Origin of the sequence: Mesorhizobium sp. B2-6-1 (assembly GCF_006440475.1) — a bacterium.
GTDB lineage: Bacteria > Pseudomonadota > Alphaproteobacteria > Rhizobiales > Rhizobiaceae > Mesorhizobium.
The window spans coordinates 339,614-395,885 of sequence record NZ_VFUH01000003.1 but is presented as its reverse complement, the minus strand read 5'-3'; the positions used below and the strand labels follow the sequence as shown (position 1 = coordinate 395,885).

Here is a 56,272-nt window from a genome sequence, read left to right as displayed (position 1 = left end):
ACATCGTTGGCGTTGCCCTCGAAAGGGTTGGCGCTGCTCTCGCCGACCTGGTCGAGCGACATGTATGCCCAGCCCAGCAGCGTGCTGAACGGGATCGTCAGCCAGATCGCGATCGAGCCCAGCGCCCCGCCGAATTTGCCCATCTCGGCGAAGACCGGAACGACGCCGAACGGCAACAGCGTGCAGAAGATCATGACGAACATGGAACTGACGATGGCGTATTGGCGGGGATAGGGATTGTTCTTGATGCGGTCGCAGCGCGCCTGCTGGTCGTGGAAGTCGCGGATGAGTTTTGTCAGTTCGCCATAGATCTGCGGAGGAATTTTGGCGTCCTTGAACAAGCCGTTGACCTGCACCGATTGCATTTCGAGCAAGGCGATCGCCGGGCGGGGCGATTTCAGGACGCCCCCGGTCTGCTCGCCCAGCAACGGCCGCAATTCGTCGGCAATCGAGCCCGTATCCTCCTGGACATGGTAACGCCGCCGGTATTCGATATTGGCGGCCCGCGCCATGGATTCCCATGGCATCGGCCGCCGCAGCGCGAAACGCAGCGCCGTCATCCAGGCGATGTGGCGATAGATGAGTTGCTTCGCTGTCGGGGCGTCGGTGAAGTCCCTGCAGAAATTGGACCACAACCGGCTGCTGGCCGTGATTTGCGCAAAGGCCTGCAGCGCTTCACCGCTGCGGGTAAACACCTGCGAATTCTTGAAGCCCGCAACCAGTGACACCGTGGTGCCGAGCACCAGCACGACAGACCACGGCACCGAGAACCCGGCAAGTCCGGGAAAACGGTAGGCGGCCACCGCCAGTCCGCTCACCACCACCATGTAGATGACGCTGCGCCGCGACCAGAGCGCGAAATCCATCACCTTGTAGGAACGGCCCACATACATAAGATGCCCCCAAATCGCGGACGTGCCCGCTAGCCGCAGGCCAGTCTCCAGTCGCCCTCACCTAGCCTTGGCGGCGCCGAACCGCAATCCGTCCATCAGCAGCCGGACCAGCCGGCGCGAGCGATCGCGCCAATCCGGGGTGTCGGGCGCCGAATAGATGCCGCCCAGCGCGTGCAGCACGTCGGACGCGTCGACATCGCCACGGATGGTGCCCTCGGCCACCGCCGCCTCGACCAATTGCCGCAACGCCGCCGAGACCCGACCCGACGTGTCGGAATAGAGATTGGCATTCGCCGTCAACAGGATCCGCAGGCTGGTCGCAAGCCCTCGCTTGGTGGCGATATAGTCGACGAAGCGCCGCATCCATTCTTCCAGCGCCACGTCGGACGGATGCTTTGCCGCCAGTTCGCCGGCGGCCGCGCACAGCCCCTCCACCTCGCGGCGGTAGACCACCTCGACCAGGTGCTCGCGTGTCGGGAAATGCCGGTAGAGCGTGCCGATGCCGACGCCCGCGCGGCGCGCGATCTCCTCCAGCGAGGCGTCGATCCCGCGCTCGGCGAAGACCGACGCCGCCACCTCGACCAGCCGGTCGCGGTTGCGCTGCGCGTCGGCGCGCAGCGGCTTGGCCTCTGCGGTCTTCTGGTCGGGGATGGCGGACGGCTCTGCGGCCAATTTTTTCTCCACTGTCGAAATATGGGGCTTGAACCCCATCGGGTCAGCCCCCACGTAATAAACGGAGGCACCTCCGCTTTAGTGGAGCACCTTTATCATATAATCAGGGGAACCGGTATGTCACGTGCTGAAAGCTTGCAAGCCAAAGCCGATTTCCGTCAGGGATTGGTGAAGGCGCCGAAGAGCGTAATCTCCCCCCGCACGGGGGGAGATCGGCCAAGCTGACCACATTGCGCCTTGCCCTTCCCCGCCCCGACACCACTTCATTTCCCTCAGCGTCAAGCAACTGGAGCCAGACGCCCATGACGAACACCACAATCCCCGTCCATCTCGATATCAACGGCCAGCCGCATACGCTGGACCTCGAACCGCGCGTCACACTGCTCGACGCCTTGCGCGACCGCCTCGGCCTGACAGGCACCAAGAAGGGCTGCGACCACGGCCAGTGCGGCGCCTGCACCGTGCATGTCGACGGCGAGCGCGTGCTGGCTTGCCTGACGCTCGCGGCACAGGCCGAAGGCCGCACCGTCACCACCATAGAGGGGCTTGCACGGGAGGGCGCACTGCATCCCGTGCAGGCTGCCTTCCTCGATCAGGACGCCTTCCAGTGCGGCTATTGCACATCGGGCCAGATCATGTCGGCGGTCGCCTGCATCCGCGAGGGCCATGCCGGCTCCGATGACGAGATCCGCGAATACATGGCCGGCAATCTCTGCCGCTGCGGCGCTTATCCGCACATCGTCGCCGCCGTGCGCCAGGCAGCGCTGGAGGCCGCGTCATGAGGGATTTTTCCTATCTTCGCGCCAACTCCGTCGACGCCGCACGCCAGGCGGCCGCCCTGCCCGGCGCCATGCTGCTGGCCGGCGGCACGACGCTGATCGACCTCGCCAAATGCGGCGTCGCCGAGCCCGACAGCCTGGTCGACATCACCCATCTCAAGGGGCTGGACACCATCGAGATCGACGAGCGCGGCGCCGTCATCGGCGCGCTCGCCAGGATGAGCCATGTCGCCGACCATGCCGGCATCAAGGGCGGCTTTCCCGCTGTCTCGGAGGCGCTGTGGCAGGCGGCTTCGGCGCAGCTCCGCAACATGGCGACCGTCGGCGGCAATCTGATGCAGCGCACACGCTGCCCCTATTTCCGCGATCCTTCGAATTTTGCCGCCTGCAACAAGCGCGAGCCCGGCAGCGGCTGTTCGGCGATCGGCAGCGTCACCAGGGGCCATGCGGTGCTCGGCACCAGCGAGGCCTGCATCGCCACGTATCCCGGCGACCTCGCCACCGCGCTGGTCGCCTTCGATGCGGTGGTCCATCTCGGAGAACGCCGCGTCTTGGTCGACGACTTTTTCCTGCTGCCCGGCACCACGCCTCAGAAGGAACACGCGATCGAACCGGGCGAGATGATCACCGCCATCGAAATCCCGGGATCCGCCGCCGCCCGCCGCTCGAGCTACGTGAAGGTCCGCGACCGGCAGTCTTACGAGTTCGCCGCCGCCAGTGCCGCCGTCGGCCTCGAACTCGAGGCCGACGGGCGCACCGTCCGCGACCTGCGCGTCGCGCTCGGCGGCGTTGCCACCAAGCCCTGGCGGGCGCGCACCGTGGAAGAGGCGCTTAAAGGCAAGGTGCTGGAGCCTGAGGTTGTCCGCGCGGCCAGCCTGCTCGCCGTCGAGGGCGCCGTCGACCATGGCGCCAACCACTACAAGATCGAGCTCGCGCCGCGCGTGGTGGCCAGAGCGATCCTCAAACTGGGAGAAGCGGCATGACCGTTCACATCGCAAGACATGGCGACGCCTCCGACGGCGTGCTGGCACAAGCCGTCGGAGGCCGGCTGTCGCGCGTCGACGGCCCGGCCAAGATCACCGGCGCAGCCAAATACGCCGTCGAACAGCAGCTCGAAGACTTGGCCTATGCCGTGCTGGTCGACAGCACGATCGCGTCCGGCAAGGTGCGCGCCATCGATACGGCGCAGGCTGAGGCGGCGCCCGGCGTGCTGCAAGTGCTGACGCCGGACACCATCATGGCCCTGAAAACCGCGTCGGACTGGTTCGGCACGCCCCCGCCCGACAAGCCTTATTGCCCGCTGGCGCGCGACATCAGCTTTTCGGGCCAGCATGTCGCCGCCGTGGTCGCGGAAACCTTCGAGCAGGCGGTTGCGGCAGCGGCCCTGGTCAAGGTCGACTATGACGAGACGCCGGCCATCGTCGACCTCAACGATGCCAAAGCCGGCGACGGCATTCCGATCGAGGCCATGACCAAGGAATGGGGCGACGCGCAGGCTGCCTTTGCGTCCGCCCCGGTCCGGATCTGCGCCGCCTACAACACGCCGCGCGAATACCAGGCGCCGATGGAGCCGCACGGCCTGATCGCCCGCTGGGAGGGCGACCGGCTCACCGTGTGGGAGCCGAGCCAATGGCTCGATGGCATGGCGCGCACCTATGCCGAGTGGTTCGATGTGCCGTTCGAGAATGTGCGGCTGGTCTCGCCCTATATTGGCGGCGGCTTCGGCTCCAAGGCGCTGGCGCTCGGCCACGGCGCGGTTGCCGCGAGTGCAGCCAAAATGCTCGGCCGGCCGGTGCGCCTGGTGATGACGCGCCCGCAGACCTTCACCGGCTATGGCGGCCGCGCCGCGACGCGCCAGACGGTGGCGCTCGGCGCGGATGCGGAAGGAAAAATCCAGTCGATCGTGCATCGCGGCGTCAATGAAACGTCGATCGATGGCATGTGGGTGGAGCCGTTGGCCTCGGTTACCTCGATCATGTACGCGACGCCGAACTTTTCGTCCCGGCAGAACGTCGTGCGGGTGAATTCCGTGGTGCCGGGCGCCATGCGCGCGCCGGGCGAGAACCCCTCGGCCTTCGGCATCGAAAGCGCCATCGACGAGCTCGCCTATGAGGTTGGCATCGACCCGCTGGAGATCCGGCTGCGGAACTATGCCGAGCAGGACCCGGAAGTGAAAAAAGCCTGGTCCACCAGGCAGTTGCGCGAGGCTTTTGCCACGGGCGCCGAGCGCTTCGGCTGGGCCAGGCGCTCACCGGAGCCGCGTTCGATGCGCGACGGCAACCATCTGATCGGCTGGGGCGTAGCCGCCGGTACCTATCCGGTGCGGCGCGCCTATGGCGAGGCGATCGTGCGCATCCTGGCCGACGGCTCGGTGGAGGTCGAAAGCTCTTCGATCGACATGGGCCAGGGCACCTACACCATCCTGGCGCAGACGGCGGCCGAGACGGTGGGCGTGCCGGCCGACGACGTCGTGGTGAAGCTGGGCGATTCTCGCTTCCCCCGCGCCGGCGTCGCCGGCGGCTCGCGCCTGGCCGGCGTCATGACGGGCGCCGTCTACAAGGCCGCGACCTCGGCGCTCGACCAGTTGGTCGGGTTGGCGATCAGCGACCCGCGCTCGCCCTTCCATGCGCTGCAGGCCAACACGCTGGTCGTCGCCAATGGCCGCATCACCGCACCGCGTGGCGACGGCCCCGATGTGTCGATCGCCGAGCTCCTCAAAAGCGTCGGCCGCGATCGCATCGAGGCGACAGGCGATACCATGCCGGCCAATTCGAGTGCCGAGGACCGCTACAGGAACTACACCACCATCGCCATGGCGCTGCCGCACACCGAAGGCGACTATTCCCGCCATTCCTGGTGCGCGCATTTCATCGAGGTCCGGGTCGACGAGGATTTCGGCACGGTGCGCGTCTCGCGCGTCGTGTCGGCGCTGGATTCGGGACGGCTCTACAATCCGAAGCTGGCGGAAAGCCAGTGGAAGGGCGGCATCATCATGGGCATCGGCCAAGCGTTGCTGGAAGAAGGCATCATCGACCGCCGCCACGGCCGCATCGTCAACAACAACCTCGCCGACTATCTGGTGCCGACCAATGCCGACATTCCCGACATCGAGGTGATTTCGGTCGGCATCCCCGACCCGCACTCCTCGGTGCTCGGCGGCAAGGGCGTCGGCGAACTGCCCATCGTCGGCGTGGCGCCGGCGATCGCCAACGCGGTGTTCCACGCGACGGGGAAAAGGGTGCGCGACTTGCCGATCACGCTGGAGAAGCTGATCTGAGCGGTGGAAGCGAGTAATCTCCCCCCTTGAGGGGGAGATGGCCGGCAGGCCAGAGGGGGGCGGCCAGGCGCGATCCCGGCGAGCGAGCGCTTCGCGCCGGAGCCGCTCTGGAGGCGGTGAGCCGATCTCGCGCTGCGGACTACGCCTTCAGCCTGAATGCGCTGCCAGGGGCGTGCCTATGTCCGAGACGAGCTTGACAAGATCGGCTTGGCGTCTCGTCCCGGTTTTGGCGAAGATACGATTGAGGTGTGTCTTCAAGGTGTTTTCGCCGATGCCGAGCGCCAAAGCGCTCTTCGACGCCGACAATCCGCTGCCGATCCGCAGCAGGACCCGCGCCTCCGCGGGCGTAAGGTCGAACAGCGTGGTCAGGACGGCCTCCGGGAGAGGAGAAGCCGACGTCGTGGTCGATATGAAGACAGCCGCGCATGCCGGCCGGAAAGCCGCGCGCGCGGTTCCTTCGGTCAGCGGCAGCACATAGGCGACAGCGGCCGGCCGGCCTGGGGCCGAGACCGGCAGTCCTATGCCCCGGGCGCCAAGCGAAGCATCTGCGTTCGCGGCGCTGGCGATCGCTTCCAGCAGGGCGCGGGCGACCGCCGGATTCTGCGCCTGGAGCAGGCCGTTCCTGGAAAGAATCGGACCTTGCGCCGACAACATCCGTTCGGCAGCGCCATTGGCATGGAGGATGGCCCCGTTGGCGCCGGCAAGCACGACAGGCACTGCGAGATTGTCGAGCGCCTGGCGGTAAAGGCTGGCGGTAACGCGAGCCTGGTCGAGCAGGTCTCCGATCAGGGAAGCACGGCGCAGATGCGGCGAGAGCAACGCCAGGAAATGTTGGTCCTCGGCTGATATGATCCCCCTGTCGGCCCATGTGGTGCAACCCATGAGCCCGATCCGGTCCGATGTGTGGACGAATTTGGTGATGCAGGCTTCGCGCAATCCCTGCGGTTTGGCCCAATTCTGAAAAAATGCCGTCTGCCCGAGTTCGGCTTCGCTCATCAGCGACAGCGTCGCGACGGGCGTGTCGACGTCGCCGATGACCGCCGTCTTCAGACCGGGAATTGCATCAAAGTCATAGTCCTGGAGCACGCGCATTTGCACGGGATCCCAGGGCGATTGAGCGGCGAAGCGGCCATGATTGTCGGCGGTGCTGGCGAGCGCGATGGTTGTATAGGCCGCGTCCATGGCCGTCGTGATCCGGGTCATGACCCCGGCCCAGCCTTCCGGGTTCAAAACGCAATCGTAGATATCGCCGATAATGGAACCAAGGACTTCGCTGCTCAGCCTCTCCACCACGCCTCCAGACACACTGCGATCTCGCCTCGGAGAATTTTGTGGCGTCATACTTTTGGATGACGCCACTCCTGGCCGATCTCGATTAGGATTCAACTCGATTGCTTGACGCCAGCCGCCACTGTTGCCGGTTATTCTGCCGATTGAAAGTATGGCGATCGGTATTTTTTAAGCGCGGATACTTTATCGAGGTTTTCCATTGTCGCGAAAGACGGTGTTTTCATCGGCTCAGTTGCCGCCGCATCTTGGCGAACGCGAGCGATTTTCCCTGTGGCAGGACATCCACGTCGCGGAAATCTGGTCGGTGGAATACGGCATATCGGAAAACCTGCCCTTCGAGGCCTCGATCGAAGCCACGGCTGTCGGTTCACTGGTTCTCGGTCAGATGTCCGGAACGATCAAGCAGGCGACAAGGAAGGCGAGCAACATCGCCGAGGACGACAATGACGGCTATTTGCTGTTGATCAACAAGGCCGACACCCTCTTGTCGGGCGTGCAGGTCGGCCGCGAATATGCCGTCGGTCGGGGAGAAGCGGTCCTCGTCACGGCCTCGGAGGCGCTGAAAATGACCGGTGCCGACAGCAATATCTGGACCAATGTGGTGGTCCCACGCGCGGTCCTCATGCGCGCCTTCCCGCAGATCGACGACCGGCTGGGATTGAAGATCGGCGCCGACAACGAAGCCCTCGATCTTCTCAAGCGCTATTGCGAGCTTCTTGAAAGCGGCAGCCCGCTCGCCTCGGCCGATCTCATAACCCATGCGACGGACACGATCGTGGACCTGATCGGCCTGGTGACCGGGGCGAAAGGCCGGGCTGCCGAATTGGTCGGCCTTCGCGGCCTGCGCGCCGCCAGGCTGGAGGCGATCCTGGCAACGATTGCCGAGGATTTTGCCGATCCTGGCATCTCCGCCCAAGGTGTCGCGCAACAGCTCGGCCTGTCGGCGCGCTACGTCCATGATCTCCTTCAGGAAACCGGAGTGAGCTTCTCCGAGCGCGTTCTCGAACTGCGGTTGCAGAGCGCCCATAGGATGCTCTCTCAGAGACACAGCGACATGCGGGTCAGCGATATCGCGATGACGAGCGGGTTCAGCGATGTATCGTATTTCAATCGCTGCTTCCGTCGCCGTTTCGGCTATACGCCGACCAGCGCCAGATAGGTTGCGGCATTTTCTGTGGCCGGCCCTGGCGCGGCGTCCGATTCTCTCTTTGAGAGGCCGGTGGAGCGGCACCTGCGCGATCGTGGCGCAGAACTGCCACAGTGCGCGCAAAAGGCTCGGCTTTTCGCTCCAGTCCAATTCCAGTGCGGCCCTGCCCAAGACAAGCCCGAGCTCCAATGACATGTCAGCCTCAGGGTGAAATGACTATCATGTCAGGGGTTTGGATGCCGCAGAATGGTTTTGGTGGCCGCAGGGCTAACGCATGGAAATATCTGGCGCTGACGTCGACCGCGCTGGTCGGACTCGGCCAGCCGATCGCCGCGACGGCGGCCGATGCCTGGACCGGCACCACCTCCACGGATTGGTTTACCGCCGGAAACTGGAACGCTGGGTCAGTGCCGACGGCGGCCGATATTGTATATATCAGCAATTCGACACCGAATCCGACTGTTATCAACGCTGGCAACGCTTTTGCCGACGATATTTACCTTGGCTTTGTAGCTTCTTCGGACGGCAGCCTTGTCATTTCGAACGGCACGTTGACGACCGACCGAGCATTCTTATCCTGGGGGGATAACTCCACTTCTGATGTCACCGTAACAGGTGCGGGTTCCTCGTGGACCAGCAGCAGTTTGGTGGTTGGTAGTTTCGGGCTGGCTACGCTCGATATCCTCAATGGCGGTGTCGTGACGGATGCTGTGGGTATTGTTGCGGGCGGCAGCAACGTTCAAGGCGTCGTAAAGATCGATGGCGCCGGCTCAACGTGGCTTAACACTGATAGCCTCACGGTCGGCAGTTCCGGCGTTGGTGCGGTAACGGTTTCCAACGGCGGCAACGTCATCAGCGACAGCGCCTATATTGGCCAATATTCAGATTCGATCGGCTCGGCGACGATCGATGATGCCACCTGGACAAACAATGGAACGCTCTATGTCGGCCATGATGGCGACGGCGCGTTGATAATCACCAACGGCGGTGTGGTTAGCAATGCTGATGCCATGGTGGGCTACAGCACCGATTCAGCCGGTAAGGTGATGGTCGATGGCATCGGCTCAACCTGGCTCAACAGCGGGAACTTGTCCGTCGGCGTCGACGGGACAGGTACGTTGATGGTCTCGAACAGCGGAAAGGTCAGCAATACTTCAGGTTATATTGGCGCCTCCGCGGGTTCGACCGGCAAGGTGTTCGTCGACAACTCGACCTGGACAAACAGCGGATCGCTGAGTGTCGGCGATTTCGGCACCGGCACTCTGGCGATCAGCCATGGCGGCGACGTCAGCTCCAATGGGGGGACTATTGGCGCGAATGCCGGCTCGACCGGCAGCGTGTTCATCGAAAATGCCGGCTCGACCTGGACCAACAGTTCCGACCTGGCTGTCGGCGATTTCGGCACCGGCACGCTAGCGATCAGCAACGGCGGCGCTGTCAGCAATGACAAGGCCTATGTTGGCAAGTCGGCGGGCTCGACCGGCATCGTGATAGTCGTCGACTCAACCTGGACAAACAGCGGGTCGCTGATCGTCGGCGATTTCGGCAAGGGCGCTCTGCAGATCACGCAAGGCGGCGCGGTCAGCAACAGTTGGGCAACTGTTGGCGCGAAGGCGGGCTCGACCGGCATCGTATTCGTCGACGGTGCCGGCTCGACCTGGACAAACAGTTCGGACCTGATCGTTGGCGATCAGGGCACAGGTACGCTGACGGTTTCGAACAAGGGCACGGTCAGCAATCAGAACGGCATTTTGGCAAATGTTGCGGGCTCCACCGGCACGGCGACGGTCGAGGGTGCAGGCTCGACCTGGGCCAGCGTAGCCCTTTTCGTCGGTTTCGCCGGCACGGGCGAACTGAACATCCTCAACGGCGGCGCGGTCAACAGTGGCCTGGGCTTCGTTGGTTTCGGTTCGGGTTCCGCCGGCACAGTGACCGTCGACGGCGGGGGATCGACCTGGACAAACAGTTCCAACCTGTTCGTCGGCGATCAGGGTACTGGCACGCTGAATATCTCGAACGGCGGCAAGGTTAGCGATACCACAGGCTATGTGGGCGCATTCTCTGGCTCGACCGGCACGGTGACGGTCGACGGCGGGGGGTCGGCCTGGAACAACAGCTCGGACCTGTTCGTAGGCGGTTTCAGCACGGGTACTCTGACGATCTCGAACAGCGGCACGGTCAGCAATGGCTGGGGCTATATCGGCTACGTTGCCGGTTCGACCGGCATGGCGGCGGTTGACGGCGCGGGATCGAAGTGGACGAACAGCGGGGACCTCTATGTCGGAGGCTTTGGCACGGGCACGGTGACGGTTTCGAAAGGCGGCGTGGTCAGCAATGGCTTGGGCTTGGTTGGCTACGCCGCAGGTTCGGTCGGCACGGTAGCGGTCGACGGCACAGGCTCGACATGGGCCAGCAGCGGAGATCTTGATGTCGGCGTTAGTGGAACAGGCACGCTGACGATTGCCAATGGCGGCGCGGTGTCGAGCGGCGGCGTGGTCAACATCGCCGCCATGGCGGGCTCCGTCGGCACGCTCAACATCGGTGCGGCGAGCGGATCGCCAGCGGCGGCCGCGGGCACGCTCAATGCGGCGAGCGTCCAGTTCGGGCCGGGCGCGGGTGCGATCAACTTCAACCACACCGATACGAACTACGCCTTCGCGTCGGCGATCGGTGGCGCAGGCACGATCAACCAGATCGCCGGCGCGACGAACCTCACCGCCGATTCGAGCGGCTTCACCGGTGCCACCAATGTGGATGGCGGGCGGCTGGCCGTAAATGGTTCGCTGGCCAATTCGCTGGTGACGATCTTCGGTGGCACGCTGGGCGGCAACGGCACGGTGGGCGGTGTCATGGCGCGGTCGGGCGGCATCATCGCACCCGGTAATTCGATCGGTACGCTCCACGTCGCCGGCAATCTCGACCAGGCGGCGGCCTCGATCTACCAGGTCGAGCTGACCTCGACCGGCCAGTCCGATCTCATCCACGCGACGGGCACGGCGACGATCGCCGCCGGTGCGGTCCTCGACGTGATCAAGACCGACGCAGCACCTTACGTGGCGGGCACGCATTACACCGTGCTGCAGGCAGACATGGGCGTCACCGGCACCTACACGCTCAGCGGCCTAGGCCCGTTCACCGGCCTTTTCGCGAGTTACGACCCGACGCATGTCTATCTCGACGCGACGCAGGCAAAATCCTTCGCCGAGGTCGGCCTGACACCCAACCAGATCGCCACCGGCGGTGGTGCCGAAAGTCTTGGCAGCGGTAATCCGCTGTTCGATGCGATATTTGCTTTGCCGAGCGAAGCAGCCGCCCAGGACGCCTTCGACCAGCTTTCCGGGGAAATCCATGCCTCGGCCAAGGGCATGCTGCTTGAAGACAGCCGCTTCGTCCGCGACGCCGCCAGCAATCGCATTGCTGCTGCCTTTGGCGATGGCGGCGCGGCGGCGCTGCCGGTCATGGCCTATGGCGAGGGTGGGCCGGAAATGGTGGCGGCCGATACCGACCGCTTCGCTGTCTGGGGCCAGGTGTTCGGTTCGTGGAGCAACACCGACAGCGACGGCAATGCCGCCGCCTTCGACCGCTCGACCGGCGGCCTGTTGGCCGGCGCCGACACTTTGGTCGGCGGCTGGCGTGTCGGCCTCATCGGCGGCTACGGCCATTCCTCCTTCGATGCCGACGACCGCGATTCATCGGGCAAGAGCGACAGCTATCATCTCGGTCTCTATGGCGGCACCAACTGGGGCGCCATCGCCTTCCGCAGCGGAGCGGCTTATAGCTGGAGCAGCATCTCGACCAGACGCTCGGTTGCTTTCAACGGCTTTGCCGATCAACTATCAGCCGACTACGATGCCGGCACCGCGCAAGCGTTCGGCGAACTCGCTTACAAGGCTGATGCCGGTGGCTTCAAGTTCGAACCCTTCGCCAACCTCGCCTACGTCAGCGTGCACACCGACGGCTTCACCGAAACCGGTGGTGCCGCGGCGCTGACCAGCGCCAGCACAAACAACGACGCCACCTTCACCACGCTCGGCCTTCGCGGCGCGACCGACTTCGCGCTTGGCGGCATCGATGCCACCGCTCGCGGCATGCTCGGCTGGCGTCACGCCTTCGGCGATGTCACGCCGACCTCGGTCTTCGCCTTCGCCGGCGGCGATCAATTCACCATCGCCGGCGTGCCGATCGCCAGGGATGCCGCGGTGATCGAGGCCGGCCTCGATCTCAACATGTCGGCCAATGCGACGCTCGGCCTGTCCTATACCGGCCAGTTCGGCAGTGGCACGGTCGAGCAGGGCGCGAAGGTCGATCTGGGCGTGAAGTTCTGAACGACGGTGGCGAAACCGGGTTTGCAGCACGAACCTGCACGTTGATCCGCCCTACTCCGGCGACGGCACCGGCGGCTTCGACGTCAGCGCGGTGCCGGCGGCCGCGACGATGACGGCGGCGATGCCAGCCAGTTGCGGCGCGGTCAGGCTCTCATGCAGGAACAGGAAGCCGGCCAGCGCGCCCAATCCTGGCTCCAGGCAGGTCAGCGTGCCGTAGATGCGGGCCGGCATCCGGGTCAGCGCCACCATCTCCAGAAAGAACGGCAGCGCGCTCGAGAACAGGCCGACGAGCAAGGCACTGACCAGGATCGACGGCGCGAGCAGGCCAGCTCCCGCCTGCGCCACGCCGAAAGGAAGCACCAGCACGGCGGCGATCGCCATGCCGTAGGCGGTGGTGCGGGTGCCGAGCTCGGCGCCCGCCTTCTGCGCCAGCACGATGTAGAGCGCCCAGAAACCGCCAGCCGCCAGCGCCAGCATCACCCCAGTCGGATCGAGCGGCTGGAACGAACGGATGAAGGGTGACAACAGCACGATGCCGGCGACCGCCAACGCGATCCAGGCAAAGTCGCCCGCCCGCCGCGAGGTCAGCGTCGCCACCAGCAGCGGTCCCGAAAACTCCAGCGCGACCGCAACGCCGAGCGGAATCGTGGCGAGCGCGGCGTAGAACAGGAGGTTGAGCGCGCACAGCGTTACCCCATAAGCGACCAGCCACGGCATGGTGGCGCGCGAAGGCCGCATCTGCCAGGGCCGCAGCACGGCGATCAGCATCAGCGCGCCGACGACCAGCCTCAGCGTCGTCGTGCCCTGCGCGCCGATCACCGGAAACAGGCTCTTGGCGAAAGTAGCGCCGATCTGGATCGACACCATGGCCCCCAACAGCGCCATCACGGGCAAAGGCGCCGCTTCACGACCGACAACCGGCGTCGATGTCACTTGATCCCGTCCTCCGTGCGCCATCAGGCAAACGCTGCGTCATGGGAGATAGGGCGAACCGGCCCGTCCGTCGTGAGGCAGGACCGGCATCTCGATGGGGCAAGAAAGGGCCGGACGAGCCGGCCGCCCTCAGACGCGGCCGTTGCGCGCGTTCGGCAGTCTCGTGATCGCTGTCAGGACCAGCAGCGCGGTGCCGCCCAGAAACGCCATGGCCCCCAGCGACCAGGCAATGCCGACATTGACGATGGCAAAGGCCAGCGCAAAGGGCGCGACGGCCGAAACGAGCAGCCGGGCCGATGTGACGCGCCCCTGCAGACGGCCATAGTCCGCACTGCCGAACAATGTCAGCGGCAGGGCGCCGATGACGATGCTGAAAAGCCCGTTGCCCATGCCGAAGACGACGGCGAAAACCATCGCGCCTGCAACGGAAGGCGCCGTGCAGTTCAGCACGACGACCCCGCTCGTCATCAGGCCGGCCGAGATGATGGCCAGCGTCAATGGCGGCAGGTTGATGCCGAAGATCATGTTGATGAAGCGGCTCAACACTTGTGACGGCCCGAACAGCGTTCCGACGACGGCAGCGGTCGCCCCGAGGCCAAGTCCGGAAAGCAGCGGCACCATATGCACCAGGACAGCGGCGCCAAGCAGGTTCTGCAGCGAGAAGGCGATGACCATCAACGCGAAGCCGAGCGGCCGCGCCGAGGCCGGAAGCGATCCCTGGACATGCCGTGGCGGCTCGGTCGCCGAGCGCCTGCTCTTGGCCAGCCCGTGCGAGAGCCAGGCGTGCAGCGGCAGGCAGACGAGCAGGTTCAGCCCCGCGAAGACGAGATAGACGGTTCGCCATGACATCTGCGCGTGCAGGGCCGAGGTGATCGGCCAGAACACGGTCGATGCGAAGCCGGCGATGAGGGTGAGATAGGTGATGCTACGTTGCGCCGCGCGCGGCCTTATCTGCACAAGCAGCGCGAAAGCGGCGCCGTACTGGACCAGGTTCGATGCCACTTCCAGCACGATCAGCGCCGCCACGAAGGCCCCGGCCGCCGGCGCGTAGGCACAGGCGGCGAGCGCAGCCGCGGCAAGGATCGAGCCGGCGGTCATGATCTTGCCGGCGCCGAAGCGGTCGATCCAGTTTCCGAGCCAGGGCGCCGTCAGGCCGCCAACCAGCAGAGCCGCCGAGAGCGCGCCGAAAATCCATTCGGTCGGCCAGTCCAGATCCCTGGCCATATCGGCGGCGAGAATGCTGAAACTGTAGTACAGCGTGCCGTAGCCGATGATCTGGGTGACGCCGAGGGCGGCAATGGCGGCCAGCGGCGAGCGCTCCGGGACTTCGAGATCGGAAAGGCTTCGATCACGTGATACCACGGTCATGGTTCACTACCTCGCCATCTTCCTTGGTGAAGCGGACCACCGGATGGTCGAGCAGATCGAGCACGAGCTCGGACGGACGGCACAGCCGCGTCCCCTTGGGCGTCTCGACGATCGGCCGGTTGATCAGGATCGGATGCCTCAGCATGGCGTCGATCAGCTGTTCATCGGTCCATTTGGCGTCACCCAGGCCGAGTTCGGCATAGGGCGTACCCTTTTCGCGCAGCAGGGCGCGCGCCGGAATTCCCATGGCGGCGACAAGCTGGCGCAAGCGGTCCCGGCTGGGCGGATGTTTCAGATACTCGATGATGTCAGGCTTCTCGCCGCTCGCCTGGATCATGGCAAGCGTGTTGCGCGAGGTGCCGCAGTCGGGATTGTGGTAGATCGTAGCGGTCATGGCTTGGCCTCGACGGCAAGAGGTTGGATTTCGGATTGCTGATGCGGCGCGGTCGGGACGATCGCCCGGGCTGTCGGCGCGACGATCACTGAACCGGTCCCTTCACATCGGCGGCGCAGCAGTCTGGAGCCAACGCCGAAGCGCGGATCTCCAGCCGGCCGGAGCAGCAATCCTCCATCAGGAAACGGATGAGGCCGCTCAACGTGTCATATTCGGCGCTGTAGACCATGGAGCGCGAATCGCGCCGCACGCTGATCAGCCCTGCCCGCTCGAGCTCCTTCAGGTGGAAGCTCACATTCGAGGCCGAGACCTCGACTTTTTCGGCGATGGCGCCCGCGGCAATCCCGTCCGGACCGGCGATCACCAGATGCCGCAGGATGCGCAGGCGCGTTTCTTGCGAAAGAGCCGCAAAGGCGGAAAGGGCTTGACGTTCATCCATATTTCAACAATCCTAAAAATGTTGAAACAAGGATTACCGCACATGCTCGTTTCTGACAATCGGGAATTTGAACCCGCTGACGTCGTTGATCCCGACGACATCACCATCGCTGGCTTGCTGGAGTTTCTGGCGGGCTACGAGGACCGGCGCCTGGTGTTCTTCTACGACGGCCGGCCGGTGAGGCCTGGTTACCACGTCACCGAGGTGAAGGCCGGCCAGTTCGCTGCGCTGGACTGCGGTGCAAACCCGGAATCCTGGGTCGAGATCTTCGTGCAGCTCTGGGACGTCGAGGAGGACCGCACGCATATGCCGGCCGGGAAATTCTCGGCGATCATCCGCAAGGTGACGGAGCATGTCGGCCTCGACCATTCCGCCAAGCTTACTTTCGAAGTCAGCGACGGCGTGCGCCCGATGCAGCTCTACCGCGCCGCGCTTCCCCGGCTCGCCGGTGATGCGGTGCATGTCGAGCTTTCGCCGCGGCCGGCAAGCTGCAAGCCGCGTGACCGCTGGCTGGAGGAAGAGAGGAAAGCCAAGGCCTGTTGCGGACCTTCGGCCGGACCGGAACCTTGCTGCGGCTGACGTTTCGCAGCCAAGCAGATGGCTTGGCGCCGTCTTGACGGACGGCCTTCCGCTCCCTCAATTCAGCGATTTGCGCCGCGGCGGCGGCGTGCGATCGCGTTGAGGCAGCGGGCGCGGAACGCTGCCCCGCAGCGGGACCTGCGGCCATGCCGGCGAAATGAGCTACGGCGTGGCGCGGAGGTTCCTGCGGATGCGCCGCCTGCCCGTTCCACGGGCTTTCTCCGCCACCACGGCGGCGATGTCGACCACGTCGGCCTCGCGCGATCTGCCGTTGGTGGCCTTGTGGAGCCGTTCGTAAGGCAGCAATTCCTTGATCCGGGCATTGAGCGACGCGATTTCAGCTTTGAGGTCCTCGCATTCCTGCCTCTGGACATCCAGCTGTATCTGTTCCGATGCTTGTTGCAGCGCAAGCTGCGAAAGATTGGCGTTCGCTTTCGAAAGGCTCGTCTTGTCGTTTTCGTTCTCGTCGGTGAGCGAGGACAACTTTTGATCGGCGATTTTCTTTTCGGCCAGGGTGTCGTTCAAGTCGGTCTTGAGCCTGGCGATCTCGGCTGTGGCCTCGCTGTTCTCGTGCGAGGCCCGCTCCAGCCGTGATTGCAGGTCCTGGATCTCGGAACGCAATCCGCGCATTTCCATCTGGCTGCGCGCGAGTTCAGCTTGCCTGTCGCCTTCCATCATGCTGGCCGCTTCGGTCATTTCCGACAGCTTTGCCTGGGCAGTCTCGAGTGACTTCTGGAGCCTTATCTCCTCCTTCTCGCTCTTGCCGAGCGCGGCCAGCAGTTCGGCAAGCCGCGCTGCTTCGCTGGCATGGATCGTCGAGAGCTCGTCGAGCCTGTGGCGCGTCTGGGTTTCCCGCTTCAGCGCCTTATCAAGCTCGATCGACAGGCTGACATGTTTTTCCCGCAGCATCTTGCTCTCGCGCAGGCGCCTGTTGGCCTCGACCGCCCTGGCCGTCAGCCGCTTGGCGATGTCGCCGAACTCCGCGTCGCGTTTTGCGCCCGCATTGGCCGTTTCGGCAAGTTCCAGCCTGGCCGCTGCGAGCGCTGCGCGAAGCGCCTCCCTGTCCTGGACCAGGCTTGTCTCGCGCTGTTGCAGCAATTCGCAGGCGCTTTCACGCTCGCGCAGCTTTCTTGCCGTGTCGTGCAGCTTTTCCGACAGCGTTCTTTGTTCCGCGACCAGGTCGCCATTTGCGAGCTCCAGCTCGTTGGCGCGAAGAATATCGGTGTGGAGGATGTTGAGGAACTCGCGCGTCAAATGGTGTGAGGTAGCGATCTCCGACAATTTGCCGTTGATCTCGTCCATATAGTTCCTGGCGTCATGGAACATCCCTTCGAAGGCACTCAATGCCGCCATCCGGGTCTGGGTATGGGGCGTCAGTCGTGGTGCGGTTTCGGTATCGTCGGCGTTGCCCGCGCCGTCCGGATTATCCGCATCATCCGCATTGGCCTCGGGTGCCGAGGCCTCGGCTCCTGGCGCGGAATCTGGGATATAGCCGCTGTCCGGCGGCGCGTCGTATTCGGTATCGAGGCTGGCATCCAGAGCGTCCGCCAGATCGGCCTGCAGCTCCTGGAGTGCATCATCTACGTCTTCGGCACGCTTGATCAGACCCTTGAAATTCATAACGAATGCCCTTTACGCATACCCCATTCAGTATTTAATAATTGGCTAATATGTATGCTTACATCCACTGATTGCGCAGGGGAAGCCCCCCATTAGGGGGAGCGTAAAGTTGGACATTTGGGGTTGGGATGCGGCGGGCGACCAGTGCCGCGGCCGTCTTTTTGCAGAATTGACGCACCCGATTTCTGGGTGGAATCTGATGCGGAAAATCCTGGATCCTACCTTCCCCTCGTGGAAGGTAGGACTGAGGCGCTGGCGCTGAAGGATGCTCGTCCTGTAGCGCCGCGCCAACTCCGCCCGCTGCTTGCAGCGACCCTCCCCACAAGGGGAGGGTAAAAGTCAGCCCGCCATGGCCAGCGGCACGGCGCTTTTGTTGGGGATCTGGATGTCGATTTCCAGCGTCGACATGGTCTCGCCGCGGTCCATCGAGATTTGCAGATAGTCCTGGTCGATCTGCACGTGCTTGGCGATGACGGCCATGATCTCCTCGCGCAGCACGGAGACGAGATCGGGCTGGCCACGGCTGCGGCGTTCGTAGGCGAGCAGCACCTGCAGCCGCTCACGCGCCACGGGCGCGCTGGAGCGCCGCTTGAAGAGGTCGAGAATGTTCATGCCGCCCTCCTTCCGAGCAGCCTGTCGAGGAAGCCCTTGCGCTCGAAGGGAACCACGACCGGCAGGTCTTCGCCTTCCAGTCTCCGCGCCGCTTCGATATAGGCTTTGGCGGCGGCGTTCAGCGGATCGCTCAGCGTCACCGGCGAACCGAGATTGGAGGCCCTGAGCACATCCTGGCTCTCCGGGATGATGCCGAGCAGCGGCACCGACAGGATTTCCAGCACGTCGTCGATGGACAGCATCTCGCCGCGAGCCGCGCGGCCGGCATCGTAACGCGTCACCAGCACGTGCTTGGCGATTTGCTCGCCCTGTTCGGCACGCATGGTGCGGGCGTCGAGCAGGCCGATGATGCGGTCGGAATCGCGCACCGACGACACTTCCGGATTGGTGACGATGACCGCCTCGTCAGCGAAGCGCATGGCGAGCTGCGCGCCGCGCTCGATGCCGGCCGGGCTGTCGCAGAACACATAGTCAAACACCGAGCGCAGCTTCTCGATCACCTCGCCGACGCCTTCTTCGGTCAGCGCGTCCTTGTCGCGCGTCTGCGAGGCCGGCAGCAGGAACAGCGTATCGACGCGCTTGTCGCGGATCAGCGCCTGCGACAGCTTGGCCGTGCCCTGGATGACATTGACGAGGTCGAACACCACGCGCCGTTCGGCGCCCATGATCAGGTCGAGATTGCGCAGGCCGACGTCGAAATCGACCAGCGCCACTTTCTTGCCGGTCCTGGCGACCGCGGCCCCCAATGCGGCCGTCGAGGTCGTCTTGCCGACACCTCCCTTGCCTGAGGTGACCACCACTACCTTGCCCATGAAAAAAGCCTCCGTCGCCTGATGTTGTCGTTTGTTATTGCTCCGTGCATCGCACGGCTATTGTTGGAACCTGCCATCATCCCACGCGAAACCGGTCCCAACCTTGCGGACCTGAACGTCCTGTTCGCGGTCGCGCAAAACAAGAACTGGTCCGGCGTTTTCATCCCGGCGCCCTAGTTCAGCGGCACGACGCGCAGCACGCCGTCTTCGAGGAAGGCCTGCACCGGCTTGCCGCGCGAGGCGCCTTCCATGTCCTCCGCCGTGGTGTACCAGCCGTCGATGGCGAGCAGTTCGGCCTCGTTCCTGCGGCAGAAGATGCGCGCCGAAATATTGCCTTCCGAGCCCGCAATGGCGCGGCCGCGCAGCGTGCCGTAGACATGGATCGAGCCCGCCGCAATGATCTCGGAACCGGAAGCGACCGATCCAAGCACGATGACATCGCCATGCGGATGAAAGATCGACTGGCCCGAGCGAAGGGGCGACTTGACCATCAGCGTTCCGGCCAGGGCCGGCTCCGCCGCGCCGGCTTGCTGTTCTGTCTTGGCTGCCTTGACCCTTCCAGCCTCGGCCCTGCCCTCGTCGGGCTTGCCCGTTTCCTTGCCGCGTTCCGAAGACACCGCTTCCGTCTTGCCGGCCTCTTCCGCCAGGCCTGCCTTGCCGTTGCGGCCGGGCTGCGCCAGCAGGCCATCTGAAGTGGCCTCCTTGGCGCCGGCCAGCAGCGGCGGCAGCTCGGGCCCGAGCGAGGCCCCTTCGAGCTCGATGGCATAGACCCGGATGCCACGCGTGCCGAGCGAAGCGACCAGCGCCGCGATCTCGTCGGCCGCAGGCTTCAGCGCATTGAGATCGAGCACCACCGGCCGCCCTGAGAAATAGCCCGGCGAATTGCCGATCCAATGATCCAGCCCCTCCAGCCAAGCACCGATCGGCGCCTCCGGCGTCAGCGTGAAAGCGACGAACGAACGGGCGCGAAAGCGAATGGATTTGGTCTCCAGGGGAGCGGCAAAGGTCACGGCTGGCGAATCCTTACTCAATGGTTAAAGGGTGCCGGCCGAATGGTTAACAAATGGTTAATAAAGACGGCTGGCACCTTGGAAGCCGCCAGAAATTGGAGGGTCGGCTAACCGCCAGTTGCGGATGCCGGCTGACAACACGCGGAATGTGTTGATAGCGCCGCGTCAGCAAGCGGATTACCGCCGTTCAATCGACAAGCTAGATCTCAAAATGCGCCATGACGGCAACAGGGAGGGGGCACCGCCAGCGACGACAGATCCCCTCCCGAAAGGCGCGCGCAGGTTGACAATCCTTGGGTTGATGCAACATCCTGCCGATCTTTGACCGGGAGGTAGTATGACTGTTTCGATCAACCGTCGCGTCTTTTCCGTCGGCGCGGGCACTTTGGCGCTGGCCGCGGCAGGGTTTTCGCCGGCGCGCGCGCAGCAGGCTTTTTTCCGTATCGGCACCGGCGGCACGTCCGGCACCTACTATCCGGTGGGCGGGCTGATCGCCAACGCGATCTCGGCGACGGGGCCGGCCGGCGTCGAGGGCCTGGTTGCCAGCGCCACGTCCTCCAACGGTTCGGTGGCCAACATCAGCGCCATCCAGTCGGGCGCTTCCGAATCGGGCTTCACGCAATCCGATGTCGCCTACTGGGCGCATTCGGGCACCGGCCTCTACGAGGGCAAGCCCAAGGTAGAGGATCTGCGCCTCATTGCGACGCTCTATCCTGAAACCATCCATCTGGTCGCGCGCGCCGACGCCGGCATCAAGACTGTGGCGGATCTGAAGGGCAAGCGCGTCTCCCTCGACGAGCCGGGTTCCGGCACCATCGTTGATGCGCGCCTGGTGCTCGGCGCCTACGGTCTAACGGAGAAGGACGTAAAGCCCGAATATCTCAAGCCCGGCCCGGCCGGCGAGCGCCTGCAGGACGGCGCCATGGACGCCTATTTCTTCGTCGGCGGCTATCCGACCGGCGCCATCGTCGAGCTTGCCAGCACCAAGAACATCACGCTGGTGCCGATCACCGGCCCCGAGGCCGACAAGCTCCTGTCCGAACAGAAGTTCTTCTCGACCGACATCGTGCCCGCGGGCACCTACAAGAATGTCGGCGAGACCAAGACCATTTCGGTCGCCGCGCAATGGGTGACCAGCGCCAAGCAGACCGATGACCTCATCTACAAGATCGTCAAGTCGCTCTACAGCGACGAGACCCAGAAGGCGCTGCAGGCTGGTCATGCCAAGGGCAAGCTGATCACGCTCCAGAACGCGGTCACCAGCGCCGGCATTCCGTTCCATCCGGGCGCGGAGAAATTCTACAAGGAAGTCGGCGCCCTGAAATAAGAGGCCATCAACAGACTGGCGACAACGAGGCGGAAGGCGTGCTTTCCGCCTCGTTTGTCTGGGGATTCAGGATACGGAACCGACTATGAGCGACGACGACAAAATCAGGCTTTCCGGCATGGAGTTCGACGAGGAAAAGGCTCGCGAACTGGAGGAGAAATTCGACTCCGAGATCCGGTTCCGGCCGCTGACCCGGGCCGCCGGCTGGCTGGTCGGCTTCCTCCTGGTGGCCTTGTCGCTGTTTCACTATTACACGGCTGGATTCGGCTTGCTGCAGGAGATGCTGCACCGGGGCATCCACCTGTCGATGGTGCTGTCGCTGATCTTCCTCGTCTTCCCTCTGGTGAAGAAGGGCTACGACCAGCCCGCCCAATCCAGCTTTCTGCGGCCGCTCGGCATACCGGTTTTCGACTGGCTGCTGGCGCTTGCCGCGGTGATAGCGGTCCTGCACGTGCCGATGATCCCGCTCGACGATCTTGCCTTCCGCGTCGGCAACCCCACGACGACGGACGTGGTGCTCGGGCTGACCCTCATTCTGCTCCTGCTGGAAGCGACGCGCCGGTCCGTCGGCATCCCGCTGCCCATCATCGCCATCCTCTTCATGGCTTATGCGCTGTTCGGCCCCTATATGCCGAGCATCCTGGTGCATCCCGGCGCGTCCGTCTCCCAGCTCGTCGACCACCTCTACCTGACGACGCAAGGCATCTACGGCATCGCGCTCGGCGTCGTCGCCACCTACGTTTTCCACTTCGTCCTGTTTGGCGTCTTCGCCACCCGCATCGGTCTCGGCCAGCTCTTTCTCGACTGCGCGGCATGGGTCGCCGGCCGCTACGCCGGTGGTCCGGCCAAGGTATCGATCTTCGGCTCGGCCCTGTTTGGCATGATCTCTGGCTCGTCGGTCGCCAACACCGTCACCGTCGGCTCGCTTACCATCCCGGCGATGATCCGGCTCGGCTACAAGAAGCATTTCGCCGCCGCGGTGGAGGCGGCTTCCTCCACCGGCGGGCAGGTGACGCCGCCGATCATGGGAGCCGCCGCCTTCCTGATGATCGAGTTCCTCGAACTGCCCTACACGACCATCATCCTGGCAGCGATAGTGCCGGCCTTCATGCACTTCTTCGGCGTGTTCATGCAGGTGCATTTCGAGGCCAAGCGCACCGGCTTGCGCGGCCTGCGGCCGGACGAGATGCCCGACGTGGTCGAGGCATTGAAACGGGACTGGCCGACCATCATCCCTCTCGTCGTCCTGATCGGCGTGCTTCTTGCGGGTTATACGCCTTACATGGCTGCCTTCTGGGGCATTACCCTGTGCATCCTGGTCGGCCTGTTTAACCCGCGCCGGCGCATGTCTGTCGCCGACATCGTGGTGTGCCTGCGCGACGGCGCCAAGTATGCGCTCGCCGTCGGCGCTGCCGCCGCCACGGTCGGCATCGTCGTCGGCGTCGTCACCCTGACCGGCGTCGGCTTCAAGCTGTCCTACATCGTCACTTCGACGGCAGGCCATCTGTCGCTGCTGTTCGGCACCTTTATCCCCGAAGCGATCTTCTCGACGCACGGGCTGACCCTTTTGTTCACGCTGATCATGACCGGCGTGGTCTGCATCCTGATGGGTTGCGGCATCCCGACGACAGCGAACTACATCATCATGGTGACGATTGCCGCGCCGGCACTGGTGATGCTCGGCACCGAGCCGATCGTCGCCCACTTCTTCGTTTTCTATTATGGCCTGCTGGCTGACATCACGCCGCCGGTTGCGCTGGCTGCCTACGCTGCCGCCGGCATGGCGGGAGCTGATCCATTCAAGACCGGCAACACTGCCTTTCGGCTCGGGCTCGGCAAGGCGCTGGTGCCCTTTGTCTTTGTCTTCTCGCCGTCGCTTCTGCTGGTGACGAAAGATTTCACCTGGCCGAACTTCTTCCTGGCTTTCTTTGGCTGCGTGCTCGGCATCACCTGCCTGGGGGCCGCCCTCTCGCGCTACCTGCTCGTGCGCACCCGGCCATGGGAAAACGTGTTGCTGGTCTTGGCCGCCCTGCTTCTGGTGGCGCCCGAACTCTATTCGTCCCTACTCGGCCTGGTTCTGACCATTCCCGTCATCTGGCGCCATTGGAGCGCGCGCAACGTCGAAGAGGCGCGACCGGCTTGATCAGCGCCGCCCCAACGATCCCTCCCCGAGAACTCAAAGGGGCCGGAAACGTTTTGGGGACTTCAGGAAGTCAGCGTGCTCTCAACCTGAATCTGACGCGAACCGCCAGGATCGGTTCCGCGGGGGAAAAGTTCCCCGAGAGCTGACAGACAGCCTTCGACATCAGAAAGCGACAGCCGGAGTTTCAAGTCATTGAGGGTCAGTGACGAAAGGCATGATGTCCACGCCGTCTCCCGGGAAGACGGTGAAATGCGGATGGCTTTCGAACAGGCGGGCGGCGGCATCGATTGTATCGGCCTCGACGACAATGTAGCCGCAGAAAGGGTTCACGGCGTCTGCGACCCCATCCTTGGTAACGCGCGTCGTCCTCCCGACCATGCCGCCGCGATCGGGGAAAGATGCGGCATTTCTCTCCTCCCAGTCCGTCCACTGCTGTAGGCCGACGCTATCAATCGCATCTTGCTCGGGCTTGGGCAGGCTGCGAAAGCGGGCAAGGTCTTCAGGCTTCATGGTGTAGACGGCAAGAAAGCGGGGCATGTGACGGTCTTCGCGCTGACAGAACCGATGCCAGCCTAGACTCTCGGTTGGCCGAAGTCACTAAGCACTACCACCCTCAGGCACGGCGAATTGCCCTTGTCCGGGCACTTTCGGATCATCTCACTCTCCTTTCGAAAAGGGCCACGGTCGGGCCCTTCAGTCTCGGTGCTCCGGCACTCCTTTCAGCTGGTCCTTGGTCCATTGGGTCACGGCGTGGCGCCGTCCTCGTCGCGCATAAAGTCGAGCTCGGTGACGGCCACCGGGCTCGGCGAAGGACGAGGAACGCCAGCCGTTCAAGTTTTCTCCGCGTCCGCGCAGGTCACTAAACACCGCTCTTGGCGCTGCGATGGAGTCGTCATCGCATCGTCTCTGGCCAGCTTCAGGCCGGCGCCTGGTCGGATGTGGGTGACCCCATGCCAAAGACATGGGGGCACATCGCTCTCAGACACTTTGATACGACTGCCCGCCAGTCAGTGAATGTTGATACGTCGCGTCACCTGACCGTTGCTTTCCCAATAGGTATGCTTCTTGGCAATGATGGGATCGTCCATTGCGGGTTGGACCTGCCCTCCCGTATCAACCGCGCGCGAGGTGACGGCGTGCTCTCCGGCGGAAGGCTTGGGCCAGTCGACGGACCATAGTTTCCAGGCAAAGTCCGCCTTGTCGGTTTCGTCGATGGCCGCCGGCATCCATGGCCCGTCATCGATCTTCACCTCGACCCGGTCGACCGGTGCGCCCCAGGCGGCCCCGACGATCCGGTAGTCATCGCCGATATGAGTGACCCGGGCCGGTGCCGATTTCAGCCTCGCCCGCCCGACCGAAGTTTCCACCCATACTGTCTCGCCGTTGTGGTCTTCCTCGCGCAGCGTGACATAATCGCGTCCCATGAACCGGTTCTCGAAGCGCTGATCGTTCACGTCTATGCGCTTGATCCATTTGACGTTCGCGATCCCGTACCATCCCGGCGCAATCAGCCGCAGCGGGAAGCCGTTGTCAGGAGGCAAGGGGGACCCATTCATCTCGTAGCAAAGGATGTTTTTGGGATCCATGGCGTCGGGAAGTGACATGCTGCGCGCAAAATTCTGCGTGAACTTGACGTCGTCGGCCCGCTTGATTTCCCCTTTATCGGTGCCCCAGAAGACGACCTCGATACCAGTGTCGAGGACTCCGGCCTCCGTGAGGATCGGCGCGAGCGGCGTGCCCGCCCAGCGCGCATTGCCAATGCCGCCATTGAAAAACGGCAGACCGGTATTGCCCGAACATTCGACCGTGAAGGTGACTTCCTGGCGCGGTCGAGCCTTGATGTCGGCGAGCGTCAGGGTTGTCGGCTTTTTAACGGAGCCGCCGATTTCGAGTTTCCAGGTGCTTTCGTCGATCACCGGCCGGTCGAAATGCGCGATTGAAAAGAACTTGTCGTTGGGCGTCACCCAGGAATCGAGATCCTCCCACACCAGCTGATTTTTGATGACTTCCGGAACCGGGTTCGGCGGCAGCTGATCCAACCATTTGATGACTTCCTCGCCGGCCCGGCTTGGAAAGGCAGAGGCAATCCGCGATTGAAAGGACGCCAACGCTGCGAGGGCTGCCCCGCCTTGAACGATGAATTCACGTCTGGGAAGGTAATGCATGACGACTTCTCCTCCAGTGAAAAGCTCAGTTCTCCTTCAGTGATAGATGCAATAGCGACCGGGATCGCGCAAAGCAGAGGCCGGCCGCGGCGGGCAATTATGAGAGCGTGTGAAACAACCCGAGTTAGAAGCGCGCCGTAGTTAAAGCGACGTCTCCGCTCTCAATCGCCAGCTTGTCAGGTCCGAGCCGGCGATCTTCAACTATATGCCCTATATGTCCTCGTGGCGAGGGCAAGGGCCGCATCTTCGCATCACGATTGGCATCTGCCTCGTGTTCCAAAATCCAATGCAGCCTACAATTGGTGGGTCGGATTTTGTGAGCGGCAGGGACAACGCCGAGAATAAAGGACCAACGAGTCGATTTCCTCAATGGCGCTTGAAATACTGCACCTCGCGCTCATGCTTCTCCGCCGCCTCGCGGCTATCGAAAGTCCCCAGGTTCCGTCGCTTGCCCGTCTTCTCATCCTTCTTGCGCGAATAGAGCCGGTATTTTCCGTCCTTGAGTTTGCGGATCATTTGGCCTCTCCCTGACCGGGATTTCGCCGCCGCTTGCCCTTCAGCCCGAGTGCTGCCTGTTCGATCGCGGCGCGGTCGTTGCCCAGCCTGTCGATCAGGTCCTGTGCCTGCTTGCCTGATATGCCGGTGCGCATGGCCAGCTCCTCGACCGTAAGCACGTCGGTGCTGGCAATCTCGCGCGGCGGCGCGTTGCCCGCCGCCATCGACAGCTCCCTGTCGATCTCGGCCTCCGCGCGATGCCAGTGCTGCTCGGGGTCGCCGCCGCCTTCGCGCTCCCAGATCCGATAGGCGCGCTCCCGGATTTTCCCATGCCGTTGGTCGTCGCCCATTTCTCAAATCCTCCATTGGGTAGCATCTGAACGCCGCCCGCCTCCGAACGATCCAAAGAATTTGCGTGATCGCCGGGCCGGGTCGTTGGAGATTGGGATGACACGAGGCGCGCCGGGCAGAGCCCGGTCATGGAGCGAAATGATCCAGGCGGCGGGTCCCCCCGCCGCCTGGATGCCGGCCGCGGCGGCCGGCTTTGTTGTCAGCGTCCCCAGACGCCCTGACCATAGCCCTGTGCAGGCATGTCGGAGTTCGAGTTTGCCCCCATTGCGCTGTCAGTGATGCTGTTTGTGACGCTCGGGACAACCGCCTTGGCGCCGCCCGACATCATGGCATGGGCGGTTGGATAGCTGCTTGCGGCAGGGATGAAGTCGGAGCCAAAGTGGTCGCTGCCGGCAAAAGCCATGCCGGAGGCGAACAACAACGAGGCAACGGTCAATACGATCTTCTTCATTTCGGTTTCCATCTTTTGAAGTTGACATTTGGCCCCGACGCGCCGCCCGCCCGCGTTCATGGGACCGTGTTTGTTGTTTCAGGCGAAACCGGCCAACCGCGATCCCACTGGATCTTGCAGTGACAGGTCGTTCAGCGCACGACCGTCTCGGTCCGTTGTTGCGCTGTTGGCGGCTTGATAAGGGCGTGGTGTTTGTGTGGGCGTGGTAGGCAGCGTGGTAGAAACCCTTGCCGGAGTGGAATTTTGCGTGGAATGCAGCCGGAAAGCGCAGCGCCCGCTATTGGCATTGCCGCCTCGGCCCGCCGGAATAGGGCTGGTAGCTGTTGTCTTCCGGGCGGTAGGAGCGGTAGCGGCTGAAGCAGGAGGCGACATGGTCATCATCGCCAGCGGCCGCATAGGCGCCCGGCCCAGTGCCGTTGTCCTCGACGTAGCTGGCCTCGGCGGCGGGCGGCGCGGCACGGTCGGCGTCGAGATAGGGCGAGATGCAGGGGCGCTGCTGCCCGCTATAGGACATGTAGCTGTTGTCCTGCGGCCGGTAGGAGCGGTAGCGGCTCGCGCACCAGGCGACATGCGGCTGCGGCAGTTCGGCCGTGGCGGGCGCGATGGCGCCGGTGGCGGTGGGATCGGTCTCCCCGGCCTGGCGCTTGGGCTCGATATTGGCGGGCGCGGGCTGCTCGGCCGGCAGGCGCTCGAGATTCTGCGCCGTTCTGTCCACCGGCCGCGCCGTTTTGGTCCAAAGCTCCGCCATACTGACGGTGGCCGGTGCCTGGCGCGGTGGGTTCGCGGTGATTAGCCAGACGGCGAAGGCCAGACCGCTACCGAACACCGCAAGGGTCAAAACGAAACCGCAGACCAGTCCCAACAATGCTTTCACGCCGCGCTCCTTGAGCCCCTGCTAAAGCAATGCGGGGGGTCAAGGCTGGTTCCAGCAAAGCGCGGGAAATAGGCGCGGCGCTCCGCTGGGCGAATGCGAAGGCGGCGCCGTTCAAACCAGCTGCTTCACGTCCACTGGCAATTGGGTCTCCGCTGTGGGCAACGCGGCCGGCATGTCCTCGCCGCGCTGGCGCTGCCGCAGATGGAGCGCCAACAGCCGGTCCAGCGAGACCCTGCCGGCCCCGGCAACGGCCAGCACGAACATGCCGCCCGATATCGCCAGGTCCTTTTCGAAATGCAGCAGTTCGTTCTGGCTGCCGAAATTGGTGTGGAACAGCATGGCCGTTGCCAAACAGAACAGGCCGAGCGCGATGGCGCCAAGCCGCGTCAGCAGGCCTGACGCGAGGGAGAGCCCTGCCCCCAGTTGCAACGCTACGGTGGCGACAAACAGCGGCAGGTTGACACCAAGCGCTGCCATGGCTTTGGCGGCGGCATTGAAATGGGCGGCCAGCGTGGCGCCCTCATGCAAAAAGATGAGAGACAGAAGCAGGCGGCCGGCAAGCAGGCCCACGTCCCCGAGGTGGTATTTAGCGGCAAGACCCTGCAGCTTCGCGGAGCGTTCGGTCAATGTCATGGTCAGCCTCCGATCTTTTTGGCACGGGCAGGCGCCAAGCGCCTGATGTTGAAAAGGCCGGAGCCGGCGCGAGGGAGAGGATGCCGGCTCCGGTAAAGCGCGCCAGCCACGAGCGCCCAACCGTGGTGGACGAAGGGGCGAGTTCGGTGCCAACGCCCCTGCTCCGTCTCGGCTACGCCGAGCCAGCTCTCCCCATTTGTGGGGAAGAGAAAAGGTCCTACTTCGTCACCTTGGTGTCGATGGCCTGCCGCAGGTCGGAAAGCTCGTCGCACCCGGCCGGGCACAGCTGCTGCAGGGAGGCCAGCTGCTCCTTGGCCTTGTCCATGTCGCCGGTCTCGACATAGAGCTCGCCCAGATATTCGCGGGCGGCTCTGTGGTCGGGCTTCAGCTCCAGCGCCTTGGTGTAGTAGGTGAGCGCGGTCTTGTAGTCGCCGGTCTTGCGCAGGGTGAAGCCGAGCAGGTTGTAGACGTCCGCCTGCTGCGTGTCCTGCGCCAGATCGCGCAGCTCGGCCAATGCGCCGGAATAGTCCTTGGCATCGATCTTGGCCTTGATGGCGGTGAGATCCGGCGCGTCGGCGCCTTCGATGTCGTCGACCGCATGGGCCGGCATGATTGTCGCAACGGGAAGCACGGTCAGCACGGCAATGGCGCCGAGCAGGCCGAACAGGGCATGTCTGCCCGACAGGGCATTTCTGCTCAAAAGGGATCGTTTCATTGTCTTTCTCGCTTGCGTTGGAAGCTCGTGCTCAGATCTGGACCGGGGTAAATCCGTATGCCTTGCCGTCCTTGACGAAGGTGCCGGTGCCCGGGAACGGGAAGTGCGACCCGGAAATGCGGATATTGTCCGATATCACCCGGTCGATGATCTTGTGGCGCGTGGCGATTGCCGTCGGTCCGTCCTGGTCGTAAGCGCCCTGCCACTCCGGATGCGGCGCCAGCAGCGCCGGCACATACATAGTGTCGGCCGAGATCATGATCTGCTCCTTGCCGGAGTTGGCCAGGTAGACAGAATGGCCTGGTGTGTGGCCGGGCGCGGCGATGATCTGGATGCCGGGCGTGACCTCGGCGCCGTCCTCGACCAGCTTCCAGTTCTTCCATTTCGGAAAGTTCTCGGCGATGCGCTTGCCCGCCGGCTTGCGGCCCTCGGGCAGCTTGGCCAGCCGGCTTGGGTCGGTCCACCACTTGTATTCGGTGGCGTTGACGATGAGCTCGGCATTGGGGAACACCGGCGCGTTGGTGCCCTTTTCCATCAGGCCCCAGACATGATCGGGGTGGAAATGCGAGATCATGACGGTGTCGATCGCGTTGTAGTCGATGCCGGCCGCGGCCATGTTGGCCGGCAGATGCGTGGCATTGGCCTGCCACTGGCCGACGCCCGAGCCGGCATCCATCATGATCAGCTTGCCGCCCATCTTGAGCACGACGACAGTGAGCGGGATGGGCATGAAGTCGGTGGTCAGCCCCGCTTTGGCGAGTGCTGCCTTGGTGTCCTCGACCGAGACATCCTTGATAAAGGCCGGGTCGTGCGGCTTGCGCCAGATGCCGTCATAGATGGCGGTGATCTCGATATCGCCGACTTTGTATCCGTAGAAGCCGACGGTGGGCTCCACCGGAGCTTGCGCGAAGGCCGGACGGATGAATTCAAGCTTGCCGGCAAGGCCGAAGGCAGCAGCAGCGGCGGCGGTGCCAAGCACTGTGCGGCGTGTCATGGTGAACATGGTGATCTCCTGTTCGAGGTGGTGGCTAAAAGTCGCGAATGGCCAAAGTCCTGGAAGGAATGACGAGGAGAGGCCGGTACCCGTCGGGAGCCGGCCCGGCCCCATGAATTCAGCGACCCCAGAGGCTGTCGTTGTTGTGTCTGGTGATGATGTCCTGCACCGACCCCTGGCTCGGCCCCGTCTTTATCTTGGTGTCGGCGCCATTGGGGCGTGCGGTGTAGGCGATCGAGCCGGTGGCATTGGTGTCGACCGGAGCGACCGGCTGGTTGGCGTTATTGGCGCCATGATCGCTGCCGGCGAAGGCAGCGCTCGAGGCAAGCATCATGGCAGCCACGCTGAGAGCGAGCTTGGTCATTTTGGCTAGGTCCTTGTTTCGTTTCCTCGGCGCGGGCCGTCAGATTGGCCCGCTACAGTGAAGACCCTGCAGCCCCGCGCTTTATTCCCGGGCGCGATGAGTTTCTTTTGAAGGAGAAAAATCAGGGGCTCGGCGGCCAGGACTGAAGTCCTCGCCCACGAATATTAGCGAGAGGAACCAGGCTGGGAATGCCGCCGCGTTCCGGCACGCCGACCGCGTGCACGCACGAAAGGCGCCGGCGCAGCGCGCCGGCGCCTCTGATGATACGCCGAGTCCGTTCTGGTTACGGACAGGTCTTCTTGCCGCAGACCGCGATGCAGATCGCCGGGTTCGAACAGGTGTAGGTTTTTCTCGAGCTGGTCCCGGACGAAGACCCGCTGCTGGAAGCGGCGATCTGCCCGGACGCGCCTTTGGACAGGTCCAGCGCCTTCATGTCGGGATCGCGCGCGGCGATCTTGCCGCATGTTTCGCTGCCGCAGACCGCCCTGCAGATTGCCGGATTCATGCATTTGTAGGCCGCGAAGACCTCGGTCGGAAGAATTGCGCAGAAAACCGTAATGCCCAGTATCAAGCTTCTCGCCGCACGCATTTTTATCTCCAGGGCCAGCTTTCCGATGTCACGGAGGCCTGGCCGCTCGCCCCCGCTCCCGCGCATGCCGTTGCACCCGCGTCCGCCGGCGCGACCATGCCCGCACCGGGGATAAAGGCGTATCGCACTGGCGGCACAGGCAAGTGGCACTGACGGAACAGGTGACCGGGTTTGCCATGCGTGAGCGGCCGCATGCGTCTTACGGCGCGCGGCCGGCGCGCACCTCCGATGGGGTCATGCCATAGCGGGACCGGAACTGCCGGTAGAAGGTCGAGGGTTCGACCAGCCCCGCCTCGAAAGCGAGGTCGGCGATCGGCCTTGCTGAAAAAAGCGGGCTGGCGAGCTGCCGGTGGACCCGCTCCAGCCGTCTTTGCATGACATAGTCGGAAAACCCCTGCCCCTCTTCGGCGAAAAGGCGCCTGATGTAGCGCGGGCTGAGCCCCAGCCCCCGGCCCGCCGTCTCTGCCGAGAGGCGCGCTCGGTGCAGGTTCTCCTCGATATAACGCTTGATGGCATGCATGCGGGCGGTACGAACGCCGCGGCCGGCGACCACCTGGTCAACCTCGCGGTTGGCGCCGACCGCCGCGGCGAACAGATCGGCAATGTGCTGGGCGGCCAGCGGCGCCAGACCGGGGCCGATCGCCCCACCCGCCACCGCCTCGACATAGGCCAGCAGAAGCCGCGCTTCAGGCGTGCCGGGATTGATGGCATCCGGCCTGAGATCGCCGACATGGCGAAGGAGAGGAGTGAGCGTCGATCGGGCAAATCGCGCGCAGATCGTCCAATCGCCGTTCTGCGCCCTCGCTCGCCAGCTCCGGTCCATCGGCATGATGCAGGGCGCACCGGGCGAGGTCTCAACCGCCTCGTGCCGTGCCGTATCGAAACGCCACCCGCCCGCGATCCAGGACACCACCAGGTCGTCATTGGCGTCCTGCTGGAGCGCGGCCGTGCGTTCCCAAGCCATGGGCGCGACCTGCCCGTGGGCCACGCTCACCCCTGGCAGGATGGTGGTGGAGGCGCTTAGCCGCAACTCGCCGCGTTCAAGCGGCGCAAGGTCCAGCCGCATGCAGATGCGGCCATAGAACTCGCGCACGGCAGCTTCGCGCTCTCGGGCCGCGATCGCGTCCGTGGACAGAACTATGATGGTGTCCTGGTCGGCCACCTGCGTTCGATCCCCGCTCAGAACCTCACGGGGTGCCGCGGATGGCGGGCGCCGTTTGCTGCCTCTCCGCTCTAGACAGTGCCATGAACCCCTCCAGTGCCCTCGACGTGGTGTGAGCCTTCGGCCGCTTTTCGCGCGGGCTGCGGCAGAATTTCAAGACCTATGTGAGGGCTCCGCGCAAATGTGGCATGAGGCGCAGGGAATGTGGCCGCTGGTGCAACCGATCGGGGAAATCGCCTCGGAAAGCACGGGAAGGCTCTTCACATGCCTGCTGATCGGACACCGCTTGTCCATTGATTCATTTGCCTTTCGGCTGGCACGCCGCCTCTATCGCAGTTCGCGGATCCAGTGCCACATGGTGCGGTTCTCGCCATGGCCGAGGGACTGGCTGCGCCCATGGGCGGCATGTGCCCGCATCTCCCGCGGGGTCATGTCGAAAGAGCGGCGGAAGGCGCGCACGAAGCTCTTGCGGTGACCGAAACCATAGCGATCGGCGATCTCGGCAATGCTTTCGTGCCGGCGGCCGGGATCGGCGAGTTCGGCGCGGCAGCGGCGCAGCCTCTCCTCCTGGATATATCTGGAAAGACCGCCATGAGGCTCGAAGAGGTAATAGAGCTTGCGCATGGAAATGCCGAACATGGCGGCGATGGCCTCGGCGGTGAGGTGCCGGCTGCGGATATGCGCGTCGATGTGGCGACGGATCTCGCTGGTCAGCGCCAGGTGGACCGAGGCGGCGTTTTCCTCCGCCACGGCCGAATTCACGGCTGCGGCGGCGAGTTCCAGCGTCGGCCCGATCACCGCCTCGGCGTCCTGACGGCTCATTGCGGGCGCGGCCCCGTAGAGGCCCACAAGATGCCCACGCAACAGCGCCGCCAACGGCGCGTTGCCGGAAATGACGCGCATATTGTGCTCGTCCGGCGCCTTCAGGAATGGCGCCAGCAGGCGGCGCGGCATGGTCAGGTTGAGGCTGTCGAAATCGGAGGTGCCTGTCGACTGGGCCTGTGCCAGGTCGGCCACGATCAGGTCCCCGGATGAGGCCTTTTCATCCGATGCGCCATCGCGCCGTCCATGGCTTCCGCGCAGGCAGACCTGCACAGTGATGTGGTCGAGGCCGTCGCGGCCGATCCGGGCGCGCGAGCGGTCGAAGCTTTGCGCGATGCATCCATACGAGGTGAGGACGATCTCGCCGAAGTGAAAGGCATCGGCGTGGAAATGAAACCGGTCATCGCCGGCGTTGCGCAGGCGAACGTCGTAGAGCAGGCCGATATTCTCCTGCCACAACGCAACGGCTTGCCGGGGCGCGAGGCCCACCGTGTCCAGCACGCAGCGCCGAACCCCGGCATCGACGAATTGCCTTTGCGGCACAACGCTTTGACCGCTGTCTGCTGCTGCCACCCGCCATGCCCCCGCAATCCGCGAACCGCTCACAATATGCATTTATGCCGGGGCGCGACAACGCCTGATTGCATGGCCGTCCGCCGGGAATGTCGGCTCAGAGCTGGCTCACCACTTCGATGTATTCCCTCACCTCTCCATCCTGCCCACGAATGCGCCAGTTGCCGCCGTCGCGGTCTTCCACGTAATCCGGCCCGATCGGCACCTTGCCGCCGCCGTCGGGCAGGTCGAGCACGTAGACCGGATTGCAGATGCCGGACAGGCGCGCGCGCAGCGCGGCCACCAGCGCCTGGCCTTCGGCGATCGTGGTGCGGCGGTGCGCCATGCCGCGCGCGAGGTCGCCATGGTGGAGGTAATAGGGCTTTACCCCCAGGCGGTACATCAGCTCGCGGCAGAGTTCTTCCTGCACCTCGACAGTGTCGTTGACGCCCTTGAGCAGGACGCTCTGGTTGAGCAGCACGAAACCCGCCTGCCGCAAGCTACGGCACGCCGCCTCGGTCGCATCGGTGATCTCGCGCGGATGGTTGAAATGAGTGACGACCGTGATCATCAGCCGGCCTTGCAAGGCAGCGACCAGCCCTGGCGTGATGCGTGAAGGCAGCGCGACCGGTACGCGGGTGTGGATGCGCATCAGCCGCACATGCGCGATCGCCTCGATGCGGGCGCGGATTTCGCTGAGCGCCTTGTCGGGCAGCGAGAGCGGGTCGCCGCCAGTCAGGATCACCTCGCGGATCTCGGGGTGGGAAGCGATATAGGCGAGCGCCGGCTCCAGGGCTTCGCGCGTATAGCCGCGTCCGATCGAGGTCAGGGACTCCTTGCGGAAGCAGAAGCGGCAATAGACCGCGCATTGATAGGTGGGAAACAGCAGCACCCGGTCGGCATGGCGATGCGTCAGCCTGGGCACCGGACTGAAGGCGTGGTCGCCGATCGGGTCGTCGAGCTCGCCTTCGCCGGTCACCAGCTCGTCGGGAGACGGGATGACTTGCGCCCGGATAGGATCGGCGGGGTCTTCCCAGTCGATCAGGTCGAGATAGGATTTGGGGATGCGCACCTTGTGGCGGGAGACTGCTTCCTGGGCCGCCGCGCGTTCGCCCGGCGACAGTGGCAGCACGGCCAGGTCGCGCACGTGGCGCACGCCGGCGCGGATGTCGTCCTGCCAGGCGGCGTCGGCATCGGAAACGGGCGTCGTCGCATCGTGGAGCTGTGTGATCATGGGGTTCTCGAGGTTTTTAGCGGACCTATCGGCCGGATGGCCTGCCGGGTCAACTGCCTTGCGCCGGCCTTCCCCGTGTAGCAAGGAGGGTCTGTGCTCTCGAAAATGCCGCGGAGAAGACCCGGGATGAGACTTGTGGTGTCGGTGGTGCTAGCCACGGTGGCAACTGGATGTGTGAGCTCTCCGGTGGATTATGGGGCCTCGCTTTCGACGCAAGACCCGAAATGGATATCGCCGGAATGCCAACAGGCCCGGGTCGAGGCCTCGAACTATGATGCGCGTGAAAAAGAGCATCCCGGTTGGGGGACCGGTGTCTTCCTTGGCCCTTACGGATTGGGTCTCGCGGCAGCCATCAAGGAGCACGAGCAAAAGGAGCGCAAGATATTCGCCCGCAGGATACATTTGCAGTGCTCGAGTTTGCCGCTGCCGAACGAACTCGCGGGCGAGCCGGGCCCCCCGGCCACGACAAAATATCCATAGATGATATGCTTTGATGCTTCTGAAGGCAGGCCAGCGTTTGATGGGATCGCAGAAGCGGAAGCAGGACTGAACTTGGGAACGCCGCCCATGACGACCATTTACGAATTCGCGGTTGTCGAGGGCCAGGAATGGGTGCTTCCGGTCGACGAGGCCTACTACGAGGTCTTCTTCTCCCTTGACGGAACACCCCTCGAGAACTGGGACCCACCGGTCATGCGCCGCGTGTCGGAGGGCGACCCCCTCTATTCGGACTTCCCTTGGCTTGGCGAGCATGCGCCGCTTTTGCGCAAGCCTGCCGTCGACGCGCTGAAGGCATATCTGCTGCCCTATGGCCAGCTGATCCCGTTGCGCGGGGAAGAGGTCTGGCTTTTCAACGCGACCACCGTGATCGATGCGCTGGACGAGGAGCGGTCTGGAATCGTCTATTTTGATGACGGCGCCATTCTCGCGATCGAGCGATACGAATTCGATGCGGACAAGATCGGCACCGCCGAAATTTTCAAGCTGCCGATGCGCGCGTCCCCGGTGTTCGTCAACGACACATTCGTCAATCGCGTGCGCGACGCCGGACTGCGGACGGTATCGTTCAAACCCAGGTGGCGCCGCATCGAAGCGTGATGTTTGACGACCCTGCGATGCCAACTAGATCAGGTTCTGTCCGCCATCGATGCGGATCGTCTCGCCGGTCGTGAATTCGCTTTCCATGAGGTAGAGATAGGCAGGGGCGACGTCGGCGGGCGTAGCGACCTTCCTCGCGGGCAGGCGGGCGGCCATGCCGGCGAAAAAACCGGATTTGGCCTCACCGACGAGTTCGTCCCACATCGGCGTGTCGACCCATCCCGGCGACACGATGTTGACGCGCGTCGGGGCCAGCTCCAGCGCCAGCGCCCGGGCGAAATAGCTGAATGAACCGGCGATCGCGGAAACAACCGAGCCTCCGGGAACCGGCGGGCGGTCCTTGTTGATGCCTGATGTGAAGGTCATGGACCCTCCGGCTTTCAGCGTGCGCACGCCATGTTTGGCGAGCATCACGGCGCCGATCAGCTTGTTGTCGACGAAGCGCCGCACGTAGTCCATGTCGGTCTGGTCGATCGGGTCGTTGGGCGGCGGCGTGCCGGCTGTCGAGACGAGGTGGTCGAAGGCACCGGTTTCGTCGAACATCCGGGCAATATCCGCCTCTTTCGTCATATCAGCGGAAAGGCTTCGCACGCGACCGCCCGGGCCGAGCGTCCGTTCCGCGGCCTTGAGCTTTTCGCCCGAGCGGCCGACGATCACCAGCTCCGCGCCGCGCTCCAGCGCGGCTGCCGCTACGCCGAGCCCTATGCCGGAACTGCCTCCGACGACAATAATTCTCTTGCCCTTGAGCGATGCCATGGGAACCTCCGTCTTCAGGATGGACTGCTGGATTACGCCTTGCCGGCGTGGGCCGCCTCAATGTCGGCGACAATGATCTTGCTCATCTTGTACATCGCCTGCCGCGCCCGCCCCGCCTTGTCGCGGTCCGGGTCGTTCATCAGGCGCAGCGCCGCTTCGGGGATCACCTGCCAGTAGACGCCGAATTTGTCCCTCAGCCAGCCGCAAGGCTTTTCTGCGCCGCCGCCCGCCGTCAGCGCGTTCCAGTAATAATCTGTTTCGGCCTGGTCCTTGGTCTCGATGTAGAGCGAGATCCGCTCGTTGAACGGCGGCATCGAGCCGGCATTGAGCGCGGTGAAGCGCTGGCCCTCGAGCTCGAAGTCGAAGATCGCGTGCGGCACCGTTTTGTTCGTGCCGCCGACGAAATCGGTGAACTCGATCGCTTCAAGCGCCCGGCCATTCTTGAACACAGACAGATAGAAGTCGCGCGCCTCTTCGGCGTTGAGATTGAACCAGAGGAAGGGGTGAACGGTAGCCATGCTGCTCTCGTGAGGTTTGATCACAAATCCTGCGAGCATTCTGTCCAGCATGCGCTGGACAGACAATCCAAACTTTGGCAAGGATTTGTGATAAAATCTCACAGATTGGCCATGATCCGCAGACTTCCCCCACTCAACGCGCTGCCGGCCTTCGAGGCCGCCGCGCGGCATTTGAATTTCTCCAGGGCAGCCGACGAGCTCAACGTCACGCACGGCGCCGTCAGCCGGGCGATCAAGCACCTTGAGGAACAGCTCGGCGTGCTTCTGTTCGAGCGCGCGACGCGCTCGGTGCGCCTCACCGCCGTGGGCGAGCCCTATGCGAGGGCGGTCCACGAGATGCTCGACCAGCTTGCGGCCGCCACCCAATCGGCGACGGCCGCCCATTCGGGCTCGACATTGAACGTCTCCACCTCCGACGGCTTCGCGGGAAAATGGCTGGTGCCGCGGCTCTATCGCTTTCATCGCGCGCATGGCGACATCGACGTCAGGATTTCGACGACCGGCAAGTTGACCAATTTCCTTGGCGACGGCATCGACGTCGCCATCCGCTATGGCGCCGGAAACTATCCGGGTCTTACATCGGAATTCCTCACTGGCGAGGAGGTGTTTCCAGTGTGTAGCCCGAGGCTCATGCAGGGCGCCTGGCCCCTGGAGAAGCCCGACGATCTCAGGCACCACACGCTGATCCATGATGGTTTCCCGATCGGCTGGGCGGTCTGGCTGTCCAGCGCGGGCGTGGAAGGCGTGGATCCGCGGAGCGGGATTACCTTCGATTCCGCCACTTTCGCGGTCGAATCGGCCGTGCAAGGCGAAGGCGTGGTGCTTGGCCGGACCATGCTCGTTGCGGCCGACCTCGCCACCGGAAGGCTTGTCCGCCCTTTCGGCCACGCGCTGAAATCGGTTTCCAGCTTCTACCTGGTCTACCCTCCGGACGCGGTCCGCCGGCGCAAGGTGAAGGCTTTTCGCGATTGGCTCTTTTCGGAAATGACGGCGCAGCGTGCCATGGCCGTTTCCGGAGAATAGCCTCTGCGCTAGCTCCTCAGTCCCGGTGCCTCCTGCCCGGTGCGCTCGACATATTCGGTGTAGCCGCCACCGTAGGTGTGGATGCCTTCCGGCGTCAGTTCCAGCACGCGATTGGACAGCGCCGCCAGGAAATGGCGGTCGTGCGAGACGAACAGCATGGTGCCCTCATATTGCGACAGCGCCTCGATCAGCATCTGCTTGGTGACGATATCGAGATGGTTGGTCGGCTCGTCCAGCACCAGGAGGTTGGGCGGGTCGAACAGCATCAGCGCCATCACCAGCCGCGCCTTTTCGCCGCCCGAAAGCACCCGGCACTTCTTCTCGATCTCGTCGCCGGAAAAACCGAAGCAGCCGGCGAGTGTCCGAAGCGGCGCCTGACCGGCCTGCGGAAAATTGTCCTCCAGCGTCTGGAACACGGTGCGCTCGCCTTCGAGCAGCTCCATGGCATGCTGGGCGAAATAGCCCATCTTGACGCTCGGACCGCGCGCCACCGAGCCCTGGTCGGGATCGGACGCGCCGGCCACCAATTTCAACAGCGTCGACTTGCCCGCGCCATTGACGCCCATGATGCACCAGCGCTCGCGTCGGCGCACCTGGAAGTCGAGCCCTTCATAGATCGAACGGCTGCCATAGGCCTTGTGGACGTTCTTCAACGTCACGACGTCCTCGCCGCAGCGCGGCGCCGGCTGGAACTCGAAATTCACCGTCTGGCGGCGCTTCGGCGGCTCGACCCGATCGATCTTGTCGAGCTTCTTCACCCGGCTCTGCACCTGGGCCGCATGCGACGCGCGCGCCTTGAACCGTTCGATAAAGGCGATCTCCTTGGCCAGCATCGCCTGCTGGCGCTCGAACTGCGCCTGCTGCTGCTTGTCCGCGATCGCGCGCTGCTGCTGGTAGAATTCGTAATTGCCGGAATAGGCGGTAAGCGACCCGCCGTCGATCTCCACCACCTTGTTGACGATGCGGTTCATGAACTCGCGGTCGTGCGAGGTCATCAGGAGCGCGCCGTCATAATTCTTCAGGAACTGCTCGAGCCAGATCAGGCTTTCCAGGTCGAGATGGTTGCTCGGCTCGTCGAGCAGCATGGCGTCGGGCCGCATCAGCAGAATGCGTGCCAGCGCCACGCGCATCTTCCAGCCGCCGGAGAGTTTTCCGACGTCGCCGTCCATCATCTCCTGCGAGAAACCGAGACCGTCGAGCACTTCCCGCGCCCGGCCGTCGAGCGCATAGCCGTCGAGTTCCTCGAAGCGGTGCTGCGCCTCGCCATAGCGTTCGATGATCTCGTCCATCCGGTCCGCCTGGTCGGGATCAGCCATAGCCGCCTCCAGCGCCGCCATCTCGGCCGCCACTTCGCTCACCGGCCCGGCGCCGTTCATCACTTCGGCCACCGCGCTACGGCCGTCCATATCGCCGACATCCTGGCTGAAATAGCCGATCGTGACGCCGCGATCGACCTGCACCTGGCCCTCGTCGGGCTGTTCCTGCCCGGTGATCATGCGAAACAGTGTTGTCTTGCCGGCGCCGTTGGGGCCGACGAGCCCGACCTTCTCGCCTTTCTGCAAGGCGGCCGACGCCTCGATGAAGACAAGCTGACGGCCGTTCTGCTTGCCGATGTTTTCAAGTCTGATCATGGGGTGGTCCGGGAGGGCTGATGTGAGGGTGCGGGAGTTGCCCCGGCCCATACGCGAATGACAGCGGCGGGGAAAGAGGCAGAAGCGCCGCAGCGGGCGCAGCGCGTTTACGTCTTCCCACAGCGGAGGAGGGAGAAGCGCCCTCCAGACACACTTCAGAAACAAGAGTCAACATCCAGGAAAAACTGGAGAAAAGCGGTGCTGCGATAACGACCCCCGCGGCGGCCTGAACCGGTCGCGGCGCAACGCAAAGGGATGATCCCGAAAATGCAACGACGTTCGACCGGATGGATGGGTGCCCTGCTTGGCATTTCGTTTGCCATCAATGCGGTCGCACCGTTGGGTGCGGAAGCGGCGGTTAGCCGGAGCGAGTCCTGCAGCCGGCTCGGTCTTCAATTCGACGGAGCCATCGAAACGAAAAACGACCCCGGTGCCAGTGCGATCCATCTCGCCGAGGCAACCGCGCTCCAGAACAAGGCCAGCCGTTTTTGTGCCGAACGCAAGGAGGCGCAGGGCATCCGTACCTTCACCAACGCCTTGAAACTTCTGGGAGTGACACCGGTCGACCTGAACCAATGACGTCCACCATCTTTGAAACAAGGAAGCCTTTCATGAACAAGCCCCTCCTCTCCGCGCTTGGCCTGGCCATTGCGCTCGGTCTCGCAATGCCGGTCGTCGGCGCCAACTCCGCCGACGCGGCCGCCACCACCGCGGCAGCCTCGACCGCGGCTCCCCTCGCTGCCGCTGCCGTGAAGAAGCCGGTCAAGGCGGCCGCGCACAAGCATGTCAAGCATCGCAAGCACGCCAGCAGGCATGTGAAGAAGCCTGTACGCAAGCACAGCCACAAGCACGCCGTCAGGAAGCACAAGGCCGCGGCTTGATCTTCTCAAGCCCGAACAAGGAGATAGAACGGTATCTTGAATCCCTTGATCGTTTTTTCCTGACGTCGTCCCAGGGAAAAGCCGCCCTCGCGCAAGCGACGGCGGCTTTTCTTTTCGGACTGGCTGAAGGCTTTCCTTCTCTGCTGCCGAGAAGGTAACGCGCTCACTGCAACTGCGGCTTCTTCAGGAAACTGTCGCGATCGGCGGATTTGACGCGCAGCCAGGTTTCACGGCCGTCGCGCAGGACCCGCATCGGGATCTCGGCGCCGGCCGAACCGCTCTCCCATAGTTTGCGATAGAAATCGGCCAGCCCGTCGACCGCGCCGTCTCGTATGTCGGAGATGACGTCGCCCTCGCGCAGGCCCGCCTTGGCGGCCGGACCGCCTTCGGTCACGCTCATCACCACCACCCGGCCGTCGCTTTCGGCCGAGAGGGCGCCGAGCCATGGCCGTGGCGGCCGCGCCACCTGGCCGCGCGTCAGGAGATCGTCGAGGATCGGCGGCAACAGGTCGATCGGCACCACCATGTTGATATCGGCGACCTCGCCGTTGCGGCTCATCTGCAGGCGCAGCGACCCGACGCCGAGCAGCGCGCCCTTTGCATCGAACAGCGCCGCGCCGCCCCAGGAAGGATGCGCCGGCGCGATGAAGATCGCTTCCTCGAGCAGATATTCCCAATAGCCGGCGAATTCCTGCTTGGTGACGATCCTGGCCTGAACCGACTGGCCGATGCCGTCGGCGAGCACCACGCTGTCCCCGATCCTGGCCCTGCCGGCGTCGCCCAGCGCCACCGCCGGCAGGCCAAGCGGCGCCAGCGCCTGAACCAGGCCAAAGCCCGATTCCTGGTCGTAGGCCAGCGCATGCGCAGGCACGACGCGGCCGTCATGGGTCGTAAGCCACACCTCTTCCGCCTCGGTAATGAGATAGCCGATGGTCAGCACCAACCCATTGTCGCGGATAACGACGCCGCTGCCTTCGCGCAGCGTGCCTAATGCCCCGGCAGTAAAGGCATCGTCTGGAATGGTGGCGCGCACCGCCACGACGGAGCGTCTGTTGGGATTGATGGGCATGCTCTTGTCCTGGACGGGCTTGGGGGTCACGTTCCTATAGGTATGGCACGCGAACCAAGGCGCAAGGGGTTGGGGGCATCCCCTCCATCCTTTCGAAGCCCGAAGGGAAGATGAGAGGCATGGTCATTGACAATAGTTCAACGCAAGTTGAACTTTCCCGTTTGCAGCCCTAGCTGTAGGTGCAACTGCCAGTCCCGCTTCCAACCTGTCTCTCCCCACAATACGAGGCCCTGCGATGACCGAATACAATCCGCCGAAAGTATGGACCTGGAATAAGCCGAGCGGCGGCGCCTTCGCCAGCATCAACCGCCCGATCGCCGGCCCGACGCATGACAAGGTGCTGCCGGTGGGCAAGCACCCGTTGCAGCTCTATTCGCTGGCGACGCCGAACGGCGTCAAGGTGACGATCATGCTGGAGGAACTGCTGGCGCTTGGCCACAAGGGCGCCGAATACGACGCCTGGCTGATCAGGATCAACGATGGCGACCAGTTCGGCAGCGGCTTCGTCGAGGTCAATCCGAACTCCAAGATCCCCGCACTGATGGACCGCAGCGGCGCCACGCCCATCCGCGTCTTCGAGTCCGGTTCGATCCTCACCTATCTCGCCGAAAAGTTCGGCGAGTTCCTGCCGACCGACCAGCCGGCGCGCGCCGAGACCCTGTCCTGGCTGTTCTGGCAGATGGGCTCTGCCCCTTATCTCGGCGGCGGCTTCGGTCATTTCTATGCGTACGCGCCGACCAAGATCGAATACGCCATCGACCGCTTTGCCATGGAAACCAAGCGCCAGCTCGACGTGCTCGACCGCCGCCTGGCCGAAACCGAATATCTTTCCGGCGCCGGCTACTCGATCGCCGACATGGCGGTCTGGCCCTGGTATGGCGGACTGGCGCTCGGCCGCATGTACAATGATTCCGGCGAGTTCCTTTCGGTGCAGGATTACAAGAGCGTGCAGCGGTGGGCGAAGGCGATCGACGAGCGCCCCGCGGTCAAGCGCGGACGCATGGTCAACCGCGCCTTCGGCGAACCCGCGATGCAGCTGCACGAACGCCACGACGCCAGCGATTTCGACACGAACACGCAGGACAAGCTCGCGGCTGAGTGAGCTGCGAGGGCGGGCAGCGGCGCTGCCCGCCCTCCGTTTGATTTTGCGAAAGCGTCGATGACGGCAACGTCTCACCTGGAGGCGTGGACATCACGCCGATCCGCTCCGCGCCGTTCAAGACGGCAATGCGTCTTCTTCTATCATCGTCCGACGTCAACAGCGGTCCTCTCACACAGGCCCCATAGAAATCTGTTGCGCAAATGCCGGCCGGGGCGCAACGTGTTGCCAGAAGATCGATGCAAGGGAGCAAATCGATCCTGCGGCGCGGCGTCCTTGTCGCGCAGAGTATGCCTAGGGTTGCCGCGGCGTCCTTTTTTGGCGCGAGCACGCGGCCTTGGTTTGGTCGGGGGAACAAATGACGCTCACGCTGATCGGGGCCGGCTTCGGGCGCACCGGTACATGGTCGACCTTCGTCGCGCTGAACAGGCTCGGCCTGCCCTGCTACCACATGCAGGAAGTGATCCTGAACAAGGCCAACAAGGGCCATCTCGATTTCTGGCGCAAGGTGGCCAACAGCCCGCCCGGCACGCAGCAGGACTGGAGCCGGGTATTCGGCAATTACAAGGCGACGGTCGACAATCCAGGCTGCTGCGTGTGGCGCGAACTGATGGCCGCCTATCCCGACGCCAAGGTGCTGCTCACCTTGCACCCGCGCGGCGCGGAAGCCTGGTACGAGAGCACCATCGACACGATCTACTTCACCGAGAATGTCTGGCAGTTCAAGATCCTGGAATGGCTGACGCCGTTCGGCCGGAAATTCGGCGACATGTCACGCAGGCTGATCTGGGGCCGCACGCTAGCCGGCGTCATGGGCAACCGCGCCAAGGCCGTGGAGCGCTACAACGCATATGTCGAGGAAGTGAAGGCGGCGGTGCCGCCGGAAAAGCTGCTGGTGTTCAAGGTCAGCGAAGGCTGGGCCCCGCTCTGCCACTTCCTCGACGTGGCGCAACCGAACGAGCCCTTCCCCAATCTCAACGACCGCGAGGCCATCAAGAAGATCATCGCCGACATCATCAAGGGCTCCTACATCATGCTGGCGCTAAGCGTGGCGGCCGTTATCGCGGTGATCGCGGCGCTATGGTGGTGGCTGGGGTAGTTGGGCGCCGTTCGTCGATCCCTCGGTGCAGCGGGAGCGAAGCGACGAAGGCTTTGCGATCCAGGCCACGCGATTGCGAAAAAGCGCTGCGGTCAAAACAAGGGCGTCGTTGTCGATACCGCCAAGCAGGCTGAATCGCGCGATCACCGCGTTAATTGGTGCCGCCGTCCGAGGACCGTCGTACCCGAATCTCGATACGCCGGCGTTCCCGAACATCGCCAACGTGGCTGCCATCGGCGATAATGTCTCCCGGCATTACGAGCTGTGCCGCTGACAACGGAATGATCTTCACACTGCCCAGCCGTCCCGTCTGGATCAGCGCGTTCGCTACCGCGATAGCGCGCGAGAGCCCCAGCCCCGCATTGTCGGCCGGGGTCAAATCGCTGATAGCGCTGGCTCCGTTCATCGCCGAGATCGCAACCGCATCGAGGTTGGACGGCTTGGCCGGATTGATTTTCTGCTCATCCGTGTGACCGACGATCTCGACGACATCGACTTTGTAGCGTGTCAGCAAAGACAGAACGTCGTCCGTGACCTTGGTCTGCAAACGAGCCCGGAACGCGTCGGTGAGAGCAGCGCTGCCACGTTCAAATGTATAGCCGTCGTCGCTCAACGTTATCATCGGCGGCCACTGCATCGACGATTCAGCGTCCGCGCTCCTGTCGTTGGAGGCCGAGAGCGTCTTTTCAAGTCGGTCCAGCAGACGGGGGTCGGCGGCTTTGGCTTCGCTGATTTCGAGCAGCAATTTCCGCAGCGTCGGATCTGACGTCGGCGCGGCATCGATGCCCTTTTCCGTAAGCCCGTCGATCACCGCTTTGGCCGCAACGAGCTCGGTCCAGTTGGCTGGCGGCAAAGGAAGCGCCGCTTTTGGAAACAGCGCCTGCAGGCGCGCCAGTTCGGCACGCATGTCGGCAAGCTGGCCCACCGTGATGTCCAGGTTCGCGGAGGCCTGCAGCTCGGCGATCCTCTCATCTTTTCGCTGTGCGATGCTGGCCGAGACCAGAAGGAGGCAGAAAAGCAGAAGGAGGAGAAGCTCGGCCATTGTGAGCCCAAGCACCACGCCTCGGCGATGGCCGCGTTCCCCTTCGGCGATAAGCGAGGAAGGCATCTTCATCGACATCGTCCCACACTGACCATGCAACGCGCTTTAGCCGCCACGCCAGAGCCGTCTGAATAGACCCTGCCGCGTCGGCGCTCGATCATAACCCTCAAATGTCGCCGCAAGTTTGTCGAGCACATCGCTGGCCCGAAGCGCTTCCGCCGTGGACTGTTCCAGCCCGCGCCGAAGCTCCGCCACATCGCCAAGACGGGAAGAGAAATCGCTCATGGCGGTTTCGATCGCCCGCTGCAAACCGGCCACGACCGGCTCCAGCCGAACCTCGATGACCTTGTCGGGTGTCGACATGCCAGCGAGCTTGTCGGCCATCATCTGTGTCGCGGTCGCAATCTGCGTGCTGGCGCTGGTCAGGATGGCGTTGATATCGTGAACTGCCTTGGCTGTCTGGTCGATGCCGCCCCGCAGCTCCTTGGTGTCTATTCCGCTCTGCATCGCCAGCGAGGATGCCCTGATGTGCTCGGAAGCTTCCTTGGCGAGCAGGTCCAGAGACTGGACCAGGGATTTCGCCGAGGTTTCCACTTGCGTTCGTATCTCGTGATAGCCCTCTTGCAGCATCTGCTGGTTGGAGCGTTGGAAATGGTTCATCTCGCTCAGGATGCCATCGAGTTCCCGGCGCACCTTGCGGGATGCTTCTGCGAGCTCGAGACGTGACACGCGTTCCACTTCCATGGGGTCGCGTCGGAGCTGATTGAAGACGATGCGAAATGCAATGCCGGCGATGGTGGAGGCAACCGCGATGCCGAAATTGCGCACGATCTCGTCGACTGCGCCACCGCCTCCATACTGGTAAAGCGAAACGGCGAGGCTGGTGAGCGTGAAGATGAAGCCCATATAGTAGAAGTTGTCCCCGGTTTGGTCGTCGCGCAGCCGGAGCCCGCGCGCGATCATGATCATCGCCGCGTAGCCCATCATCAGCGCGATCGGCACGAAGGTAACGACGAATGCCGACACGGAAAGCGATTTGGCCACGACTATGTAGGCGGCGCCCAGGCCGGTAAAAACGATAAAGACCAGTGGCGCCGCAGCGTCCAACTGCCGGCTGGCCACGCGCGGCCGCCTCACCCTTCAACTCCTTGCAACGACTTGGCAGAGCTGAAAACGCCGTGATTGTAATCAATCCACTGCTGCCAGAATGCCATCAACGCGACGCTGTCGACGGGCGACTTCGCCCGGCGTATGAGCCAGATCGACACATCGCTGCCAGCGAGATCCGTAGCGAAGCGGTTTGCCGCGGGCGACTTTTTGAAGGCATCGAAATCTGTGGCGCCGCGGTAGTGAGAGAAGAATTCGGTATTCTCGAACATGTCCGAAACGACAATCAGCCGCGAGGGGACCGCACGCGTTTTCTGGGCGACCAGATGGCTGACGGCTATCGACTGAATGCCGGCCATGATCGGCGAGCTGTCGGCCTTGTTTGCCTCGACCGCTTTTTCAAGCGCAACCAGCAGCGGCTGGCCGAATCCCGCTTGCCAACGCTCTCGCGCCAGCGCCGCATTGCCGGTGAAAGCACTGAGGTCGCCGCCATTGCCGGGGTTGCACAGCGAGAAGAGTTCTTTCGTATAGGGTACCGCTGATGTAAGGGCCCTGATCTCGAACAAGCCACCGCGCTGGATGCCGGAGGCGGTATCGCGCAGCAGGGTCTGGATGTTCAGTTTGGTGACGTCAGCGATTGCATCCGTGGTATCGATCAGGATGATGGTTTGCGACGCAGCTCCGACGACCGGGCAAAGCCGATCGTCAAGTTCGACGAGTTGCGAGCGCGCCGAGACATAGACGTAGGTAAAGCCTATCGCGGCGGCAATGAGGCCGAGCGCGAATAGAATAATCCAGCCCCAGTTGACAAGGTGGGAAGGCGAGCGCCGGGACCGTCGACCGCTCATTGGGCTTCAGGCACCAGCACATCCAGTTCGCGATACTGCTTCAACGCAGCCTCGAACTGTTCACCCAAGGCGACCAGCATCTTGTCGAGGTCGCCTTGCGCATCCTTGATGGAAGCTTGCAATTCGTCGCTGTTCCATTCCCCGTCGCGGAAATACTGGACGCCGATGCGGCCGAGTTGGTATGGCCGCGAAAAGCGCTCCGGCGCGGGTGTCGTGCGTACAGCGATATTGGCGTCCCTGTAGATTCGGAACAGGCTGTTTGCCGCACGTTCAAGCTGAGCTTGGTGGGCGTCGAACAGCCCAACCAACCGAGAGCGATGGGCCACGATCGCATCGTGTTCTGTCCGCTGCTTGCTGAGGTCGGCGCGCGCATCGGCGAGTTCGTCCTCATAACCACTGCGAACATCGGAAAGCTCGCCGATCAGGCCTTGCCGCTTGTTTCGATAATTTGCCCGCGCCTCGTCAAGCCGGTGATCAACCGTGGCGTAGCCTGGATAAGTGTCACGCATGCTGAGCCCATCGATCAGGGCAAAGAGTGAAAACATCACACCGAGGAAGAAGAGTATCCAGGAGCGAAATTCGTTCAGCGCGAATGGCGCGCTTAGCAAGCGTCGCATCACCTCGTCGCCATTGGTCGCGATCGTTCCGGCAACCTCGCGGTAATGCGCCAGACCAAGATTGATGGCAATCGCTGCGCCGATATAGGCCGCGATGGCGAGAATGCCGACAAACTTACGGAAAATCGAGCGATGCGCGATCTCGCGCACGCCATAGAGGGCGAACATCAGCGCGACGCCGACATTGAGAATCGCGAAGATCAGCGCCTCGACGATGCCGCCGACCAGCCCGAGCTCGTTTCGCTTTGCAAGCAGTTCGCCATTGATGACGAGCTCTGCCATCACCAGCGCCACCACAAAGAGCCATTTCAACGTCGTACCGATGGCGGTGGTCTTCTTGCAGGGCCGGCGAAGCCCGTTCTGATCCTTGAAATCACGATGCCAGGACTCTGCCTCCTTCAGATCGCGACGCAGCCCATGCAGATCATCGATTCCCATCTGCAATTCGGCTTTCAAGTCGGAGAGACCAGCCGTGGATGCCGCTTTTATATTGGCAAAGCGCGATTCAAAGTCGAGGTCGATGAGACGCTGCCTGAACCCCGCAAGTTGGTTCTCCAGATGATCGTGGGATTGTTTCTGGGCGGCTCCGACCAATTCGATGATATCGTTTTCAACGGCATCGTAAGGTAGGTCATCGCTTTGAGGCAGATTCTCCCTGCCCCGCTTCTCGCCTTTCTCCGCAAGCCGCATATCCGTTGCAATGCGCTGGACGTCAATGTCGGGGAATGACTCTGTCGTCGGCCTATAGGCATGCGGCGGCCGCAACAGCCGTTGCTTGAGCTTTTCCAGTGACCCGAACATTCCACCCCACGTACACTCTTCCGACCACCCGTACCGAGGCTAGCGGTAAGCTTCGGATTCTTCAACGAGTTTCGCCCAATCGAAAGTGGAGCTTTTGCGGACGCAAAAGCTCGGCAATTCCATCAGAATGACTGTCTACTGCTAGGGAGCCGTATTTTACTCTGCGCCGTATACTGTATGGTCGCTGTCGCCGAAGGGCGGAGAAAAAGAGAGCGGGCATTCTGCTTCGCCAAACGCCGCCCCTCACCGCAACTCCACCCACACCGGCGCGTGGTCGCTGGCGCCGTCCTCACCGCGCACGTCGCGGTCGATGCCGGCAGCCTTGAGTTTGCGGGCGAGCTTCTTCGACAGGAGGATATGGTCGAGCCGCAAGCCCGCATCGCGCGGCCAGCGGTTCCGCCGGTAATCCCAGAAGGTATAGAGCGTCTCTTTGGGGTAGACCTTGCGCAGTGCGTCCGTCCAGCCTTGCTCGATGAGCGCGGCAAAGGCTGCCCGGCTTTCCGGCTGTACCAGCGCGTTATCGTCATAGGAGCGTGTGGCATAGATATCGCGCGGCTCGGGCACGATGTTGTAGTCGCCCGCCAGCACCACCGGCAGGCCGGTGTCGAGCAGTTGTGCCGCATGCGCGGCGAACCTGTCATGCCAGGCGAGCTTGTACTGAAATTTCGGCCCCGGCTGCGGGTTGCCGTTCGGCGCGTACAGGCAGCCGATGACGATTCCGTTCACCGCCGCCTCGATGTAGCGGCTCTGCCTGTCGGTATCGTCGCCGGGCAGCACATCGCGCGTCAGCACCGGCTCGGCGCCCCGCGCCAGTATGGCGACGCCGTTCCAGGTCGGCTCCCCCTTCCACACCGCGCCGTAGCCGGCATCGGCCAGGGCAGTGCGCGGAAACTGCATATCGCGCGCCTTCAACTCCTGCAGGCAGACGACATCGGGTCTTGCCGCCGCCAGCCAGGTCAGCAGATTCTTCAGTCGGCTGTTGACGTTATTGATGTTGAAGGAGGCGATTTTCATCGGCGGGTCAAGAGACGAGCTTGCCCGTCCAAGCCTTCACCGTTTCGGCCAGCGTCTTCAGATGATCGGCGGTCGAAAACCCCGAGATGCTCTTGCGCGGCTTCAGATCGTGATCGCCATCCTCCAACCATACGATCTCGATGCTGTCGGAGAGCCCATAGCCGGCAACCTCGTCGGGCGTGCCGAACTCGTCGCGCGTGCCCTGGAAGATCAGCGTCGGTATCGTCAACCCGGCCAGATGCTTGGTCCGCAACTGCTCGGGCTTGCCGGGCGGGTGGAAGGGATAGCCGAGGCAAAGCAGGCCCGAGATTTCGCCCCTGGCAAACATCTCGTCCGCCACCATCGAGGCGACGCGACCGCCCATCGATTTGCCGCCGATGATCAACGTCCCGGTCACGCCCCTCGCCCTGAGGTCGGCGATCGCCTTGATGTATTCCGGGTTCACTGTCTCGGCGCGCGGCGGCGGCTTGCGGTGGCCATAGCGGCGGGACGCCATATAGTGGAACTCGAACCGCGCGACCTGAAAGCCTACTGCCGCCAGCGCCTTGGCGGTGGCGGTCATCGAAGGAGAATCCATCGACGCGCCGGCGCCATGCGCGAGCAGGATGGTGACGGGAGCTGTGTCGTCGCCGTCGAAGAGGAAGGTGGTCATGGAATAGGGCTCCCGTGGCTCGGCGTTGGTGACCCCTTCTCCCCTTGTGGGACCCGAAGGGCGGGCGAGACCGTTGGCTCGCCCCGGGGGTGGTCTCGCGAAGCTCGGCCGGATCACGGGTGTTCCAGGAAACGCAAACGCCTCATTCCGACACGCACCCCTCAACCGTCTCGGCGCTGCGCGCCGATCCACCTTCTCCCAAAACGGGAGAAGGAAAGAGCTTTACCCCGCCGATTTCGCCAGCTGCATGTCCACGAACTGCACGCCCTTGGCCGCAACTCCAGCCCACTCCGACTCCGCGTCGAGCTCCAGATACCGCGCCCACAGCCGCCGCGCTTCCAGCAAATTGCCGGCGTCGAATTCGAGCCGGGCGAGATTGAAAACCGGATCGGCGTAATTGCCGTCGAGCGCGATCGCCTTCCACAAGTGCCTTCGCGCCGACGCCGTCTTGCCCTCCTCGCTCATCAGCCCGGCGAGATTGAACCAGGCCTCGACGAAAGCCGGATCGAGCTTGATCGCGCGCGCATAGTCATGGGCCGCTTCCGCCGGGTGGCCGCCGGCGCGCAGGCAGTTGGCGCGGTTGAAGGCGGCGATCGCGTCGCCTGGATCGATGGCAAGGCAGCGCTGGTAGAGCGCGGCGGCACCATCATGGTCGCCGCCCTCCTCCGCCGCTTCGGCCTCGGCGAACAGCTCTTCCAGCGGATCGTCGTCGGAGGCGCCGAGATCGAACAGCAATTGCCCGTCGAGCTCGCTCTCGCCGCCATCCAGATAGATCGCATCGGGCCGCCCGGATGCCGAGCCGACCGCGAGCGACTTGGCGGTGAGCGAAGCCACCGGGCCGGAACGATGCACCGAGCGCGCGATCGCGCCCCATGTCGCGCCGCCGGCGACCAGCCCGGCATATTTGCGCGCCAGGATCAGGTCGCGGAAGGAATAGGGTTCCGAGTCATGTTCGAAGGCATCGAACAGCGACAAGAGATCGAGGTCGGCGCCGGATAGCTGCGACTGATCGATCAGCGATTGCCGCGACAGCGAGGAGGCCTCAGGCGCCTTCATCAGTCCGAGCAGGCGCAGAAAACCGTTCTCGCTGAGCAATGTGCGCCCGGCGCCGCGCTCGGCGGCGACGCGGCGTTCGACCTCGACATCGCCGGTCTTCGTGAGCCCGGCTTTGACCAGCCCGGCCTTGAGCAGCAGACCGCGACCGAACACGACATGCGTGGTGCGCCGGATGACACCGCGCCTGAGTTCGCCATGCTGGCGCGCGACCTCGCGCGCCGCCAGCCTGAGCGGAAACGCCGCCAGCGCGCCGATCGTGCCGAATATGGCGCCGGCTGGTGCCGTCACTTCTTGCTCTTGCCGACCGCCTTCAGCAGGTTGGCTTTCAGCGGATTTTCAGCAGCGCCGCCCGCGGCCGCCTTGGCCTTGGCGGCGGGCTTCTCGTCGGCCTTGCTCTTCGACTTGGCCGGCGGCTTCGACTGCGACTGCGACAGGCTCGCCTTCAGCGCATCCATCAAATTGATGACGTTGCCGCGCTCGGGTGCCGCCGCGATGATAGGCTTGTGGCCCTTCAGCTTCTCGCGGATCATGGCCATCAGCGCGATCTCGTAGCGGTCCTCGTAGTTCTTCGGATCGAAGGTGGTTTCCTTCTGCTTGATCAGCGCTTCGGCCAGTTGCAGCATTTCAGGATCCGGGTTGCCCGCAGGGATGTTGCCGAAATATTCAGCCGTGCCGCGCACTTCGTTCGGGTTCCTCAACGTACACACGAACATGCCGTTTTCGCGCGCGCCGATCGTCACCACGCGCTCGCGGCTGGACAGGACCAGCCGGGCGATCGCCAGCTTGCCGGATTTGCGCATGGCTTCGCGCAGCACGGCGAAAGTCTCCTCCGCCATCGCGCCGTCCGGCGCCATGTAATAGGGCGCATCCTGGTAGATGACGTCGACCTCGTCCTCGTCGACGAAGGCCTCGATGTTCATCGTGTGGTTGGATTCGATGCGCACCGCGTCGAGGTCGCTATCGTCGATGATGATGTACTGCTTGTCCTCGTACTCGTAGCCCTTGACCAGGTCCGAACGCTCGACCAATCCGAGCTCCGGATCGACCGGCTTCATGTTGATGCGGTTGTGGGTCTTCTTGTGCAACTGGTTGAACGAGATGCGCTCGCTGGCGCTGGTGGCGGGGTATAGCCGCACTGGACAGCTCACCAGACTGAGCTTGAGGTAACCTTTCCAACTTGCCCTGGGCGCCATGATGAACTCCTACGCGGCCATGCACTGAAACTTTTCGCAGCGCTTTCGTCCGAAGGACGAACAAGGCTGCGCAAATCCTACACCGACCCCGCACATTACCGGCAAATCCTGACGAAATGTTTTAGGACGCCGAAAGGGCCGCGAGTAGAGAATAATTCAAATTGTCAAAAGCGTCGATGGACTTGGGTTTCCTCGCCCCCGCGAAGCGGGGGAGAGGAAACCAATTTATTTGAACGTGGGCAAATCCCGAGCAAACTCGTCGATCTCAGCCCACGGATCGCCCGACGTTTCCAAGAGTCCCGGCAGCGACGCATAGTTCAGGTCCTGCGGCGCGTCGATCGTCTCCAGATCCGCCCAGCTCACCGGTGTCGAGGCCGGCAGGTTGGTGCGGGCGCGCAGCGAATAGGGTGCGGCGGAGGTGTGGCCGCGCGCGTTGCGGTGATAGTCGATGAAGATGCGCTTCTTGCGGTTGTCTTTGCCCATTGTGGTGGTGAAGGTGTCCGGCGCGCTTGCCGCCAGATGCGCGGAAATAGCGCTGGTCGCCTGGTGCAGCGTCTTCCAGTTCTGCCTGGCCGTCACCGGCACGGTGATATGGATGCCCTTGCCGCCCGAGGTTTTGGCGAAGGGCACCAGCCCCAGCTCCTCCAGTTCGCCCTTGATGTGCACGGCGGCCTCCACCACTTCGCGCCAGGAGATCCCTTCGCCCGGATCGAGATCGAAGACAATCTGGTCGGGCCTGTCGAGGCTGGTGCGATGCGTGCCCCAGGTGTGGAACTCGACCACGCCGAACTGCGCCAGCGCCAGATAGCCCTTCGCGCCCTCGACCGAGAGGTAGGATTTGGTCTCACCCTCGGAATTGGTCGCCTCGAAGGTGGCAACCGAAGGCGGCATGCCGGTGAAGGCATGGAGCTGGAAGAAGCAGTCCTTCGGCAGGCCGGTCGGGCAGCGCACCAGCGACACTGGACGCCCTAGAATATGCGGCAGCATGAAATCCCCGACCAGCGCGTAGTAGACGGCGATGTCGAGCTTGGTGGGCCCGGTCTTGCCGAACAGGCGCCTGGTCGGGTTGGTTACCCAGATCGTGGCGAGGTCAGCCTCCGCGATCAGCCGCTTGCGCTTGGCCGAAACCGGCGTCGACAGGCCGACATCCCTGAGGCCGCGAAACACCGCATGGCGCAGAGCATTGTCCGCCGTGCGGTTGGCGTAATGGATATGGGCTGAAAACAGCGGCTTCACCCAATGCATCTCGCGCATGATTTCGCGCGGCGCGCCTTCGGGCGCCATGGCGCCTGATGTGAGCGGCTCCAGCCGGGCCAGAAGATCGGCCGCGGTCTCGGCGTCGAAGCCGGTGCCGACCTTGCCGCGATAGTGAAGCTCGCCGTCCTCGAATTCGGCAAGGCCAAGCGCCGCCAGCCCCTCGGCTGCATCCGAAACCGTGTAGCCGGCGATGACGAAATCGCCGGTTTGCAGCGCCTTGGTCTTGGTCCAGCTCTTCGTGCGGCCGCTCTGGTAGGCCGCGGTTGCGCGCTTGGAGACGACGCCTTCCAGGCCAAGCTCCGAGGCCTGGTCGTAAAGCCCCTGCCCGTCGCCGCCCACGTGATCGCTGTACTGGATCGCGGAGTTGGCGCGCAGGCCGGCGAGCAGTTCGGCCAGCAGCGCCTTGCGCCTTTCCAGCGGCGCCTTGCGCAAATCCCAGCCGTCGAGATGCAGGAGATCGAAGGCGTAGAAATGCAGCTTGCTGCCGGCGCCCTCCGCCAGCGCGTCCTGCAGAAGCGCGAAGCGGGAAATGCCCTTGCCGTCGAGCACGACGATCTCGCCGTCGATGATGGCCTCCCGGCACGGCAGCTTGGCGAAGGCATGCGGCAGATCGCCATAACGCTTGGTCCAGTCGATGCCGCCGCGGGTGATCAGCCTGACCTCGCCACCTGTCAGATGCGCCATGGTGCGGTAGCCGTCGAACTTGATCTCATGCAGCCAGGACTCGCCGGTGCGGTCGCAAGGATCGTCACCGCCCGGCGGTTTCGGCACCTGTGTCGCCAGCTGCGGCTCTATGCGGGCGGCGGGAGAGGCCTTGACCGCGCCGGACAAGGCGCCGGGCTTCAGCGTGCCGGGCCTTGGCGCAGCCTTGGCCGGCGGCGGCGCCACCAGCTCCTCGATACGGCGGCCGGATTTCACGCTCTCCGGCCGCTCTTCGAGGATGTCGAGCGTGGGATTGGAAGCGAGATCGCGCTCCTTGAACAGAAGCCAATTCTTCTTGCCCTCCTCTTCGCCGGGCTTCGGCTTCAGCCTGGTCAACATCCAGCCGCCATTGAGCTTTTTCCCGGCCAGCCGGAACTTGAAGGCGCCGGTGCGCAAGCTCTTCTCGACATCCTCCATCGGCGCCCAGCTGCCCGTGTCCCAGACGATCATCGGCCCGCCGCCATACTCGCCTTCGGGAATGACGCCCTCGAAGTCGATATATTCGAGCGGATGGTCCTCGGTCTCGACCGCCAGCCTTTTGTCGGCCGGATTGAGCGAGGGTCCGCGCGGCACCGCCCAGCTCTTCAGCACGCCGCCGACCTCCAGGCGCAGATCGTAGTGGTCCGCCGTGGCATGGTGCTTGTGGACGACGAAGCGGTTGCCCTCCTCGGCGATCAACCCACCCGCCGGTTCCGGCGTCTTCGAGAATTCGCGTTTGGCGCGGTAAGGTTTGAGCTTGGAGGGCGTCGTCATGGCATCGACCGTCGCAAGCCAGCCAATTGCAACAACAGAGCGCCATGCCTGCTCGAACGGTCCGATGCGGCATGTATCAGGGTGACTAGCCGAAACGTCGCTGCCAACCAGTCACCACGCTCAATCGTCGGCCGCCGGCGTCAGTTCGAGCTCAGCGGGCGACAGGCCCTGCCGCAGCTGGCTCAAGCGGAATTCGTCGACCCAGTAGGCCTCGCCATCGACCAGCACGCGCGCCCTATAGGTGCCGCCTGAAAAACTCTGCGCGGTGATGTAGACCTTGTGGCGGTCGAGCGCCTTGCGCACCGCGGCACGCTTGGAGTTCTGGCTGTTCACGGCACTGGACATGCGCTTCGCCCTCGGTCGCCCTGACACGGAACTCGACCGCTCTTCGCGGTCCGGCGACTGGCCCCAAGGATGGCGGAGAGCGGCGCGGGTGTCAATTTCCTCGCCGCGGCGGCTTCCCTGCAAGACGCAAGCATAGCCGACGGCATCGGCTCGATTATGTCCGCGAACCTGTGGGCTGGAACAATATGACATCTTGTTTGGCATATGCGCCGAGGCGGCTCGGCGCTTCTGCTTTCCGCATTGTTAACCTCGGCGCGCCTAGGAATAGGGCGGGCTCCGGCCGCGGCGCCAATGCGTCAGAGCGGCGCGGGGATGGCGCGGCCATCCAGGAGAACAAGGTTCATGACCGCTTCCGTGCGAAGCAATGACTGTGAAGTGGCTGTTGTCGGCGCCGGACCTTTCGGACTTGGCGTCGCCACGGCGCTCAGGGCAGCTGATGTAGACGTGCTTGCCTTTGGCAGCCCGATGGGCTTTTGGCGCGAGAACATGCCTCGGGGCATGCGGCTTCGCTCGCCCTGGCGCGCAACCTTTATCGGCAACCCGAACGGCCCGCTCTCCCTCGATTCCTACGCCAGCGGCCAGCGCGTCCAATTGCGCGAGCCATTACTGCGGCAAGATTTCGTCGACTATGGAATGTGGGTTCAGGCTCAGGCGGTTCCGGATCTCGACACGCGCATGGTGAGCCGTGTC

The 56,272-nt window shown here is 63.7% G+C and carries 55 protein-coding genes and 1 pseudogene (2 of these 56 cut by a window edge); 16 read left to right on the top strand and 40 right to left on the bottom strand.

Going from position 1 to position 56,272, the window contains the following annotated elements; translation table 11 throughout:
- A protein-coding gene (locus tag FJ443_RS09645) for a bestrophin family ion channel (protein ID WP_140516077.1) crosses the window boundary here: on the bottom strand, positions 1-893 show its 5' portion. 106 nt of this gene lie to the left of the window's left edge; 893 of the gene's 999 nt are visible here — the first part of the coding sequence; its start codon is at positions 891-893; its stop codon lies off the left edge, out of view.
- Positions 894-950: 57 nt separating this feature from the next.
- The gene (locus tag FJ443_RS09640) at positions 951-1,565 is read right to left on the bottom strand and encodes a TetR/AcrR family transcriptional regulator (protein WP_140500115.1); all 615 of its coding nucleotides are present in this window, start codon (positions 1,563-1,565) and stop codon (positions 951-953) included.
- Positions 1,566-1,867: 302 nt separating this feature from the next.
- On the opposite strand from FJ443_RS09640, the gene FJ443_RS09635 reads away from it, so the two are divergent.
- The 3 genes from FJ443_RS09635 to FJ443_RS09625 are packed head-to-tail and all read left to right on the top strand — an operon-like array spanning position 1,868 to position 5,621.
- Positions 1,868-2,347 (top strand): (2Fe-2S)-binding protein, encoded by a 480-nt coding sequence (locus FJ443_RS09635; RefSeq protein ID WP_140500117.1) that lies wholly within the window; start codon positions 1,868-1,870, stop codon positions 2,345-2,347.
- Positions 2,344-3,327 (top strand): xanthine dehydrogenase family protein subunit M, encoded by a 984-nt coding sequence (locus FJ443_RS09630; RefSeq protein WP_140663677.1) that lies wholly within the window; start codon positions 2,344-2,346, stop codon positions 3,325-3,327. The genes FJ443_RS09635 and FJ443_RS09630 overlap by 4 nt, the downstream gene beginning before the upstream one ends.
- Entirely contained in the window at positions 3,324-5,621 is a 2,298-nt protein-coding gene (locus tag FJ443_RS09625; protein ID WP_140663674.1) for a xanthine dehydrogenase family protein molybdopterin-binding subunit, read from the top strand. The genes FJ443_RS09630 and FJ443_RS09625 overlap by 4 nt, the downstream gene beginning before the upstream one ends.
- 147 nt (positions 5,622-5,768) lie before the next feature.
- On the opposite strand, the gene FJ443_RS09620 is transcribed toward FJ443_RS09625, so the two are convergent.
- Positions 5,769-6,911 carry a helix-turn-helix transcriptional regulator gene (locus FJ443_RS09620; protein ID WP_140556434.1) on the bottom strand — a complete coding sequence of 381 codons (1,143 nt, stop codon included), beginning with the start codon at positions 6,909-6,911 and terminating at the stop codon, positions 5,769-5,771.
- A gap of 199 nt (positions 6,912-7,110) precedes the next feature.
- On the opposite strand from FJ443_RS09620, the gene FJ443_RS09615 reads away from it, so the two are divergent.
- On the top strand, positions 7,111-8,070 hold the full coding sequence (locus FJ443_RS09615; RefSeq protein WP_140516087.1) for an AraC family transcriptional regulator: 960 nt from the start codon (positions 7,111-7,113) through the stop codon (positions 8,068-8,070).
- Positions 8,071-8,246: 176 nt separating this feature from the next.
- The gene (locus FJ443_RS09610) at positions 8,247-12,383 is read left to right on the top strand and encodes an autotransporter domain-containing protein (protein ID WP_318012682.1); all 4,137 of its coding nucleotides are present in this window, start codon (positions 8,247-8,249) and stop codon (positions 12,381-12,383) included.
- 51 nt (positions 12,384-12,434) lie between these two features.
- Here the strand turns inward: FJ443_RS09610 and FJ443_RS09605 are convergent, their stop codons facing one another.
- The 4 genes from FJ443_RS09605 to FJ443_RS09590 form a co-directional block, all read right to left on the bottom strand.
- Entirely contained in the window at positions 12,435-13,316 is an 882-nt protein-coding gene (locus tag FJ443_RS09605; protein ID WP_140516091.1) for a DMT family transporter, read from the bottom strand.
- A 129-nt stretch (positions 13,317-13,445) separates the two neighbouring features.
- The gene (gene arsK, locus FJ443_RS09600; RefSeq protein WP_140663672.1) at positions 13,446-14,684 is read right to left on the bottom strand and encodes an arsenite efflux MFS transporter ArsK; all 1,239 of its coding nucleotides are present in this window, start codon (positions 14,682-14,684) and stop codon (positions 13,446-13,448) included.
- The gene (gene arsC / locus FJ443_RS09595) at positions 14,665-15,078 is read right to left on the bottom strand and encodes an arsenate reductase (glutaredoxin) (protein ID WP_140663670.1); all 414 of its coding nucleotides are present in this window, start codon (positions 15,076-15,078) and stop codon (positions 14,665-14,667) included. The genes arsK and arsC overlap by 20 nt, the downstream gene beginning before the upstream one ends.
- Before the next feature lie 85 nt (positions 15,079-15,163).
- Positions 15,164-15,517, bottom strand: coding sequence for a metalloregulator ArsR/SmtB family transcription factor (locus tag FJ443_RS09590; RefSeq protein ID WP_140663668.1), 354 nt, complete (start codon positions 15,515-15,517; stop codon positions 15,164-15,166).
- A 42-nt stretch (positions 15,518-15,559) separates the two neighbouring features.
- Here FJ443_RS09590 and FJ443_RS09585 point away from each other — a divergent pair, with 42 nt between their 5' ends.
- Positions 15,560-16,096, top strand: coding sequence for a DUF6428 family protein (locus FJ443_RS09585; RefSeq protein ID WP_140663666.1), 537 nt, complete (start codon positions 15,560-15,562; stop codon positions 16,094-16,096).
- A 162-nt stretch (positions 16,097-16,258) separates the two neighbouring features.
- Here the strand turns inward: FJ443_RS09585 and FJ443_RS09580 are convergent, their stop codons facing one another.
- From FJ443_RS09580 to minC, 4 genes are all read right to left on the bottom strand, one after another.
- Positions 16,259-17,716, bottom strand: a complete 1,458-nt coding sequence (locus FJ443_RS09580) for a hypothetical protein (protein ID WP_140500135.1) — start codon at positions 17,714-17,716, stop codon at positions 16,259-16,261.
- Positions 17,717-18,055: 339 nt separating this feature from the next.
- Positions 18,056-18,328, bottom strand: a complete 273-nt coding sequence (gene minE, locus FJ443_RS09575) for a cell division topological specificity factor MinE (protein ID WP_140500137.1) — start codon at positions 18,326-18,328, stop codon at positions 18,056-18,058.
- Positions 18,325-19,140 (bottom strand): septum site-determining protein MinD, encoded by an 816-nt coding sequence (gene minD / locus FJ443_RS09570; RefSeq protein ID WP_140500139.1) that lies wholly within the window; start codon positions 19,138-19,140, stop codon positions 18,325-18,327. Before minD ends, minE begins: the two co-directional genes overlap by 4 nt.
- A gap of 173 nt (positions 19,141-19,313) precedes the next feature.
- On the bottom strand, positions 19,314-20,150 hold the full coding sequence (gene minC, locus FJ443_RS09565) for a septum site-determining protein MinC (protein WP_140521457.1): 837 nt from the start codon (positions 20,148-20,150) through the stop codon (positions 19,314-19,316).
- A gap of 337 nt (positions 20,151-20,487) precedes the next feature.
- On the opposite strand from minC, the gene FJ443_RS09560 reads away from it, so the two are divergent.
- Together FJ443_RS09560 and FJ443_RS09555 are read left to right on the top strand one after the other, a co-directional pair.
- On the top strand, positions 20,488-21,477 hold the full coding sequence (locus FJ443_RS09560; protein ID WP_140516103.1) for a TAXI family TRAP transporter solute-binding subunit: 990 nt from the start codon (positions 20,488-20,490) through the stop codon (positions 21,475-21,477).
- 85 nt (positions 21,478-21,562) lie between these two features.
- A complete protein-coding gene (locus FJ443_RS09555; protein ID WP_140521456.1) occupies positions 21,563-23,620 on the top strand; it encodes a TRAP transporter permease in 2,058 nt (685 codons plus the stop codon).
- Positions 23,621-23,809: 189 nt separating this feature from the next.
- Here the strand turns inward: FJ443_RS09555 and FJ443_RS09550 are convergent, their stop codons facing one another.
- The 15 genes and pseudogenes from FJ443_RS09550 to FJ443_RS09480 form a co-directional block, all read right to left on the bottom strand.
- Positions 23,810-24,157, bottom strand: a complete 348-nt coding sequence (locus FJ443_RS09550; protein ID WP_140500147.1) for a hypothetical protein — start codon at positions 24,155-24,157, stop codon at positions 23,810-23,812.
- Between the two features lie 156 nt (positions 24,158-24,313).
- Positions 24,314-24,417: pseudogene (locus tag FJ443_RS31625) on the bottom strand (PRC-barrel domain containing protein); the annotation flags it as partial.
- A 210-nt stretch (positions 24,418-24,627) separates the two neighbouring features.
- Positions 24,628-25,785 (bottom strand): sulfite oxidase, encoded by a 1,158-nt coding sequence (locus tag FJ443_RS09540; RefSeq protein ID WP_140516107.1) that lies wholly within the window; start codon positions 25,783-25,785, stop codon positions 24,628-24,630.
- 366 nt (positions 25,786-26,151) lie between these two features.
- Positions 26,152-26,301, bottom strand: a complete 150-nt coding sequence (locus FJ443_RS09535; protein WP_127204769.1) for a hypothetical protein — start codon at positions 26,299-26,301, stop codon at positions 26,152-26,154.
- Positions 26,298-26,630, bottom strand: a complete 333-nt coding sequence (locus tag FJ443_RS09530; RefSeq protein ID WP_140521455.1) for a DUF2934 domain-containing protein — start codon at positions 26,628-26,630, stop codon at positions 26,298-26,300. The genes FJ443_RS09535 and FJ443_RS09530 overlap by 4 nt, the downstream gene beginning before the upstream one ends.
- A gap of 200 nt (positions 26,631-26,830) precedes the next feature.
- Positions 26,831-27,082: a hypothetical protein gene (locus tag FJ443_RS09525; protein WP_140521454.1), complete on the bottom strand. Its 252-nt coding sequence runs from the start codon at positions 27,080-27,082 to the stop codon at positions 26,831-26,833.
- Between the two features lie 277 nt (positions 27,083-27,359).
- Positions 27,360-27,956 carry a BA14K family protein gene (locus FJ443_RS09520; protein ID WP_140521453.1) on the bottom strand — a complete coding sequence of 199 codons (597 nt, stop codon included), beginning with the start codon at positions 27,954-27,956 and terminating at the stop codon, positions 27,360-27,362.
- Between the two features lie 111 nt (positions 27,957-28,067).
- Positions 28,068-28,589: a DoxX family protein gene (locus FJ443_RS09515; RefSeq protein ID WP_140521452.1), complete on the bottom strand. Its 522-nt coding sequence runs from the start codon at positions 28,587-28,589 to the stop codon at positions 28,068-28,070.
- 217 nt (positions 28,590-28,806) lie between these two features.
- On the bottom strand, positions 28,807-29,304 hold the full coding sequence (locus FJ443_RS09510; protein WP_140521451.1) for a tetratricopeptide repeat protein: 498 nt from the start codon (positions 29,302-29,304) through the stop codon (positions 28,807-28,809).
- 31 nt (positions 29,305-29,335) lie between these two features.
- Positions 29,336-30,307: an MBL fold metallo-hydrolase gene (locus tag FJ443_RS09505; protein WP_140499010.1), complete on the bottom strand. Its 972-nt coding sequence runs from the start codon at positions 30,305-30,307 to the stop codon at positions 29,336-29,338.
- Positions 30,308-30,416: 109 nt separating this feature from the next.
- Complete coding sequence (locus FJ443_RS09500) at positions 30,417-30,662, bottom strand: DUF680 domain-containing protein (protein WP_140499012.1); 246 nt, start codon at positions 30,660-30,662, stop codon at positions 30,417-30,419.
- Between the two features lie 283 nt (positions 30,663-30,945).
- Entirely contained in the window at positions 30,946-31,251 is a 306-nt protein-coding gene (locus tag FJ443_RS09495) for a hypothetical protein (RefSeq protein ID WP_140499015.1), read from the bottom strand.
- A gap of 199 nt (positions 31,252-31,450) precedes the next feature.
- Entirely contained in the window at positions 31,451-32,413 is a 963-nt protein-coding gene (locus FJ443_RS09490; RefSeq protein ID WP_140499017.1) for an AraC family transcriptional regulator, read from the bottom strand.
- Between the two features lie 327 nt (positions 32,414-32,740).
- Complete coding sequence (locus tag FJ443_RS09485; protein ID WP_181175085.1) at positions 32,741-33,808, bottom strand: helix-turn-helix domain-containing protein; 1,068 nt, start codon at positions 33,806-33,808, stop codon at positions 32,741-32,743.
- 97 nt (positions 33,809-33,905) lie between these two features.
- Entirely contained in the window at positions 33,906-35,021 is a 1,116-nt protein-coding gene (locus FJ443_RS09480) for a KamA family radical SAM protein (protein WP_140663662.1), read from the bottom strand.
- Positions 35,022-35,147: 126 nt separating this feature from the next.
- Between FJ443_RS09480 and FJ443_RS09475 the strand changes: the two genes are divergently transcribed.
- Together FJ443_RS09475 and FJ443_RS09470 are read left to right on the top strand one after the other, a co-directional pair.
- Positions 35,148-35,501, top strand: a complete 354-nt coding sequence (locus tag FJ443_RS09475) for a hypothetical protein (protein WP_140663660.1) — start codon at positions 35,148-35,150, stop codon at positions 35,499-35,501.
- 87 nt (positions 35,502-35,588) lie between these two features.
- Positions 35,589-36,119 carry a DUF1629 domain-containing protein gene (locus FJ443_RS09470; RefSeq protein WP_140663658.1) on the top strand — a complete coding sequence of 177 codons (531 nt, stop codon included), beginning with the start codon at positions 35,589-35,591 and terminating at the stop codon, positions 36,117-36,119.
- A 24-nt stretch (positions 36,120-36,143) separates the two neighbouring features.
- Here FJ443_RS09470 and FJ443_RS09465 read toward each other — a convergent pair whose 3' ends face one another.
- Both FJ443_RS09465 and FJ443_RS09460 read right to left on the bottom strand, forming a co-directional pair.
- Positions 36,144-36,875 (bottom strand): SDR family oxidoreductase, encoded by a 732-nt coding sequence (locus FJ443_RS09465; RefSeq protein WP_140663656.1) that lies wholly within the window; start codon positions 36,873-36,875, stop codon positions 36,144-36,146.
- A gap of 32 nt (positions 36,876-36,907) precedes the next feature.
- On the bottom strand, positions 36,908-37,393 hold the full coding sequence (locus FJ443_RS09460; RefSeq protein ID WP_140499028.1) for a VOC family protein: 486 nt from the start codon (positions 37,391-37,393) through the stop codon (positions 36,908-36,910).
- A 111-nt stretch (positions 37,394-37,504) separates the two neighbouring features.
- Between FJ443_RS09460 and gcvA the strand changes: the two genes are divergently transcribed.
- Complete coding sequence (gene gcvA, locus FJ443_RS09455; protein WP_140663654.1) at positions 37,505-38,416, top strand: transcriptional regulator GcvA; 912 nt, start codon at positions 37,505-37,507, stop codon at positions 38,414-38,416.
- An 8-nt stretch (positions 38,417-38,424) separates the two neighbouring features.
- Here the strand turns inward: gcvA and FJ443_RS09450 are convergent, their stop codons facing one another.
- On the bottom strand, positions 38,425-40,047 hold the full coding sequence (locus FJ443_RS09450; RefSeq protein WP_140663652.1) for an ABC-F family ATP-binding cassette domain-containing protein: 1,623 nt from the start codon (positions 40,045-40,047) through the stop codon (positions 38,425-38,427).
- 291 nt (positions 40,048-40,338) lie between these two features.
- Here FJ443_RS09450 and FJ443_RS09445 point away from each other — a divergent pair, with 291 nt between their 5' ends.
- Together FJ443_RS09445 and FJ443_RS09440 are read left to right on the top strand one after the other, a co-directional pair.
- Positions 40,339-40,626, top strand: coding sequence for a hypothetical protein (locus FJ443_RS09445; protein WP_140663849.1), 288 nt, complete (start codon positions 40,339-40,341; stop codon positions 40,624-40,626).
- 32 nt (positions 40,627-40,658) lie between these two features.
- Entirely contained in the window at positions 40,659-40,928 is a 270-nt protein-coding gene (locus tag FJ443_RS09440) for a hypothetical protein (RefSeq protein WP_140663650.1), read from the top strand.
- A 163-nt stretch (positions 40,929-41,091) separates the two neighbouring features.
- On the opposite strand, the gene FJ443_RS09435 is transcribed toward FJ443_RS09440, so the two are convergent.
- Positions 41,092-41,997 (bottom strand): S1C family serine protease, encoded by a 906-nt coding sequence (locus tag FJ443_RS09435; RefSeq protein WP_140663648.1) that lies wholly within the window; start codon positions 41,995-41,997, stop codon positions 41,092-41,094.
- Between the two features lie 235 nt (positions 41,998-42,232).
- Here FJ443_RS09435 and yghU point away from each other — a divergent pair, with 235 nt between their 5' ends.
- The gene (gene yghU, locus FJ443_RS09430; RefSeq protein WP_140516131.1) at positions 42,233-43,099 is read left to right on the top strand and encodes a glutathione-dependent disulfide-bond oxidoreductase; all 867 of its coding nucleotides are present in this window, start codon (positions 42,233-42,235) and stop codon (positions 43,097-43,099) included.
- A gap of 355 nt (positions 43,100-43,454) precedes the next feature.
- Positions 43,455-44,195, top strand: a complete 741-nt coding sequence (locus FJ443_RS09425) for a sulfotransferase family protein (protein ID WP_140499042.1) — start codon at positions 43,455-43,457, stop codon at positions 44,193-44,195.
- A gap of 151 nt (positions 44,196-44,346) precedes the next feature.
- On the opposite strand, the gene FJ443_RS09420 is transcribed toward FJ443_RS09425, so the two are convergent.
- From FJ443_RS09420 to FJ443_RS09375, 10 genes are all read right to left on the bottom strand, one after another.
- Positions 44,347-45,309, bottom strand: a complete 963-nt coding sequence (locus FJ443_RS09420) for a hypothetical protein (protein WP_181167220.1) — start codon at positions 45,307-45,309, stop codon at positions 44,347-44,349.
- A gap of 33 nt (positions 45,310-45,342) precedes the next feature.
- Complete coding sequence (locus FJ443_RS09415; protein ID WP_140499046.1) at positions 45,343-46,374, bottom strand: hypothetical protein; 1,032 nt, start codon at positions 46,372-46,374, stop codon at positions 45,343-45,345.
- Positions 46,371-47,192 (bottom strand): hypothetical protein, encoded by an 822-nt coding sequence (locus FJ443_RS09410; protein ID WP_140663646.1) that lies wholly within the window; start codon positions 47,190-47,192, stop codon positions 46,371-46,373. Before FJ443_RS09410 ends, FJ443_RS09415 begins: the two co-directional genes overlap by 4 nt.
- Entirely contained in the window at positions 47,189-48,610 is a 1,422-nt protein-coding gene (locus tag FJ443_RS09405; protein WP_140499050.1) for a hypothetical protein, read from the bottom strand. The genes FJ443_RS09410 and FJ443_RS09405 overlap by 4 nt, the downstream gene beginning before the upstream one ends.
- 243 nt (positions 48,611-48,853) lie before the next feature.
- Complete coding sequence (locus FJ443_RS09400; protein WP_140630577.1) at positions 48,854-49,624, bottom strand: exodeoxyribonuclease III; 771 nt, start codon at positions 49,622-49,624, stop codon at positions 48,854-48,856.
- Between the two features lie 7 nt (positions 49,625-49,631).
- Positions 49,632-50,276, bottom strand: coding sequence for an alpha/beta family hydrolase (locus FJ443_RS09395; RefSeq protein WP_140565353.1), 645 nt, complete (start codon positions 50,274-50,276; stop codon positions 49,632-49,634).
- A 222-nt stretch (positions 50,277-50,498) separates the two neighbouring features.
- Positions 50,499-51,620: a tetratricopeptide repeat protein gene (locus FJ443_RS09390; protein WP_140499056.1), complete on the bottom strand. Its 1,122-nt coding sequence runs from the start codon at positions 51,618-51,620 to the stop codon at positions 50,499-50,501.
- On the bottom strand, positions 51,617-52,525 hold the full coding sequence (locus tag FJ443_RS09385; protein ID WP_140499057.1) for a Ku protein: 909 nt from the start codon (positions 52,523-52,525) through the stop codon (positions 51,617-51,619). Before FJ443_RS09385 ends, FJ443_RS09390 begins: the two co-directional genes overlap by 4 nt.
- A gap of 225 nt (positions 52,526-52,750) precedes the next feature.
- Positions 52,751-55,237, bottom strand: a complete 2,487-nt coding sequence (gene ligD, locus FJ443_RS09380) for a DNA ligase D (RefSeq protein WP_140663644.1) — start codon at positions 55,235-55,237, stop codon at positions 52,751-52,753.
- Positions 55,238-55,357: 120 nt separating this feature from the next.
- Positions 55,358-55,582 (bottom strand): hypothetical protein, encoded by a 225-nt coding sequence (locus FJ443_RS09375; protein WP_140499061.1) that lies wholly within the window; start codon positions 55,580-55,582, stop codon positions 55,358-55,360.
- Between the two features lie 342 nt (positions 55,583-55,924).
- On the opposite strand from FJ443_RS09375, the gene FJ443_RS09370 reads away from it, so the two are divergent.
- Positions 55,925-56,272: the start of an NAD(P)/FAD-dependent oxidoreductase gene (locus FJ443_RS09370; protein ID WP_140582516.1), read on the top strand. Its footprint extends 918 nt past the window's final position; only the first 348 of its 1,266 coding nucleotides appear in the window; the start codon lies at positions 55,925-55,927; the stop codon falls past the right edge of the window.

Excerpts from the sequence above, each read along its gene's own strand:
- FJ443_RS09635 (WP_140500117.1), top strand. The coding sequence starts at position 1,868 with ATGACGAACACCACAATCCCCGTCCATCTCGATATCAACGGCCAGCCG.
- FJ443_RS09630 (WP_140663677.1), top strand. The coding sequence starts at position 2,344 with ATGAGGGATTTTTCCTATCTTCGCGCCAACTCCGTCGACGCCGCACGC.
- FJ443_RS09625 (WP_140663674.1), top strand. The coding sequence starts at position 3,324 with ATGACCGTTCACATCGCAAGACATGGCGACGCCTCCGACGGCGTGCTG.
- FJ443_RS09610 (WP_318012682.1), top strand. The coding sequence starts at position 8,247 with ATGACATGTCAGCCTCAGGGTGAAATGACTATCATGTCAGGGGTTTGG.
- arsK (WP_140663672.1), bottom strand. The coding sequence starts at position 14,684 with ATGACCGTGGTATCACGTGATCGAAGCCTTTCCGATCTCGAAGTCCCG.
- arsC (WP_140663670.1), bottom strand. The coding sequence starts at position 15,078 with ATGACCGCTACGATCTACCACAATCCCGACTGCGGCACCTCGCGCAAC.
- FJ443_RS09590 (WP_140663668.1), bottom strand. The coding sequence starts at position 15,517 with ATGGATGAACGTCAAGCCCTTTCCGCCTTTGCGGCTCTTTCGCAAGAA.
- FJ443_RS09585 (WP_140663666.1), top strand. The coding sequence starts at position 15,560 with ATGCTCGTTTCTGACAATCGGGAATTTGAACCCGCTGACGTCGTTGAT.
- FJ443_RS09580 (WP_140500135.1), bottom strand. The coding sequence starts at position 17,716 with ATGAATTTCAAGGGTCTGATCAAGCGTGCCGAAGACGTAGATGATGCA.
- minE (WP_140500137.1), bottom strand. The coding sequence starts at position 18,328 with ATGAACATTCTCGACCTCTTCAAGCGGCGCTCCAGCGCGCCCGTGGCG.
- minD (WP_140500139.1), bottom strand. The coding sequence starts at position 19,140 with ATGGGCAAGGTAGTGGTGGTCACCTCAGGCAAGGGAGGTGTCGGCAAG.
- FJ443_RS09560 (WP_140516103.1), top strand. The coding sequence starts at position 20,488 with ATGACTGTTTCGATCAACCGTCGCGTCTTTTCCGTCGGCGCGGGCACT.
- FJ443_RS09555 (WP_140521456.1), top strand. The coding sequence starts at position 21,563 with ATGAGCGACGACGACAAAATCAGGCTTTCCGGCATGGAGTTCGACGAG.
- FJ443_RS09550 (WP_140500147.1), bottom strand. The coding sequence starts at position 24,157 with ATGCCCCGCTTTCTTGCCGTCTACACCATGAAGCCTGAAGACCTTGCC.
- FJ443_RS09540 (WP_140516107.1), bottom strand. The coding sequence starts at position 25,785 with ATGCATTACCTTCCCAGACGTGAATTCATCGTTCAAGGCGGGGCAGCC.
- FJ443_RS09535 (WP_127204769.1), bottom strand. The coding sequence starts at position 26,301 with ATGATCCGCAAACTCAAGGACGGAAAATACCGGCTCTATTCGCGCAAG.
- FJ443_RS09530 (WP_140521455.1), bottom strand. The coding sequence starts at position 26,630 with ATGGGCGACGACCAACGGCATGGGAAAATCCGGGAGCGCGCCTATCGG.
- FJ443_RS09525 (WP_140521454.1), bottom strand. The coding sequence starts at position 27,082 with ATGAAGAAGATCGTATTGACCGTTGCCTCGTTGTTGTTCGCCTCCGGC.
- FJ443_RS09515 (WP_140521452.1), bottom strand. The coding sequence starts at position 28,589 with ATGACATTGACCGAACGCTCCGCGAAGCTGCAGGGTCTTGCCGCTAAA.
- FJ443_RS09510 (WP_140521451.1), bottom strand. The coding sequence starts at position 29,304 with ATGAAACGATCCCTTTTGAGCAGAAATGCCCTGTCGGGCAGACATGCC.
- FJ443_RS09505 (WP_140499010.1), bottom strand. The coding sequence starts at position 30,307 with ATGTTCACCATGACACGCCGCACAGTGCTTGGCACCGCCGCCGCTGCT.
- FJ443_RS09500 (WP_140499012.1), bottom strand. The coding sequence starts at position 30,662 with ATGACCAAGCTCGCTCTCAGCGTGGCTGCCATGATGCTTGCCTCGAGC.
- FJ443_RS09495 (WP_140499015.1), bottom strand. The coding sequence starts at position 31,251 with ATGCGTGCGGCGAGAAGCTTGATACTGGGCATTACGGTTTTCTGCGCA.
- FJ443_RS09480 (WP_140663662.1), bottom strand. The coding sequence starts at position 35,021 with ATGATCACACAGCTCCACGATGCGACGACGCCCGTTTCCGATGCCGAC.
- FJ443_RS09475 (WP_140663660.1), top strand. The coding sequence starts at position 35,148 with ATGAGACTTGTGGTGTCGGTGGTGCTAGCCACGGTGGCAACTGGATGT.
- FJ443_RS09470 (WP_140663658.1), top strand. The coding sequence starts at position 35,589 with ATGACGACCATTTACGAATTCGCGGTTGTCGAGGGCCAGGAATGGGTG.
- FJ443_RS09465 (WP_140663656.1), bottom strand. The coding sequence starts at position 36,875 with ATGGCATCGCTCAAGGGCAAGAGAATTATTGTCGTCGGAGGCAGTTCC.
- FJ443_RS09460 (WP_140499028.1), bottom strand. The coding sequence starts at position 37,393 with ATGGCTACCGTTCACCCCTTCCTCTGGTTCAATCTCAACGCCGAAGAG.
- gcvA (WP_140663654.1), top strand. The coding sequence starts at position 37,505 with ATGATCCGCAGACTTCCCCCACTCAACGCGCTGCCGGCCTTCGAGGCC.
- FJ443_RS09450 (WP_140663652.1), bottom strand. The coding sequence starts at position 40,047 with ATGATCAGACTTGAAAACATCGGCAAGCAGAACGGCCGTCAGCTTGTC.
- FJ443_RS09445 (WP_140663849.1), top strand. The coding sequence starts at position 40,339 with ATGGGTGCCCTGCTTGGCATTTCGTTTGCCATCAATGCGGTCGCACCG.
- FJ443_RS09440 (WP_140663650.1), top strand. The coding sequence starts at position 40,659 with ATGAACAAGCCCCTCCTCTCCGCGCTTGGCCTGGCCATTGCGCTCGGT.
- FJ443_RS09435 (WP_140663648.1), bottom strand. The coding sequence starts at position 41,997 with ATGCCCATCAATCCCAACAGACGCTCCGTCGTGGCGGTGCGCGCCACC.
- yghU (WP_140516131.1), top strand. The coding sequence starts at position 42,233 with ATGACCGAATACAATCCGCCGAAAGTATGGACCTGGAATAAGCCGAGC.
- FJ443_RS09425 (WP_140499042.1), top strand. The coding sequence starts at position 43,455 with ATGACGCTCACGCTGATCGGGGCCGGCTTCGGGCGCACCGGTACATGG.
- FJ443_RS09420 (WP_181167220.1), bottom strand. The coding sequence starts at position 45,309 with ATGAAGATGCCTTCCTCGCTTATCGCCGAAGGGGAACGCGGCCATCGC.
- FJ443_RS09410 (WP_140663646.1), bottom strand. The coding sequence starts at position 47,192 with ATGAGCGGTCGACGGTCCCGGCGCTCGCCTTCCCACCTTGTCAACTGG.
- FJ443_RS09405 (WP_140499050.1), bottom strand. The coding sequence starts at position 48,610 with ATGTTCGGGTCACTGGAAAAGCTCAAGCAACGGCTGTTGCGGCCGCCG.
- FJ443_RS09400 (WP_140630577.1), bottom strand. The coding sequence starts at position 49,624 with ATGAAAATCGCCTCCTTCAACATCAATAACGTCAACAGCCGACTGAAG.
- FJ443_RS09395 (WP_140565353.1), bottom strand. The coding sequence starts at position 50,276 with ATGACCACCTTCCTCTTCGACGGCGACGACACAGCTCCCGTCACCATC.
- FJ443_RS09385 (WP_140499057.1), bottom strand. The coding sequence starts at position 52,525 with ATGGCGCCCAGGGCAAGTTGGAAAGGTTACCTCAAGCTCAGTCTGGTG.
- ligD (WP_140663644.1), bottom strand. The coding sequence starts at position 55,237 with ATGACGACGCCCTCCAAGCTCAAACCTTACCGCGCCAAACGCGAATTC.
- FJ443_RS09375 (WP_140499061.1), bottom strand. The coding sequence starts at position 55,582 with ATGTCCAGTGCCGTGAACAGCCAGAACTCCAAGCGTGCCGCGGTGCGC.